Below are 56387 nucleotides of genomic sequence, written 5' to 3' on the forward strand. Positions count from 1 at the left end.
GAAGTGAAACGCGGTAGCGCCGATGGTAGTGTGGCATTCGCCATGCGAGAGTAGGACACTGCCAGGCACCCAACACGAAAACCCCGCTCACTGAGCGGGGTTTTTTATTGCCTGAAATTCTGCTTCTTGCTCAATATTTGTCCTTTTTGGTTTTCTGTGAGTCCTTATTCCGCTGTATTCGTTTGTGTATTTCGCTCATTTCAAACGGTTAGTGTGGGATGGGGTTACACATGGGATGCCGCTTAATGGCCATGGCTGCAAGCAAGCACCATATTGACCACCCCCTCTTCCATGTGCAGTTCGACCTTGAATCCCAGGCGCTTGGCTAGATTGATCATGCCGCGATTGCTGGGCATGGTCATGCCTGATAGCTGTTCAATCCCCTGCTCTCTGGCGTAGCGAACAATCTTCTCCATCATCAGTTTACCGAGGCCAAGCCCTTTCAAATCGGAGCGTACCAGGATGGCAAATTCTGCATCACTGTGGTCCGGGGTGCTGATGGCGCGAACTACACCCAGGATCTGATCCTGAAAATCACCATCCTGGCCAACGGCCACAAAAGCCATCTCCCGGTCGTAATCTATCTGGGTCATCCGTGCCAGCTCTTCATGCCCCAGCTCTCCCACATCCGCGAAGAAGCGTTTGTACCTGTCTTCATCGGACACTTGCAGTACGAACTGCTTGTGGGCCGGTTCATCCTCCGGGCGGATCGGCCGCAGCAGTATATGGCTCTGATCCTTGAGCCAGGCCCCCTCCTCAAGCTCGGTAGGGTAGGGGCGGATGGCCAGTCGATTGGGTGGTGATGCGCTGGGATCGGCCAGGGTGATGCTGGCATCCAGCACGACCATTTCGCTGTCGCATGCCTGCAGTGGGTGGAGATCCAGCTCATGGATGTCGGGAAAAGCCAGTATCAGCTCGGAAAGCTGACAGAGCACCTGGCTGAGCGCATCGATATTCAGCCGCACTGGCGTCGCCTGTTCACGGATCTTGCGGCTCTTCATGGCACCGATGATTTGGTAACGAGCCAACGCCTGATTCAGTGGCGGCAGGGCCGCAACCATCTCTTGGGGCTCGGCTCCTGATTCTCCAAGCAGGATGACGGGGCCAAACACTGCATCCTGCTGGATCCGCACCCGCAGCTCCAGGCCGCCGCTGCGGCGTGCCATCCGCTGCACCAGCAGACCTTCGATGCGGGCGCCCGGGTCGTGCTGCCGAACCCTGTCCAGAATGGCGTCGGCGGCTTGTGCCACCTCGGTCGAGGTGCGCAGGTTGAGCATCACGCCATGCACGGCAGATTTGTGGAAGATGTCGGGTGAACGCAGCTTGACCGCGACCGGGTAGCCAATCTGCTCCGCCGTCAAGGTGGCTTCGATGGCATCAGTGACGATCCAGGTCGGCAGAGTCGAGAGGCCGGCCGCTTGCAATATGGGGTGGGCGAGATGGGTATCCAGCCTCGACTGGTTGCGCTCTCTGGCTTGGCGAAGCAGCTGTTGGCACAACTCGATATTGAGCTGGTTGCCTTGCAGGGAGGCGGGAGTTTCCATCAACTGCTTCTGGTTGCGACGATATTCCACCATATGCATGAAGGCGGCCATGGCGCTTTCGGGTGTGCGGTAGGTAGGAATGCCCGCCTCGGTGAACAGCTTGCGCCCCTCCTGCGCCGAATATTCCCCGGCCCAGTTGGTCAGGATATTGAGCCGACGCGCTCTGGGATGCTGCTTGAGATGGGTGATGAGATGGCTTGCCAGTGGCGCGCTGGGGGCGGTCAGCGAAGGCGCATGGATGATCAGGATGGCGTCTATGCCCTCCTCTTGCAGCAAGTGGTCCAGCGCCTCCTGATAGGTGGTGATGGTCGCATCACTACCTATGTCCAGCGGAGGGAGGGCAAGTTTGCCTCCACGCTCCAGCAGCACATCCACCGCCATGTTGGCCAAGCCCCGGCCATTGGAGATGATGGCCAGTCGCTCCCCCTTGAGGGTCATCGAATGGCTCAGGGTCTCTACCGCCGCAAACAGCTCGTGGGTATCTCTAACTCGCAGCATGCCGGCGCGGCGAATGGCGGCATCATAGACGTTGTCGAGGCCATGGCTTGGGTTGTGGCGACCGCTTTTGAGTATCAGGATGGGCTTGTTGCGCGACGCGGCCCGGGCGGCGGAGAGAAAGTGGCGGGCATCGTGCAGCTTGTCCATATAGAGCAGGATGGCGCGGGTTGTGCTGTCGCGGGAGAGTTGATCCAGCAGCTGGCCGAAGTCTATGTCACAGTGATCGCCGAGGGAGATGAAGGCAGAGAAGCCCAGCTCATGTTGCTTGGCCCAGTCCAGTATGGTGGCGCTGACGGCGGCCGACTGGGAGAGAAAGGCGACCTGGCCCGGCTTGGCCGTGATGGGAGAGAAGCTGGCGTTGATCCCTTGCCCGGGCAGCAGCATGCCCATGCTGTTCGGTCCCAGCAGGCGGATGCCGTATTGTTGGCAGACCCGCTTCAGCTCCCGCCGTTCCTCATCGGAAAAGTCCCCTGCCAGTATGATGGCAGCCCCCGTGCCTTTCTGGCCGAGCGCTTCCAGCAGTGGCAGGACTCGTTCCCGCTTGGTGCAGATGATGGCGAGATCCGGCACCAGCGGCAGGCTGGCAACATCGGGATAGGCCAGCACGCCGGCGATGGCCTTGTCCTTGGGGGTGACGGGAAGGATGGGTCCCTTGAACTGCCCTGCCAGCAGGTGGCGGACGATCACATGACCTGCCTTGAGCGGGTCGGTAGAAGCGCCGATCACGGCAATTGAGTGAGGCTTGAACAGACGATCCAGACCGCTTGCTTTCATGGGCACTCCCGGCGAAAGGGGGAAGATACCAGTCTAATACCTCTTTGCAGCGGGTTCTGTGACCGGTTCCTGATCACTGTTTGTTCAGGGCATTGGCGCGCAGATAAAATCTCAGCTCGCCCTGCACCTGGCGGATTGCGCCCAGATGGCGATCCTGCAGATAGATATCCCGTTCCCTGTCCAGCAATGTGTTCGGGACCCCCATGCTTTGCAGGTACTCCTCGAACAGGGTTGCCCCCTTTATCTCGACCAAATGCTGTTTCATGGCTCTTCTCCCTGAATAGTCGGTCCCTTGTCAGCAGCCCGAGTCTGCGATTATCTGCCGGCTTTTCCTATTGTCATATTTGACACGGGACGGTTCACACATCTGTCACGCCGTACTCCCCTCGAAACCGTGGGGCGTTATAGTAATGGGAGGCGTATGACATCCGGGTGTTAGAGCATGGTCAGGGCATGGCTACTGTGTATCACATTGATGGCGACCAGCCTTTCGGCAGCTGAACAGCCGATCCGTGTCTGGAATCAGTTGCTGCAGCACCCCAATCCCGCCGTTCCCGAGTTGCTGCGTCTCTCCCTCGAACTCACCATCCCCGAATATGGCCCCTATCGACTGATTGCCAGCGCACCCATGGAGCAGGGGCGTGTGGTCAAGGAGATGAGCGGTGACGGTTCGGTGCAAGTGGCCGTGTTTGCACCGGACAGCGAGCGGGAGCAGGATCTGCTGGCTGTGCATATCCCGCTGGCCAAGGGGCTGTTGGGGTGGCGGGTCTGCCTGATCCGGCAGGGAGATGAGGGGCGCTTTGCCCATATCCAGTCCCTGGCCCAATGGCAGCAATCCGGGTTGACCATTGGCCAGCACAGATTCTGGCCGGATACCGAACTGCTCAAGGCAAATGGTTTGAAAGTGGTGGTGGGGAGCCTGTACGACGTATTGTTCAACATGTTGCGCAAGAGGCGCTTCGACTGCTTCCTGCGCTCCGTCATCGAAGTCGAGGACGAGCTCAAGGCGCACCCCTATCTGGCCATCGAGCCGCACCTGGTTTTTCGTTACCCGCTGGCCTTGTTGTTCTTCGTCTCGCCCAAATACCCAGAGCTCGCGCAGCGCATTGAGCTTGGGTTGCAGCGGGCGCGGCAGTCAGGTGCCTTTGAACAGGTATTCGAAGAGTCGTTTGGCAAGACGGTGCGTAATCTGAAGCTGGAGCAACGGACGCGCTTTGAACTGCATAACCCCGGATTGCCGCTGAGCAGCCGGCCCATGATGGCCGACCCAACCCTCATCTACAATCCGGATCAACGCAGCGCCCCCTGATTCTGTGCCGTGTCCCAGAAGGCGCGGATGAGGGGCTCCTCAAGCCGTTTGCGTGAAACCACTATGCCGACGTCGAATGGCTTGAGCGCCGGTTTGGGTTCGACGATGCGCACCTTCTCGCCCATTGGGCTGTGATCGATGACGGCGGCGGGTACCAACCCCACACCGCAGCCAAGCGCCACCATGGCGACGATCCCCTCGTTGCCCACCACTTCGGCATAGATGTTGGGAGCTATCCCCTTGTTGCGAAACCACTGGTCACTGCGTTTACGGGCCAGCCCCTGTTCCGAGAGGATAAGCGGCAGTCGCTCCCAGTCCGGTTCTCCCTGATGAAACCACTGGTTGAGTTGGGGGGCGTTGCGCGGGGCGATAAAGACCAGCGGGACCCGCTGCAGGCTGGCAAATTCCAGTTTGGCGGGCAGGGCATCCGGGCGGGCTGCGATGGCCAGATCGACCTCATCGGCCAGGATCTTGTCCACCGCCAGCGCCGGGTCGCCGGTTTCCAGCTTGATCTCCAGCTGGGGGTAGCGACGGCGAAAGCGCTCCAGCACCTCGGGCAGCAGAAAATAGCTGGCGGTGACCGAGCAGAAGACTCGCAGCCGTCCTTGCAGCGGTTCGTCGTTGCGTTTGAGCTCCTGCTTGAGCTGGCGCCACTCCTGCAGCAATCCACCACCAAACTCGCGCAGCTTCTCGCCGGCCGGGGTAAGGCGCACCGAGCGGTTATCCCGTTCGAACAAGACGCAGCCGGTCTCCTGCTCGAGGCGCTGGATGGCGCGGCTCAGAGTGGAGGGGCTGACCGCCATGGCATCGGCGCTCTTGCCGAAGTGGAGGGAGTCGGCGAGGTGGAGAAACAGCTCGAGGTTGCGAAGGTCCATCTTTTTTATTCCTGCTGCGGCCTGGTGTGCCGAGTCAATCTGCCCGGGTCATCGCTTCCACCCATTCAGAAAAGAGGGGGAAACAGCCCGACATTGCTCAGACTCACATTTCAATTCCTGCAACGCACTGTTTCGAATATATCAGTTCAGGCAATATGTGTCCCGCGCTATAGTGGTTCAGACAACGCCGTCACCGGCATGGAATCAATCGAACGGAGCAATCACCATGGCTAACTATTTCAACACCTTGAACCTGCGTCAGCAGTTGGCCCAGCTGGGCAAGTGTCGTTTCATGCAGCGCGCAGAATTCGCCGACGGCTGCGACGTGCTGAAAGGCAAGAAGGTGGTGATTGTGGGCTGTGGTGCCCAGGGTCTGAACCAGGGCCTGAACATGCGCGATTCCGGACTGGATATCGCCTATGCCCTGCGCAAGGCCGCCATCACCGAGAAGCGCGCCTCCTGGCAGAAGGCCACCGACAACGGCTTTGCGGTCGGTACCTATGAAGAGCTGATCCCGACCGCCGATCTGGTGCTGAACCTGACGCCGGACAAGCAGCACTCCGACGTGGTCAAGACCGTGATGCCGCTGATGAAGCAGGGCGCTGCGCTGGGCTACTCCCACGGCTTCAACGTGGTGGAAGAGGGTCAGCAGATCCGCGCCGACATCACAGTCGTGATGGTAGCGCCGAAGTGCCCGGGTACTGAAGTGCGTGAAGAGTACAAGCGCGGCTTCGGCGTGCCGACCCTGATCGCCGTTCACCCGGAGAACGATCCCAAGGGTGAAGGCATGGCCATCGCCAAGGCGTGGGCCTCCGCCACCGGCGGCGACCGTGCCGGGGTGCTGGAGTCCTCCTTCGTGGCGGAAGTGAAATCCGACCTGATGGGCGAGCAGACCATCCTCTGTGGCATGCTGCAGGCCGGTTCCCTGCTCTGTTACGACAAGCTGGTTGCCGAGGGCACAGACCCGGCCTATGCCGGCAAGCTGATCCAGTTCGGCTGGGAGACCATCACCGAAGCCCTGAAGCAGGGTGGCATCAGCCTGATGATGGACAGACTCGCCAACCCGGCCAAGCTGCGCGCCTTCGAGCTCTCCGAGCAGCTCAAGACCCTGATGCGCCCGCTGTTCGAGAAGCACATGGATGACATCATCGCCGGCGAGTTCTCCCGCGGCATGATGGCCGACTGGGCCGAGGATGACGTCAAGCTGCTGACCTGGCGCGAAGAGACCGGCAAGTCCGCCTTCGAGAACGCCCCTGCCTATGCCGGCAAGATCGCCGAGCAGGAGTACTTCGACAATGGCGTGGTGATGGTGGCCATGGTCAAGGCGGGTGTCGAGCTGGCGTTCGAAACCATGGTGGCCTCCGGTATCTACGAGGAGTCTGCCTACTACGAATCCCTGCACGAGTTGCCGCTGATCGCCAACACAGTTGCTCGCAAGCGTCTGTACGAGATGAACGTGGTCATCTCCGACACCGCCGAATATGGCAACTACCTGTTTGCCAACGCCGCCGTGCCCCTGTTGCGTGAGCACTTTATGCCGACTCTGAAAGCCGGTGACCTGGGGGCCAGCCAGGCCGAGAGCCAGAGCGTGGACAACCAGGCGCTGCTGGCAGCCAACGAGGCGACCCGCAACCACCCGATCGAGAAGATCGGTCAGGTACTGCGTGGCTACATGAAGGACATGAAGCGTATCGCCGTCGGCGGTTAAGCCTGCATCGGGCTGGATGATGAAGGGGCGGGGATGACGATCCCCGTTACTGCCCGGCTTGGACACCTGGCCAGTCCTCCGGATCATGCAAGCAGACCGATTGATAGCTATAAAAAAGCCCCGCTCATCGAGCGGGGCTTTTGCATTCAGGTCAGCCGGGAAAATCAGGCCTTCCAGGCTTTCCAGGTGTTGATCAGGCCGTTGGTGGAGCAGTCGTGGCTGGTGACAGCCTCGTCGGTGCCCAGCTCCGGCAGGATCTTGTTGGCCAGCTGTTTGCCCAGCTCCACGCCCCACTGGTCGAAGCTGAAGATGTTCCAGATTGCGCCCTGCACGAAGATCTTGTGCTCGTACATGGCGATCAGGGCACCCAGGGTTTTCGGGGTCAGGCTCTTGAACAGGATGCTGTTGGTCGGGCGGTTGCCTTCGAACACCTTGAACGGCACCAGATCCTTGACCTGCTCCAGGGTCTTGCCGGCGGCCAGGAATTCGGCCTCCACGGCTTCCTTGCTCTTGCCGAAGGCCAGGGCCTCGGTCTGGGCGAAGAAGTTGGCCAGCAGTTTCGGATGGTGATCACCGATGGGGTTGTGGCTGATGGCTGGCGCCAGGAAGTCACAGGGGATCAGCTTGGTGCCCTGATGGATCAGCTGGTAGAAGGCGTGCTGGCCGTTGGTACCCGGCTCACCCCAGATGATGGGACCGGTCTGGTAGTCGACCTTGTTGCCGTTGCGGTCCACGTACTTGCCGTTGGACTCCATGTTGCCCTGCTGGAAGTAGGCAGGGAAGCGGTGCATGTACTGGTCGTAGGGCAGGATGGCTTCGGACTCTGCGCCGTAGAAGTTGTTGTACCACAGGCCGATCAGAGCCAGCAGCACCGGCACGTTCTGCTCATAGGAGGCGGTGGCGAAGTGCATATCCATCTCGAAGGCGCCTTGCAGCAGGGCCTCGAAGTTGTCGAAACCGACCGACAGGGCGATGGGCATGCCGATGGCGGACCAAGAGGAGTAACGGCCGCCAACCCAGTCCCAGAACTCGAACATGTTGTTGGTGTCGATACCGAACTCGGCCACGGCCTTACCGTTGGTGGAGAGGGCTGCGAAGTGCTTGGCAACGTGGGCCTTGTCACCGGCATGCCCCAGGAACCAGTCGCGTGCGCTCAGGGCGTTGGTCATGGTCTCCTGAGTGGTGAAGGTCTTGGAGGCCACCAGGAACAGGGTGGTTTCCGGATCGATCTTCTTGAGGGTCTCGGCGATGTGGGTGCCGTCGACGTTGGAGACGAAGTGCATCTCCAGGTGATTCTTGTAGGAGCGCAGGGCTTCGGTGATCATGACGGGACCGAGATCGGAACCGCCGATGCCGATGTTGACCACATGCTGGATCGGCTTGCCGGTGTAACCTTTCCACTCGCCGGAGATGACCTTCTCGCAGAAGCCCTTCATCTTGGCCAGTACGGCGTTCACTTCCGGCATCACGTCCTTGCCGTCCACCTCGACCGGGCGGTCGGAGCGGTTGCGCAGGGCCACGTGCAGCACGGCGCGCCCTTCGGTCATGTTGATCTTCTCGCCGTTGAACATGGCGTCGATGGCGCTGCGCAGATCGGTCTCTTTGGCCAAATCAATCAGTAACTTGAGGGTTTCTTCGGTGATCAGGTTCTTGGAGTAATCCACCAGGATGTCGCCGCCGAAGGTGAGGGAGAACTTGTCAAAGCGCTTCGGGTCCTGCGCGAACAGATCCTTGAGACGAGTCTCTTTGTTAGCTGCAAAATGGGCTTCCAGTGCCTGCCAGGCCTGGGTTTGGGTTGGATTGATGTTTTTCATAGGATTCCTGAAATGCCAAGTTGTGTTTGAACCTTGCAGGCAAGGCCCCGCCAAACCTTATTATCCGAGCATTATAGCGAGCCGGCTGGCCGGCTCATGTAACAGAGTTTTACCGATTGTCTTTTACAACCTTGGGTCACTGGGGGAGTGTACACCCTGAAAGTCGGGATTATGAGTCACGAAAGCAAGCAGGATCTTGCGCTTGCTCATGAATGGGACCAACCCGGGAATGTGAAATGGTTTTCATATCGCCGTGCGGGTTGTGTGTGGTCGGGGCCCCCAAAAAAAGACAATGCCAGCCCGAAGGCTGGCATTGTGAGCAAGGGGATGGATTCATCACTCCCCGGCTTTGGCGGTGTGCATGACCATCTGCGGGAAGGGGATCTCGATACCCTCGGCATCGAAGGTCAGCTTCACCTTCTCGTGGAAGTCGAACCAGACACCCCAGTAATCACCGGTTTTCACCCAGGGGCGCACCACGATATTGACCGAGGAGTCGGCCAGCGCGGCGACGGCGATGGTAGCGGCCGGATCTTTCAGGATGCGTGGCTCTTCGTTCACCAGACGCTCAAGGATCTGCTTGGCCTTGCGCAGGTCGGAGCCGTAGCCGATGCCGAAGGTCATGTCGACGCGACGGGTATCCATGCGCGAGTAGTTGACTATGGTGCCGTTAAGAATGGCGGAGTTCGGTACCACGACCATCTTGTTGTCACCGGAGGTGAGGGTGGTGGTGAACAGTTGCACGGACTGCACGATGCCCGCAGTGCCAGCCACCTCGATGAACTCGCCCGCCTTGATAGGGCGGAAGATGATGAGCAGGAAGCCGGCGGCGAAGTTGGACAGCGAGCCCTGCAGCGCCAGACCGATGGCCAGACCGGCGGCACCAATGATGGCCACGAAGGAGGCGGTCTGTACCCCGACCCGACCCAGTGCCGCAATTACCACGAACACTAGAATGGCGTATTTAAGGATGCTGCCGACGAACTCGGTGATGGTGGCATCGAGCTTACGGCTCTTCATCACCTTGACCACGCCACCACTGATCAGGTTGGCGGCGATATAGCCCACCAGCAGGGTCAGCAGGGCGGCGGCGATGTTGACGGCATACTCGATCAGCAGCCCTTGGTTGTTGACCAGCCAGGTCTGTGCTTCGGTGATGATTTCGGGTTCCATAGGAGATCCTGTCAGATGCTAAAGATTGATAACGGATGAATCTAACATTGCAGTGCGACAGACTGGGTCGCATCTGGTGCTTATTTTCTACCGTAAAAAGTTGCCACAAAAAGGAAGGGAGGCCAAGGCCTCCCTTCTCATATGGGTTCGTGCGGGCTCAGCTTTGCAGCAGCTGGTTGCGGATAAATTGCCACTGATCTTCAAACCAGACGGTCGGTTTGATCTTGAACTCGGAACGGACGTACATGGTTGATCCGTCCCTCCGGCTCAGCTTTGCAGCAGCTGGCTGCGGATAAATTGTCACTGATCTTCGAACCCGGCAGTGGGTTTGATCTTGAACTCGGAACGGACGTATATGGTTGATCCGTCCCTCCTGCTCAGCTCTGCAGCAGCTGGCTGCGGATGAATTGCCACTGATCTTCGAACCCGGCGGTGGGTTTGATCTTGAACTCGGAACGAACAAACTGGCTGATCCGTCCCTCGGTGTAGGCCAGCAACAGATTGGCCAGCATGGTCTCGTCGAGCTGGAAGCCCTGGCCTTCCCGCAGCCGTTTTTCCCGCAGTACCTGCTTGATCTGGGTCTCCAGCTTGTCGAACAGGATGCTGATGCGATCCCGCAGCCGGTCGTGTTCACCCAGCAGGGCATCGCCATTGAGGATGCGGGTGATGCCCGGGTTGCGCTCGGCGAAGACCAGCAGCAGCTGCAGGATGTGGTGGCAGCGGGCCATGGTGTCTTTCTCTTCCGTCATGATGAGATTGACCCGTGACAGCAGGGAATCCTCGATAAAGTCGATCAGCCCCTCGAACATCCTCGCCTTGCTGGGAAAATGTCGATAGAGAGCGGCCTCAGAGACACCGACCTCGGCTGCCAGGCGAGCCGTGGTGATACGCTGACCCGGACTGGTTTCCAGCATGTGGGCGAGCGCTTGCAGGATCTGGTCGCGCCGACTCTGTTTCTGATTACTGCTTGCCATGGATTCCCCTAAAAAAACAATGGCTTGATTCTGTTATTAGGCACCGCCCCAAGGGGCTGTGTGGTCTTGTTATTGGCGACCAGAGGAACCAAAACCGCCTTCACCCCGTTCGCTCTGGTTAAACTCATTGACCAGTTGGAAGCTGGCCTGAACTACCGGCATGATCACCAGCTGGGCGATGCGTTCGCCGGGTTGCATGGTGAAGCTCTCCTTGCCACGGTTCCAGACCGAGACCATCAACTGGCCCTGATAGTCGGAATCGATGAGACCCACCAGGTTGCCCAGCACGATGCCGTGTTTGTGGCCGAGGCCGGAGCGGGGCAGGATGGTGGCACACAGACCGGGATCCTGGATGTGAATGGCCAGACCGGTCGGCACTAGGATGGTATCACCGGGGGCCAAGGTCAGCGGCGCATCCAGCAGGGCACGCAGATCCATGCCGGCAGAGCCCGGAGTGGCGTAGGCAGGCAGCGGGTACTCGGTGCCGATACGGGCATCCAGGATTTTCAGTTCAATTTGTGTAGTCATGAATCGTTTTTTCAATTGGATCTTGTGTGGGCACCCCGTCTCTGCACTGCAAGGCGGGGTGTCATGAGTCTTGTGTTATCGGGAGCCCATGGCGACCCGGCGCTCAGCGCCGGTAGTGGCGCGCAATCAGGGCGACGAGATGACGGGCCAGCGCCAGCTTGTCGGCCAGTGGCAGCGGAGCATGACCCCCTTGCCAGAATACGGTCAGGGCGTTGTCATCGGCATTGAAGCCTTGCCCTTCGCGAGACACGTCGTTGGCGGCGATCATGTCCAGCCGTTTGCGTCGCAATTTGTCGAGGGCGTATTGTTCCACATCCACGGTTTCGGCGGCAAATCCCACCGTGAACGGCTTGTTTGGTAGTGCCCCTACGGCGGCGATGATGTCGGGATTCTTGACCAGGGTCAGCGCCATCTGGTCGTTGTCGCCACTCTTCTTGATCTTCTGGCTGGCCACCTGCTCGGGGCGATAGTCGGCCACGGCGGCGCATCCGATGAAGAGATCGCACTCGCCAACCCGGCTCATCACCGCCTCATGCATCTGCAGGGCGCTCTCCACCTCGATGCGCTCCACCCCGCTCGGAGTCGCCAGCGCCACCGGACCGCTCACCAGGGTCACCTCGGCCCCCGCCTCGCGGGCGGCGCGGGCGATGGCGTAACCCATCTTGCCGGAGCTGTGGTTGCTGATGTAGCGCACCGGATCGAGCGCCTCGCGGGTCGGTCCCGCCGTCAGCAGCAGCTTGACACCTGCCAGCAGCGGCTCGCCGGCCAGTTGCTGGCAGCAACGTTCCACCAGTTCGAGAGGATCCAGCATCCGGCCCGGACCCACGTCACCGCAGGCCTGACTGCCGGAGTCCGGCCCCCACAGCAGGATGCCACGGCTGGCCAGGGTCTTGAGGTTGGCCTGGGTGGCGGCATTGAGATACATCTGCTGGTTCATGGCCGGGGCCAGCGCCACGGGAGCCGGAGTCGCCAGGCAGAGGGTGGTGAGCAGCTCGTCGGCCATACCGGCCGCCATGCGGGCCATCAGGTTGGCGCTGGCGGGAGCGATCAGCACCAGATCGGCCCACTTGGCCAGCTCGATGTGGCCCATGCCGGCCTCGGCGGCCGGATCCAGCAGGCTGTCGGCCACCGGATGGCCGGAGACGGCCTGCAGGGTCAGCGGGGTGATGAACTCCTTGGCGGAGCGGGTCATCACCACCCGAACCTCGGCGCCCTGATCTTTCAGGCGGCGCACCAGCTCGGCACTCTTGTAGGCGGCGATGCCGCCGCTGACACCCAACAGGATGCGTTTATCGGCCAATCTCATCTGCTGTATCTCTATCCGGCTCATTCTGACTGGTCGGCTAAGATACCACAGGCTGGGAGTGACGACAGAGATTGACTTGGGGGAGTTGTGGCCGAGCTCCCGCGATTTTTTGCTATGTTTTTTCTCAACAGGGACGGGGGAGAGACAAATGAGCATCAAAGAGTGGCCGGAGGATGAGCGCCCGAGGGAAAAGCTGTTGCGTCAGGGGCCCGCGGCGCTCTCCGATGCCGAATTGCTGGCCATCTTCCTGCGCACCGGCGTCAACGGCCTGAGCGCGGTGGATCTCTCCCGCCAGCTGCTCAGCCAGTTCGGTTCGTTGCGTACCCTGTTGGGGGCCGACCAGCGTGCTTTCTGTGATGCCCATGGCCTGGGGCCGGCCAAATACGCCCAACTACAGGCGGTATTGGAGATGGCCCGGCGCCATCTGGCGGAGCGGTTGCAACGGGGCGAGGCGCTGACTTCTCCCCAGCTGACCCGGGACTATCTACAGGCCCAGTTGCGGGATCGGCCGCGAGAGGTGTTTGCGCTGTTATTGCTCGATAATCAGCACAGGGTCATCCAATTTGTCGAACTTTTCTACGGCACCATCGATGCGGCGAGCGTCTGGCCCAGAGAAATCGTGCAGATCGCGCTCAAACATAATGCAGCCGCTGTGATTCTGGCGCATAATCACCCGTCCGGCGTCGCCGAGCCCAGTAGGGCCGACCGCCAGATCACGGATCGGATCACGGCCGCCTTGGCCCTGATCGATATCAGAGTGCTGGATCACTTGGTGATCGGTGATGGCATCACGGTTTCTTTTGCCGAGCGCGGTTGGTTATAACTGTGCTCTGGCGCCGTATTAGTTGATCTTTGATCACGGATGCTGTATAAAATGCCGCCTTCTGTTTGCCCCGCAATCGAAGGCCAGCGGGGCAGATATTTGCTCGAGCAATGAAGTAAGATTTGGAGAGACTGACATGTCTAGAGTATGCCAAGTAACCGGCAAGCGCCCGGCAGTTGGTAACAACCGTTCGCACGCTAACAACGCTACCAAGCGTCGTTTCCTGCCGAACCTGCACACTCACCGTTTCTGGGTTGAGAGTGAAAAACGCTTCGTAAGCCTGCGCGTATCCGCAAAAGGCATGCGTATCATCGACAAGCGTGGCGTTGAAGTGGTTCTGGCTGAACTGCGCGCCAGCGGTGTTAAGGTATAAGGAATTAGATCATGGCTAAAGGTATTCGCGAGAAAATTCGCCTGAACTCCAGCGCCGGTACTGGTCACTTCTATACCACTACCAAAAACAAGCGCACCATGCCCGAAAAAATGGAGATCAAAAAGTTTGATCCCGTTGTTCGTCAGCATGTGATCTACAAAGAAGGCAAAATCAAGTAATTACTTGAATTTGTCTCAAAAACCCGGCTTCGTGCCGGGTTTTTTTATGGGCCGAATTCAGTACACTGCCGGTTCGAAGGGAGGCTTGCCATGTTCAAACTGAGCCGTAAAGGCTGGAATAACGTGATCATAGTGGCGGTGTTGATTGTGATCACCCTGCTGCACCGGTTGGAGATTGCCCAACAGGAAAACAGCGCCAAGCGGGCGCGTCCCCTGTTGTCGGCGGATGCCGTGGTACTCACCTGGCAGGGACCTAGCTGGCAGATTGAGCGGGTCGGTCAGGGCTGGCGCAGCGTGCCGGACCTGGGGCTGGACAGCGCCCGGCTGGCAGCCCGCATCGACAGTTGGCAGAGCTGGTCGCTGCCCCCCGGCGAGGCGGTGCGCGGTGCCCCTGTCACCCTCAAGGTATGGATTGCCGGCCAGAGCGATCCGCTGGTATTGGGCCTCTACCAGAACAATGGCCAGTACGCGGCCCAACTGCCATCAGGCAGCTGGCTCACGCTGAGTGCCGAGCAGTATCGCGGCCTGCTGCGTCCCGCCCCCTGATTCCTGTTGCTTGCGAGGTTGTCATGCCTGAATTGCCAGAAGTCGAAGTCAGCCGTCAGGGGATCTCCCCCTGGCTCACCGGCATCAAGGTCACCCGGGTGGTGGTGCGGGACGGTCGTCTGCGCTGGCCGGTGCCCGGCGAAATCCAGGAGCTGGTGGATCTTACCATCCATCGGGTGCGGCGCCGTGCCAAGTATCTGCTGCTGGAGACCGATTTTGGTACCGCCATCCTCCATCTGGGGATGTCCGGCAGCCTGCGGGTACTGGATATCGGCACGCCGGCCGAGAAACATGACCACGTGGATATCGAGCTCGAAAATGGCAAGTTGCTGCGGCTCAACGACCCACGCCGTTTCGGGGCTTTGCTGTGGACTCGCGAACCGGCCGAGGCGCACGCCCTGCTGGCCAAGCTGGGGCCGGAGCCGCTCACCGACGCCTTCAGCGCCGATTACCTGCGGGAGCGGGCCAAGGGGCGCAGCACCGCCATCAAACAGTTCCTGATGGACAATCAGGTGGTGGTCGGGGTCGGCAATATCTACGCTAACGAGGCGCTGTTTGCCGCCGGCATCCACCCCAAGCGGGCGGCCGGCAACATCAGCGCCGAGCGGCTGGCAACCCTGGTGGCCGAGATAAAGCGGGTGCTGGCCGAAGCCATTCGCCAGGGGGGCACCACGCTCAAGGATTTCACCAGTGCCGACGGCAAGCCGGGCTATTTCGTGCAGAAGCTGCAGGTCTATGGCCGGGGTGGCCAGCCCTGTTACCACTGTCAGACCCTGTTGAGCGAAGTAAAAATGGGCCAGCGAACCACGGTTTTCTGCTCCCATTGCCAGCGTTGAGGCCGTTTTTTCGGCGGATCCCGTTGAAGTTGTAAGAGAGTATTTCCCGTCTGTTGAAGCTGTGTGCAGCTGTCACTAGTATTCCGGCCGTTCAGGCGGTTAGAGATATAAAAATGACAGTAAAATCAATAGACTGGGAATATTTATCCCGGCAGGAGCGCTATTGCGCAAAAAAGATGGCCCGTTACCTCTATCCGGAGGGATGTGCCCGCAAAACCTTCAACCGCGGCAAGTTCGTACTGCGCAGCCTGCTTTATCGCAAGTCGTTGCACCGGGTCTTCAGTCTGTTTCGGGCCGCCCCTCTCAAGGCGCTGCCCACCCGCTATCCCGAGTTGCTCGACAAGCCGATGCGACCCTATCGCTTCGCCTGTGCCCGCGCTCGTGAGCGGGCCGAGATGCTGGAGGATCACTATCGCCTGCTGCTGGCACGCTATCCAACTCTCATTGAGCCGCTCTATCTGGGGCAAGGGGTCGAGCTGGGGCGTTATCCCCGGAGCGATTGCCGCATCCTGCTGCGCCATGATGGTACCTTTCGCCGCGAGGCCGAGCTGGCACTCTCCATCGTCGATCCACAGGGGTTGCGTCTCTACAGCTGCGCCTTCTCGCTGGCGGGATCGGCTGCCCATCCCGAGCTGATGATAGGCTCCATGCAGGGGCCCGAGCCTGCAGTCGAGCAGGCTCAGGCGCGGGTGCGCGAGCTGACCAGGGAAGGACACGGCCTGCGACCCAAGTCACTGCTGGTCATGCTGGTGCTGCAACTGGCCTGGGCCATGGGGGGCGAGCGGGTGCTGGCGGTGCGCAAGCGGGCCCACGTCTTTCAGGCCAGACGCTACAGCCGCAAACAGAAGGGTAACTTGCTGGCCGATTATGATGAGCTGTGGCAGGAGTTCGGCGCCGAGGATGTGGATGCCAACTTCGTGGCCCTGCAGCCGGCGCTGCGCAAACCGCTGGAGGAGGTGGCGTCCAGGAAGCGCGCCATGTACCGGCGTCGTTACGAGTGGCTCGATCAGCTGCAGGATGCGATCGATCGGCAGTTTGCCGATATACCCCAAGGCCAGGCGAGCAAACAACTGGCGCCCTGATGAAACAGGCTACCCTCGGGTAGCCTGTTTGTTGCGAAGAGCTCCTGCTCAGCGGCCCAGTTTGGTGGCGATGGCCTGGGCTACTACGGGGTTGACAAACTGGGCGATGTCGCCGCCGTGCAGCGCCACCTCCTTTACCAGGGTGGAGGAGATGAAGGAGTTCTCTTCCGCTGGCGTGAGGAAGACGCTTTCGAGCTCCGGCATCAGGCGGCGGTTCATGTTGGCCAGCTGGAATTCGTACTCGAAGTCTGAGACGGCGCGCAGGCCGCGGATCAGCACATTGGCCTGATGCTCTCTGGCGAAATCCACCAGCAGGCCGGAAAAGCCCACCACCTTGACGTTGGGCAGGTGACTGGTCACTTGCTGAACCAGTTGGACCCGTTCTGCCAGATCGAACAGCGGACGTTTGCTCGGGCTGTTGGCGACGCCGACCACGACTTCGTCAAACAGCTTGGCGGCGCGACCGATCAGGTCGGCGTGGCCATTGGTCACGGGGTCGAAGGTCCCCGGATAAATTACCCTGGTAGTCATGTTTGCAGTCCTGCAACCTGGAAATTTGGTCGCATTATAGGGTCTGTTGAGGGCTTGCCGCGAGAGCGGTAGCGTCAGTTTGCCGCAGGAAGCGGTGCAAGATGCACAATTTGGTCGCTTAAATCGGGGCACTCTGGCGTCTTCACTTGAGAATAGCCCTGCATCAGGCAAGAATACCCGCATCGCGCATCAAGCCTCCTTGCATTGGTGACAGGGAGCAAAGGGATTTTTTATGAAACGTATTCTGGTCGTTCGCAATGACAAGATTGGTGACTTCATGCTGGCCTGGCCGAGTTTCGCCATGCTCAAGGAGTCCATGGAATGTCATGTGACTGCCCTGGTTCCCGCCTATACGGCGCCGCTGGCCCGGCTCTGTCCCTGGATTGACGAGGTGCTCATCGATCCGGGTGTCCGTGCCGACAAGGAGCAACAGCGCGCGCTGCTGGCGCGCATCAAGGCGGCCGCGTTCGATGCGTCCATCTGCCTCTTCTCCAACTCCCGCAACGCCATGCTGGTGTGGAAGGCGCACATCCCTTATCGCCTGGCGCCAGCCACCAAGCTGGCCCAGGTGCTCTACAACCAGCGCCTGATCCAGCGCCGCTCCCGCTCTCTCAAGCCCGAGTCTGAGTACAACCTGGAGCTGATCCGCCGCTTCCTGGCCGATCATCAGGTGGCGGTGGTAGAGCCCCATACCCCCTTCCTGCAGTTTGATGCACCGGCGCTGCGACAGGTGCGCGAACAGCTGGCCACCAGGCTGAAGCTGGATGCCAGCCGCCCCTGGCTGATGGTGCATGCCGGTAGCGGCGGCTCGGCCAACAACCTCTCCATCGAGCAGTATGCCCGCATCATCATCAAGCTGAACCAGGCCTGCCCCGAGCTGCAGTGCGTGCTGACCGCAGGCCCCGGTGAGGAGAAGATGGCCGAGCAACTGGCGGCCGAGCTGCTGGCCCACGGCGGCAACGGCTGGATCTACCGCTCCAGCGACGGGCTGCCGATGTTCTGTCAGGTGCTCGCCAACGCCGCCCTGTTCATCGCCGGCAGCACGGGCCCACTGCACATCGCCGGGGCGCTGGACGTGCCGACCATCGGCTTCTTCCCGATGCGCCGCTCCGCCACACCGCTGCGCTGGAAGCCGCTCAACAGTGAAGGGCGTCATCTCGCCTTCAGCCCGCCGGAGGACAGCGATCATCCGGAGGACATGAGCCAGCTCGATCCCAAGGCCATGGTGCCCGAGATGGCCCGCTGGGCCGCCCCCTTCTGGCGCGGCAACGACCCGCAGTAATGCAAACAGGGCCCCGAGGGGCCCTGTTTCGTATCCGGTGGCGAGTGCCGGAATGCCGTTACTCCGGCTGCCCGGGTTGCTGGCGCACCCAGAGGTCGGCGTATTTGACGAAGGTGGAGTGGGCGGAGAGGATAGCCAGCAGCAACCCCTGCTTGCCATCGAGGAAGCCCGCCTTGAGCAGGTACATCTTGATGAAGCAGCCCAGCGCATGCACCAGCCCCTGGCTGAGAGAACCCTTCTTGCCGCGGGCGGTGCGCTGATCGGCCCAGGCCCGGGCGTAACCGGCGGATTTGACCAGATAGTGCTCCAGATCCCGATAGGTGAAGTGGAGCAGGTCGCCATGGAGGTTGACGATCTTCATGTTGGCGCGTACCTCCACCTTCTCGTGCACCAGTGCCTCGTTGTAGCCGGTGAGGGCCTTGGGATAGAGGCGCAGCACCCGATCCGGATACCAGCCGCTGTGGCGGATGAAGCGGCCAAACACCCAGGAGAGGCGCGGGATCGAGTAGATGGTGTCGCTGGCCGGGTTGGCCATGACGGTGGCGATGGCCTCTTTCAGCTCGGGGGTGAGTCGCTCGTCCGCATCCAGCCAGAGCACCCATTCGGATTGCACGTGCGACTGGGCCAACCGGCGCTGCTTGCCAAATCCCGGCCACACCTTGTTGACGAAGAAGCGGGCGCCGAATTCGGCGGCGATGGCCGGAGTGTCGTCTTGGCTGCCGGAATCCATGATGACGATCTCGTCCACCAGCCCGTCGAGGGAGGCGAGACACTTGCGCAGGTTGTCGGCTTCATTCTTGACGATCAGAACGGCGGCCAGAGTCGGTTTTTTCACTGATGAGGGCTCACGGTTGCTGCCCGGCTGGCGGGCCATGCTCAAATTGGCGCCCATTCTAGCCTAAAACGACGGGCGGGGCATGGTCGGGCATCCGGCCCGAGGTGGTGCTGAGTGGCGCTCGTTTTGAGCCGTTCAGCGGGGCCACCGGGATCTTCTGTTATTTCTCCGACCATTCTTGGGGCATAATCTCGGCCAGTGATGATCAACAGCCGGGCCAGCCCCGAGAGAAGACGCGTGATGAAAATATTGGTGATCGGCCCCTCATGGGTCGGCGACATGGTGATGTCCCAGAGCCTCTACAAGGCGATCAAGGCCAACCACCCGGAGTGCGAGCTCCACGTGATGGCGCCCGCCTGGTGCTGCGCCCTGCTGGAGCGGATGCCCGAGGTGGACAAGGCGATCACCATGCCGCTCGGTCACGGCGACTTCAAGTTGCTGGCCCGCCGCCGCCTCGGCAAACAGCTGGCGGCCGAAAAGTACGATCAGGCCATCGTCCAACCCAACTCCATGAAGTCTGCTCTCATCCCCTGGTTCGCCGGCATTCCGGTGCGAACTGGCTGGAAGGGGGAGCAGCGTTTCGGCCTGCTCAATGATCTGCGCAGCAACAAGTCCGCCTTCCCGCTGATGGTGGAGGGCTATCTGGCGCTGGCTTATCCCAAGGCGCAGATGAAGAGCCGGGCCGATATTCCGGCCATTCCCCATCCCGCGCTTCACGTCGACTTGGTCAATCAGGACAAGGCGCTGGCGCGGCTCGGGCTGGATCGGCGTCGCCCCGTGCTGGTGCTCTGCCCCGGCGCCGAGTTCGGCCCGGCCAAGCGCTGGCCGGAAGGGCACTACGCCGTGGTGGCCCAGCAGCATCTGGACGAGGGCTGGCAGGTGTGGATCTTCGGCTCGAACAAGGACGTGGCGGTGGCCAACACCATCCGGGATCGGGTCAACATGCTGACTCGCCCCAACTGCCACGTGCTGGCGGGCAAGACCAGCCTGCACGAGGCGATCGACCTGATGGCGCTGGCCGGTCGGGTTATCTCCAACGACTCCGGCCTGATGCACATCGCCGCCGCCCTCAACCGGCCGCTGGTGGGAGTCTATGGCTCCACTTCGCCGCTCTATACCCCGCCGCTGGCGGATCGGGTCGAGATCGTTCACACCGACATCGAATGCCGCCCCTGCTTCAAGCGCACCTGCAAGTTCGGCCATCTCAAATGCCTGATCGATTTGCCGCCGGAGCAGGTGATCGAGGCGTGCAACAAATTGGAGCAGAGCGAGTAAGATGCCCTATCGCCTGCTCTACAACCTGCTGATCCATCTGGGATTGCCCCTGGCGCTGCTGGCGCTCTACAAGCCGAAGAAGGGCAAGCCCGGCTTTGGCAAGCGCTGGGCCGAGCATCTGGGTCGGCTGCCCGCCACCGGCCAGGAGGCGCCGTTCTGGATCCATGCGGTGAGCGTGGGGGAGACGTTGGCCATCACGCCGCTCATTCGCGCCCTGAAAGCGGAGCGGCCCGATCTGCCGATCCTGCTCACCACCACCACCCGTACTGGCGCCGAACAGGCAGCCAAGCTCGGCGACCTGGTGGTACACCGCTATGCGCCCCTCGATTACCCCTGGGCGGTGGCGGCCTTTCTCGACACCTTCAAGCCGCGCGCGCTCTGGGTGATGGAGACCGAGCTGTGGCCAAACTGGCTGGCAGCCTGCGAGAAACGCCATCTGCCGGTGACCATCATCAACGCCCGCCTCTCGGAGCGTTCCTGCCAGCGCTATGCCCGCTTTCAGGGGGCCTTTGATGCCCTCAGCCGGCCGTTGACCCGCTTGCTCTGCCAGCATCAGGACGACGCCGATCGCTTCGCCCGGCTCGGCATCGAACGCGATCGACTGGCGGTGACCGGCTCCATCAAGTTTGATATCCAGTTTGGTGACGAGGTGCAGGCCAGAGGCCGCGCCCTGCGCCAGCAGCTGGGCGCGGAGCGGCCAGTCTGGATCGCCGCCAGCACCCATCAGGGAGAGGACGAGCAGGTGCTGGCCGCCTTCGACCAGGTGCTGACCAGTCACCCCGATGCCTTGCTTATCCTGGTGCCGCGCCATCCTGAGCGCTTCGATCGGGTGGCCGAGTTGTGCGCATCTTATGGTTGTGTGCGCCGCACCAGCGCCGCCCCGGTCACCGCAACCGACAAGATTTATCTGGGCGATACCATGGGCGAGTTGCCGCTGATGCTGGCGGCGGCCGATCTGGCTTTCGTCGGCGGCAGTCTGGTGAAGGTGGGGGGCCACAACCTGCTGGAGCCGGCGGCGCTCGGCAAACCCTGCCTGACCGGTCCCGTCTACTTCAACTTCAGCGACATCACCCGCCAGCTGGTGGCACAGGGTGGTGCCGCCGTGGTGGCCGATGCTGCCGAGTTGGGGGAGAGGGTGAGTGCGCTGCTGGCCGACGAGAGCCGGCGTCGCGAGATGGGAGAGCAGGCCCGCGCCGTGGTGCTGCGCAATCAGGGGGCCCTGGCCCGCACCCTTTCCCGCTGTCTGGCTGATCTCGAAAGCCAGTAGGACGATTTACGGAGCGCCGTGGCAGATATGCGCTGCTGTGCTGATTTGATGCTTCATCTCGAGGAGAGACTCATGTTCAAGGCCCTGTTACTGGAAAACCAAGACGGCAAGACGGTTCCGACCCTCACCCGGCTGGCCGAGAGCCAGTTGCCGGAAGGCGAAGTACGGGTAGCGGTGAGCTACAGCTCCATCAACTACAAGGACGGGTTGGCCATCACTGGCAGGGGCAAGATTGTCCGTCAGTGGCCGCTGGTGCCGGGCATCGACTTCGCCGGTACCGTGCTCGAATCGGCCGACAGCCGCTATCAGCCCGGTGATCATGTAGTGCTGACCGGCTGGGGCGTGGGTGAAGGACACTGGGGCGGCATGGCCGAGCAGGCGCGAGTCAAGGCGGACTGGCTGGTGTCGCTGCCGGCCGGACTGGATGCCCGTCAGGCCATGTGCATCGGTACTGCCGGCCTCACCGCCATGCTCTGCGTGCTGGCGCTGGAGGAGGCGGGGCTCACCCCACAGAGCGGCGAGGTCCTGGTGACCGGCGCCGCCGGCGGGGTGGGGTCCACTGCGGTCGCGCTGCTGGCAGCAAAAGGCTACAAGGTTGCGGCCCTGACCGGTCGGCCCGAGGAGCAGGGTGAGATGCTGACTGCCCTGGGGGCCAGCCGCATCGTGCCGCGCAGCGAACTGCTGGAGCCTGCCAAGCCGCTGGAGAAGCAGCTGTGGGCCGGGGCAGTCGATACCGTCGGCAGTCAGGTGCTGGCCAAGCTGCTGGCCCAGATGAACTATGGCGGCGCCGTGGCGGCCTGCGGTCTGGCGGGGGGCTTCGATCTGCCTACCACCGTCATGCCCTTCATCCTGCGCAACGTGCGTCTGCAGGGAGTAGACTCCGTGATGTGCCCACTGGCGCGCCGTCAACAGGCGTGGCAGCGCCTGGCTCGGGATCTGCCCGCCAGCTTCTTCGAGCAGGCGGTGACCGAGATAGGACTGGAGCAGGTGGTCGAGGCCGCCGAGGCCATCACGCAAGGCCAGGTCGCGGGTCGCACCCTGGTCAAGCTTTGATCTTTCCCTGACTGGCGAGCCCCATTTTTCTGGATAGACTTTGAGTGCGGGTGCACTATCCAAGGAGAATGAGCATGGGTGGACACAAGCCGGATTACGATCTCGATGATGAATGGGAGCCGGAATCCTGGGAAGACGAGCTGGAGCAATGGGAAGACGAAAGCTGGCAGGATGACGACGCTTTCGATGACCAGTGAACCACGATATGAAATGAACAGGCGGGCATTGAGCCCGCCTGATTTTTTTGTGCGGCTCACAGGAATGGGGGCGAAGGCTTGGTGAGGGGCAAGGCTCTGGCTAGAATGAACTGCTCAAACGACACTCAAGGATGATTATGCGACTCACCGTCATACTGATTGCCGCCCTGCTGGGGGGCTGTGTCTCCAACGATGATCCCTGCGAGAAGGTGTGGAGCGAGGTGGGGGAGGCTGACGGCAAGCTGGGCTTCACCACCGAGCGGATCGAGTTCCATCGTGCCCAGTGTGGCGACAAGGTGGATGGCGAGCTGTGGCAGCAGGGGCATCAGAAAGGACTGGCCTGGTATTGCCGCCCGGAGCATCTCTATCTGGCCGGGCGCTCCGGGGAGGAGTACCGTGGTGTCTGCCCCAACGACATGCAGGCGCGCAGGCTGTTCGAGCAGGGGCGCCAGGGCTGGACCGATCAATAGGGCCTCGTCGGGTTTGGCTCTACTCCTCTTTTTTCAACCGCAGCGGCTGGCACAGATAACTCTTGTCGTTAGCGCTGCGGGCACATTTGCCGCAGACGAATTTGGGTTTGCGCACGATTTTGCGCAGCGCCTTGAGATCCGCGGGGATTTCGTGGCGACGCCACTCACACAGGGTCTTGCTGCCCATAACGACTACCTCTACGACTCGACGAGCGTATTGTAATCAATTTTCATTTCGAATAAACAGGCGCCGAGCGCTTATTGGCCTGAATGCCAATAAGCGTCTGATCCGTGGGAGATTACTGATAGAGGAACTTGGTGAAGATCAGCTCGCGGACGGCTTTCTTGCCGGTCTCCTTGAGCAACAACTCGTTGACCTTGGTCTCGCACTCTTTGCGCAGTTCCTCGCGGCTGACCAGAGACTTGATCTGATCGGCGCTCTTGCTGCCCATCAGGCGAATGATGGCGTCGCGGATCAGGGGGTCATGCTGCTCCAGCAGCTTGAGGTCGGCATCGTTTTCGGCCATCAACTCCACCGTGACCCTGACGTAGCCGAGGGTTTTGCCGTTGCTCAGGTAGTTGGTGATGATATCCGGATCGAGCGCATGGTAGGCAAATCCGGGTTTGACGGCTCCCTCGGCCCCTTCGGCAGCGGGTTCCTCATCGGCAGCCCGTACCTGCAGGGCGCCCACGCTCAGCAACAACACCAGCAAAATTTTGAAGATCTTCATATAGATGGCTCATCGGCGGAAGATACACCATTTTTGATGCTGCCAAAGGGGGCGTCAAGCACGGATGTTCTTACATTTCGCTATTGATTTACGGATAATAAACCGGATTTTAACCTGAACACGGAAATCTCTGGATGGTGAAGCTGTGAAGTCCGAGTTGACTGTTCCCCTCACGCTGTTAACCGGGTGGTTGGCCCCCGACAGTTGCGAATTGCCGGCCAGCCTGCGTCCCTGGCTGCTGGAGCCCGGCTCCATGACCCGGCGTCTGCGCCAACACAATCGGCACTTCTCGGTCGAATGGCTGGGCAATCGCCCCGTCTCGCTGACCACCGATGAGCAGTGGCTGGTGGATGCTGCATCCCCTGCCGGGATCTGCCGGGAGGTGATCCTCCACGGCGATCTGGGTCCGGCCGTGCTGGGCTGGACCCTGCTGGCCGACGCGGCGCTGCAGGGCAGTGGTCTGGCCGAACTGGGGGAGCAACCCCTGGGGGAGCGGGTGTTTGGCAATGAGCCGGTGCGACGTGATCATCTGCAGCTGGCTCGTTTTGCCATTGCCGACAATCCCCGTTGCCCTGCCGCCATCGTCTGGGGACGTCGTTCCCGTCTGTTTCTGGGGCAGTGGCCATTGCTGGTTCACGAGCTGTTTCTGCCCTCTCTCGTCTGTGACAAGGAGCTGGAGTGAATCTGTTAACCAAGGAGCGGGGTCTGGCATATCTGCAGTTGGCCCGCATCGACAAGCCCATCGGCACCCTGTTGCTGCTGTGGCCGACCCTGTGGGCACTCTGGCTGGCGGCCGGCGGACTGCCAAACCTCTGGGTGCTGACTGTGTTTGTGGTCGGCGTGTTTCTGATGCGCTCGGCCGGCTGCGTCATCAACGACTATGCGGATCGCAACTTCGACGGTCACGTCAAACGCACCTCGGGGCGTCCCCTGCCGACCGGCAAGGTGGATCCCCGCGAGGCACTGGCGCTCTTCTTCGTGCTTGCCCTGATCTCGTTTGGCCTGGTACTGACCCTCAACTCCCTCACCATCGCCATGTCGTTCGTCGGCCTGCTGCTGGCGGTAAGCTATCCCTTCATGAAGCGGTTCATTCCGATCCCCCAGCTGGTGCTCGGCATGGCCTTCTCCTGGTCGATCCCCATGGCCTATGCGGCGCAGGCCAACGCACTGCCGGCCGTGGCCTGGCTGGTGTTTATCGCCAACCTGCTGTGGACCGTGGCCTACGATACCCAGTACGCCATGGTGGACAGGGACGATGACCTCAAGCTGGGGCTCAAGTCGAGCGCCATCCTGTTTGGCCGTCACGACAAGCGGATTATCGGCGTGCTGCAGCTGGCCACCCTGTTGATCCTGCTGCTGGTCGGCCAGCTGATGGCGCTGGGCAGCAGTTACTACTGGGGATTGCTGGGGGCCGCCGTGCTGTTCGTCTATCAGCAGCGGCTCATTCGCGAACGGCAGCGGGAGGCCTGCTTCCAGGCGTTCCTCAACAACAACTATGTGGGGGCTCTGGTGTTCGCCGGGCTGGTGCTCGACTACCTGCTGGGGTGACTACTCCCCGAGCAAAAAGAAGGCCGCATCATGCGGCCTTCTTCATTTGTAGTGAGGATCAGCGCTGGTTGCCGGCCCGGATGGTGCGGCGGATCTTGGTGCTCAGGAGCGGCACTATGTTGTCCGCCAGCGCCTGGAAGCGGCCCAGATCCGGTTTGCTCTCGGCGGAGAGGTAACCCTCCTTGCGCAGGGTGTGGATCAGGGTGCTGAACAGCTTCTGGTCGAAGAACTCGGGGGCGTTGATGCCGTGCAGGGTGCCGAGGCGCTCCGCCATCATCAGGCCGTCTGCCTCCAGCTGCTCTGCCTCTATGTAGGGTTGGGCCAGCACCCGGGTCAGCACGATGGCGTAGCGCTGCAGGGTCTCCTGGATGCTCTCGGCCAGCAGCAGCAGGCGCATCTGGTTGCCCGGGTTGACCCAGAAGCCGCCGTCGCGCGCCTCGATCAGCTGCTGACGCTGCAGCTCGGCCAGCAGGGCATCAATAAGCTCCGGCAGCTCCTCCTCTTCGTAACGCAGGAACAGCTCGGTCTTGAGCAGCGGGTAGATGTCGACGCAGCGGGCGATGATCTCGCCGCGGCTGATCCCCTCGCAGCGATCGATCAGTGCCGCCACCAGGGAGGGCATGGCAAACAGGTGGAGGATATTGTTGCGGTAGTAGGTCAGCAGGATCGCCTGGTAGCGATCCAGGCTGATGATCTGGCCCAGCTTGTCCTCGCTCACCTCGAACTTGTTGAGTTCCAGTGCCTGATCCAGCAGGGTGCCGGCATCCTCGTCCGGGATGGTGCTCTGGGCACTGTAGGGCACCGCCTTGAGCAGGTCCAGATAGGTGTTGAGCTGGGCCTGCAACTCGTCACGGGTCAGGGCGTGGCGCTCGGCGGCCAGCAGCGCCAGGGCGCTCAGGGTCAGGCCGTTGACGGCGGCGGCGCCGTTGATGCGGGTCATCAGCAGATCGGCCAGGGTATTGACCGTGCCGGCCATCCACTCCGGGCGTTCCTCTTCCCCGATATGATCCTTCCAGCCCGGAATATGCTCGCTCAGGTAGCTGTTGAGGGTCAGCGGCTCGCCGAAGTTGACGAAGCCGCGGCCGTAGTTGCGCAGCTTGCGCAGGATGCCGAGTACCTGCAGGAAGCTCTCCTTCTCCTTGCGGCTGCCCTTGAGCTCGTTGTGGTAGGTGTTCACCTCCATCACGTGCTCGTAGCCGAGGTAGACGGGTACCAGGGTGACCGGGCGGTCAAGCCCGCGCATCATGGCCTGCAGGGTCATCGCCAGCATGCCGGTCTTGGGCGGCAGCAGGCGACCGGTGCGCGAACGGCCACCCTCGGTGAAGAACTCCACCGAGTAGCCCTTGGCGAACAGCAGGTTCAGGTACTCGCGAAACACCGTGCTGTAGAGCGGGTTGCCCTTGAAGGTGCGGCGGATGAAGAAGGCACCGCCGTGGCGGAAGATGGGGCCCGCCGGCCAGAAGTTGAGGTTGATGCCCGCCGCGATATGGGGCGGCACCATCCCCTGGTGATAGATGACATAGGAGAGCAGCAGGTAGTCCATGTGGCTGCGATGGCAGGGCACATAGACGATCTCGTGCCCTTCCTGAGCCAGCTGGCGCACCTTTTCGGCGCCGTTGACCGACAGGCCACGATAGAGCTTGTTCCACAGCCAGCCGAGGAAGCTCTCGCCGAGGCGGATCAGCCGGTAGGAGAAGTCGGAGGCGATCTCGTCCATGTAGCCGTGGGCGCGTTTCTGCGCCTTCTCCAGGCTGATGTTCTCCCGCTCTGCCTCTTCGGCGATGGCCTGCTGGATCACGCTCGAATCCAGCAGTTGTTTGAACAGCAGGTTGCGGTTGGGCAGTTTCGGTCCGGTGGCCGCCAGCTGCTGGCGGCTGAAGTGGGTACGGGCGACCCGCGCCAGCTTGTGGGCGATGGCCTCGTCGGTACCGTGTTTGTCCGCCATATAGCGCAGGGAGAGGGGCGGGGAGAAGCGCACCAGGTTTTCGCGACCCTTGAGGATCACGATGAGCGCCTTCTTCAGCCGGTTCGGCGCCAGACTGCTGATGATGTTGAGGCCGGAGGCCTCTTCTCCCTCCCGGCCCGGGGCACGGCCCCAGAACAGGGTGACGGGCACTACCTGGATATCCAGCGCCGGATCCTGTTTGTGCAGATCCAGCAGCTGGTGGAACTCCTGCAGGAAGGGGAGCGGCTTGCTGCGCTTGCCGAAGAGGGGAGGCGGACGATCCAGGCAGACATAGCGCGGCAGCAGCTGGCCGTTCAGTTCCAGCGGCGTGAAAGGGCCGGGCAGACCGAGATCCTCGCAGCACTGCTGCAGGGTCATCAGGTCGGTGATCGAGCTGGTTTTCAGGGCGTAGACGATGGGTCTGGCCGGATCCAGCTTGAGTTCTGTGATGGGATTTTCCGGCAGGCTTTTGTGATTGACCAAGCCGCTGACCGGCCATTGCAAGATGGCTCTGGAAATCTTCTGTCCTGGGGACATGTGCGTCTGCTCTCCAAAAAAATGCGGCGTGAGCATAGCAAATCACCGGCCCCTTGTCGCCGAGAGGTACGATGAGTTCAGTCGTGCGGGATCAAAACAGGGTGAAATTGCCGGTTGGTCGCGACAAATGTCAGCTGCGCCTTGCCTTGGCCACTGCACTGTATATACTGCCAGTGTGCTGTATAAAAAGACAGGTGCCAATTCTATGAAACCCCTTACCCCCCGCCAGGCCGAAGTGCTGGAGCTGATCAAGGTGAACATGAACGAGACCGGTATGCCGCCGACTCGCGCCGAGATTGCCCAGAAGCTTGGTTTCAAGTCGGCCAATGCGGCCGAGGAACATCTGAAGGCCCTGGCCAAAAAAGGGGTCATCGAGATCATGCCGGGCACGTCCCGCGGCATCCGTCTGCTGCTCGAAGAGGAAGAGGCGCTGGAAGAGAGCGGCCTGCCGCTGATCGGCAAGGTGGCTGCCGGTGAACCCATCCTGGCCCAGGAGCATATCGAGAGCCACTATCAGGTGGATCCCGCCCTGTTCCACCCGCGCGCCGACTTCCTGCTGCGGGTGCAAGGGATGAGCATGAAGAATATCGGCATTCTGGATGGCGACCTGCTGGCGGTGCATAAGACCCAGGAGGTGCGCAACGGCCAGGTGGTGGTGGCGCGGCTTGACGAGGATGTCACCGTCAAACGCTTCCAGCGCAAGGGCAGTCAGGTGTGGCTGCTGCCGGAGAACGAAGAGCTCTCCCCCATCGAAGTGGATCTCGCCAGCCAGCATCTTACCATCGAGGGGCTGGCGGTCGGGGTTATCCGCAATGCCGACTGGATGTAATCTCTTCTCTCGCCACACGGCCTCCTTCGGGAGGCCGTGTCGTTTCTGCGCCTCTTTCCTGCCAATTCAAGCAGATCCTGAACCTCACCCTTTTTGTCTCCCGCGCCAGCCCGCAAACCGCCCGTTTCGGATATATGCTCAGATCAGGGCCAGACCGCCAGGGTCTGGCTGCTCCGCCCCACGGGGCGAGCGCCGCACAATGACAACCGCAAACAGACCTTCACGGGATAGAAGGGGAGTGTCGCAGGGCCGGCCGGCAATAGGCCAGGGTCATCCTGATCTCACTCGAAGCAAGGCAGGACGTTGCCAGGGGATGAGTCGACGTACCTGAATGACCTGTCAGTCAAGGAGGAGTGGCATATGGCATCGAACACGCCATGGGATTCGAAGCGCTGCGTACCGGCACCTGAATCCTCCATCACCCGTTTTATCAAGGGAAACCGGATGACCTGGTTTTACGGACTCTGGCTTCATCACAAGGGGCCGCACTGGGCGCTCTGGCTCGGCTGCCCGAAGGATAAAGTGGTGCGCCTGGTGCTGTTGTTCAAGCGGGGTCATGGTGCCCAGGCTGTCGACAGCGTCCGGCTGGCCCCGGTGGTGCCCATCGGTCGTGCCCTCGGCAAGGGGTGGCAGCAGGGGCGCAACGCCAGACCCTGAGCAGAGCTTGTCGTAGCAGATCGAGTATTCAGGATGAGCATGACGAAGAAGGGAGCCAGCGGCTCCCTTCTTGTTTACAGCAGGAACAGGGTGGCCAGCCCCAGAAAGATGAAGAAGCCACCGGTGTCGGTGATGGCGGTGATCATCACGCTGGCCCCCACCGCCGGATCGCGACCCAGCCGGCTCATGGTCATGGGGATGATGACCCCCATCAGCGCCGCCACTAGCAGGTTCAGCACCATGGCGAGGGTCATCACGGCGCCCAGCGCCGCATCCTGATAGAGCAGGAAGGTGACGACCCCCATGATGCCGCCCCATACCAGACCGTTGATAAAGGCTACCCCCAGCTCTCGCAGCAGCAGGAAGGAGAGGTTGCCCGCTTGAATGTGCTGCAGCGCCAGCGCCCGCACTATCATGGTGATGGTCTGGTTGCCTGTGTTGCCGCCGATCCCGGCGACGATGGGCATCAGGGCCGCCAGCGCCACCAGTTGCGAGATGGTGTGCTCGAACAGGCCGATGACCCGCGACGCCACGAAAGCCGTGCAGAGGTTGAGTGCGAGCCAGGCCCAGCGGGTCTTCACCGCCTTGGCGACCGGTGCGAACACATCCTCCTCCTCGCTGATCCCCCCCATGCGGCGCAGATCGGTGTCGCTCTCCTCATAGACCACATCCACGATCTCCTCGACGGTGAGGCGGCCCATCAGCTTGCCCTTGGCATCCACCACGGCGGCAGAAAGCAGGTCATCCCGTTCGAAGGTACGGGCCGCCGCCTCGTCGTTGTCTTCGGGATCGAAGGTGATGGGATCCTGCTCCATCACCTCGCTTACTAAGGTGGCGGGTTTGTGCAGCAGTACAGTGGTGAGGGCCAGTTCGCCGAGCAGGTGGTTTCGCCTGTCGATGACAAACAGCTTGTCGGTGTTGGCGGGGATCTTGCCCCGCAGCCGCAAGAAGCGCTGCACCGTTGCGAGGCTCACGTCGGGGCGCACCGTGATGAGCTCGAAGTCCATCATGGCGCCGACCGTGTGCTTGCCGTAGCGGATCACTTCGCGCACCCGATCCCGATCGGCGGGGGCCATGGAGGTGAGCAGCCGCCCCATCAGGTTGCGCGGCAGGTACTGGCCCAGATAGATCTGATCGTCGATGTCGAGGGAGCGCAGGGCATGCAGCAGCTCGCGGTCGCTCATGCCGCTGATGAGGCTCTCCCACACCGTCTCCGATGCCTCGACCAGCACCTGGCCGCGTTTGTCTTCGCTCACCAGATGCCAGAGGGCGTGGCGTTCATCGGGAGGCAGGGATTCCAGCGCATCGGCGATGTCGGCGGCGGGCAGGCCGTTGACCAGCCCGCTCAGCTGGCTGGTCTGGTCGCGCTGACCCGCATCCTGTTCAAGCTGGGGGTCGATCAGGCTGTCGGTGAGGGCATCGTCGCCCAGCAGCAGGGTGAGAATGCGGGATCTGTCTTCCGCGCGCTGCTTGGCGCTGTTTTTGAGGGGCAGAGACATGAAAAAATTCCTGAGCTGGTGGCCGATAGGCCGAATGCCCATAGGATACCAGACTTAAAACAACAGGTTATGACCGGGATTCGGTGATGGCTGGATAAAAATGAGGCCACCTTGCGGTGGCCTCATGACTCACATGCCAAAACCGCTCAGGCGAGGGCCTGGCGGGAGAGGGCTTGTTGGTCTTGTCCAAACCAGGCGAGCTGATCGGCCAGGGTTACCACCGAGCCCACCATGATAAGGGCCGGGCTCTCCACTCCGATCGCCAGCTCGTGCAGCTGATCCAGGGTGCCGCGAATGACCCGCTGGCTCGGCTGGGTGCCGCGCTCGATCAGCGCCACCGGGGTGTCGCCCCCCTTGCCGTGGGCCAGCAGCTGCTCGCGGATGGTGGCGCAGGATGAAAGCCCCATGTAGAACACCAGGGTCTGCCTGTCTTTTGCCAGCAATGGCCAGTCGAGATCCTGTGCCCCCCCCTTGCCGTGGGCGGTGACGAAGCGCACGCTCTGGGCGTGATCCCGGTGGGTCAGCGGAATGCCGGCGTAGGCGGCGCAGCCGCTGGCCGCCGTGATCCCCGGCACCACCTGAAAACCGATACCGCTGCCGACCAGCGTCTCCAGCTCCTCGCCGCCACGGCCGAAGATAAAGGGGTCACCCCCCTTCAGCCGTACTACCCGCTGCCCCTTCTTCGCCTCCTCCAGCAGGAGCTGGTTGATCCCCTCCTGCGGCACGCAGTGGTTGCCCGCCTGCTTGCCGACGAAGATGCGCTTGGCATCCCGGCGCACCAGCGCCATCACCTCGTCGGAGACCAGCCGGTCATAGACCACCACGTCGGCCTGCTGCATCTGACGCAGGGCGTGCAGGGTGAGAAGACCCGGATCGCCGGGGCCTGCCCCCACCAGCACCACCTCGCCACCGGTCTGGCTTTCATCGGCAAACAGGTTGTCGGCCAGCTGGTGGGCAGAGGCTCTATCCCCCCGAGCCAGCGCCTGCCCGAGCCGATCCGCCCCGAGCAGCCGTTCCCAGAAGCGGCGCCGCTCCCCCATGCTGGCGAAGCGCGTCTTGACCCGATCCCGCAGGCTGCCGGCAAAGGCCGCCACGGCGCCCAGGTGCTGGGGCAGCATGGCTTCGAGCTTCTCCCGCAGCAGCCGGGCCAGTACCGGCGCTTTGCCGCCGGAGGAGATGGCCACCATCAGCGGTGAGCGGTCGATGATGGACGGCATGATGAAGCTGGAGCGCTTGGGGTCGTCCACCACGTTGGCAAAGATCCGCGCCTGATTCGCGCTCTGGTAGACCAGGGCGTTCACCTCGCGTCGATCGGTGGCGGCCACCACCAGCCACTTGCCCGCCAGTTGCTGCGGCGCGAATTCACCGGCCAGCCACTCGATGCTGCCGTTGGCAGCCAGTTCCGCCAGCTCGGGGTCTAGCTCGGGAGCCACGACTGTGAGCTGGGCACCGGCATCCAGCAGCAGGCGCGCCTTGCGCTCCGCTACCTCGCCGCCGCCGACCAGCAGCACGGGTTTGTTGTCGAGTCGGCAAAAGATGGGCAAGTAGTCCATGGGGCCTCCTGATCAGGCGGTTTGGGTCTGGCTGGCAGTGTTGGTGGTCTCGCTCACCGCGACCGGGCGCTCAGCCTTGGGGGTGGCATACCAGTAGCCGAGGCCCATAAAGAGGGCGCCGGAGACGGTGTTGCCCAGGGTCACCCACAGCAGGTTGTGGCCGATGCCGCCCAGGGTGTAGGCGTCGGAATGGGCACCGAACCAGGAGAGGGCGAACAGGGTCATGTTGGCGATGGAGTGCTCGTAGCCGGAGGCGATAAAGGCCAGCAGGCACCACCAGATGGCGATGAAGCGGGCGGCCCCTTCGGTGCGCAGCGCCATCCAGATGGCGAGGCAGACCAGCCAGTTGCAGAGGATCCCCTTCATTAACAGGGTCAGCGCCGGTGCCTGGGTCTTGGCCAGCGCCACCTTGTGGGCCAGGCTGCCCGCGTCCGGCAGCAGGCTGCCGCCGTAGGAGTAGATCAGCGCCACGATGATGGAGCCAATCAGGTTGCCCGCCCAGGTCTGGGGCAGGATGCGCAGCAGGTCAGACATGGCGATCTTGCCGGTCTTCACCCCGAAGGTGAGGAACATGGTGTGGCCGGTGTAGAGCTCGGAGCCGGCGATGATGACCAGGGTCAGGGCGATGCCGAAGGTGGCCCCCATCACCAGCGGACGGATGGTGGGATCCACCAGGTTGCCCAGGGTGAAGATGAGGATGATGCCCAGGCCCACATAGGCCCCCGCCATGGCGGAGCTGAGCCAGAAGCCAAGCTTGTCGCTGCGCTCGAAGCGGTTGATGCGGGCCGCGTTGGCGGCGCACTTGTTGATCGTTTCCGTGTACATCTTTTGAGTCCTTGAAAGGGCTGCCCTCAGGCAGCCCGAAAGAGAGTGAAATCGGCTTTAGACGGCGACCCAGACCTGCTGGTCGCGCACTTCAACGGGGTAGCCCTGCACCGACATAGATCTGGGGGTTGTCGACATCAGACAGCGACCCAGATTTGCTGATCGCGCACTTCGACGGGATAGCTCTGTACCGACATCGCCGGGTTATCGAAACAATGGCCATCGCTCAGGCGAAAGCGCTGCTTCTTGAGGGGGCTGGCCACCCAGAGCTCGCCGTCGTGTTCGCAGATAAGGCCCCGTGACAGCACGTTGGCGGCGAAGAAGGGATCCCGGTTGTCGATGGCGAACACCTCGGCCGCAGCACTTGGGCGGAACAGGGCGATCTGGCGACCTTCAATAAGTGCGCAGACGCCGGTGCCCGGCAGGATGTCGTTGAGTTGGCAGGCTAATTTCATCATTTTGTCTCCACCTCGATCTGGTAGACGGGGATGCGCTCGGCCGGGGTCGCCGGTCGGTGCTGGTCACGCTCGGCAACGAACTGAACGTCCGGGTCGCGCTTGTCGCTGTTGATGAAGTGGCTGAAGCGTTTGAGAGCCTCCTCTTCATTGAGGGTGCGCGACCATTCGCACTCGTAGCTGTCGATAAGGCGTTGGATATCGCGCTCCAGCGTCTCGGCCAGCCCCAGCTTGTCGTCGACGATCACTTCGCGCAGGTAGTCGACGCCCCCTTCCAGATTGCCGAGCCAGACCGAGGTGCGCTGCAGTTTGTCGGCGCTCATAACGTAGAACATCATAAAACGGTCTATCAACCGGACTAACGTCTCGCGGTCAAGGTCAGACGCCAGCAGATCGGCGTGGCGCGGCTTCATGCCGCCGTTGCCGCCCACATAAAGGTTCCAGCCCGCGTCGGTGGCGATGATGCCGACGTCCTTGCCCTGCGCTTCCGCACATTCGCGGGTGCAGCCGGAGACGCCGAACTTCATCTTGTGGGGGGTGCGAATGCCCTTGTAGCGGTTCTCGAGGAAGACCCCGAGGCCGACGCTGTCCTGCACGCCGAAGCGGCACCAGGTGCTGCCGACACAGGTCTTGGCCATGCGCAGCGCCTTGGCGTAGGCCTGACCGGTCTCGAAGCCGGCAGCCAGCAGCTTGCGCCAGATGGCGGGCAGATCATCCTTCTGGGCCCCGAACAGACCGATGCGCTGGGCGCCGGTGATCTTGGTGTAGAGCTTGTAGTCGCGGGCCACTTCGGCCACTGCCAGCAGCCCTTCCGGGGTCACTTCGCCGCCGGCCATGCGCGGGATGACGGAGTAGCTGCCGTCCTTCTGCATGTTGCCGAGGAAGATGTCGTTGGTGTCTTGCAGAGGTGTGTTGAGCGGGCTCAGCACGTACTCGTTCCAGCAGGAGGCGAGGATGGAGCCGACGGTCGGTTTGCACACCTCGCAGCCATGACCCTGGCCGTGCCTGGCCAGCAGCTCGTCGAAGCTCTTGATCCCCTCCACCTTGACCAGATGGAACAGCTCCTGGCGGGAGTGGGGGAAGTGGGCGCAGAGGTGGTTGTTGACCTCGATGCCCTGCTTCACCAGCTCGGCGTTGAGCACCTGGCTGATGAGCGGCACGCAGCCGCCGCAGCCGGTGCCGGCCTTGGTGTGCTGCTTGATGGCGGCCAGGGTGGTGTGACCCTCGGCAACGGCCTGGGCGATGTCGCCCTTGGAGACGTCGAAGCAGGAGCAGATCTGGGCGCTCTCTGGCAGGGCATCCACCCCCAGGGTCGGCTTGGCACCGGCGTAAGCGGGCAGGATCAGGGTGTCCGGGTGGCTCGGCAGCGGCAGGGCGTTGAGCATCATCTGCAGCAGGTTGCCGTAATCCTCCACGTCACCCACCAGCACGGCGCCGAGCAATCGGCTGTTGTCCTCGCTCACCACTATCTTCTTGTAGACGCCGGCCTGGTCGTCCTGGAACACATAGCTGTGGCTGCCCGGGGTGCGGCCGTGGGCATCGCCGATGGAGCCGACGGAGACGCCGAGCAGCTTGAGCTTGGCGCTCATGTCCGCCCCTTCGAAGCGGCTGTCGCCGCCAAGCAGATGGTCGACGGTGATCTGGGCCATCTTGTAGCCCGGGGCCACCAGCCCGAAGAAGCGCCCCTGCCAGGCGGCACACTCGCCGATGGCATAGATGTCAGGGTCGGAGGTGAGGCAGTGATCGTCGATGACGATACCGCCGCGCTCGGCGATGGCCAGATCGCCGTAGCGACCGAGGGTGTCTTGTGGGCGGATGCCGGTAGAGAAGACCACCACGTCCACTTCCAGCTGGCTGCCGTCGGCAAAGGCGAGGCGGTGTTTCGCCTGTTCACCGCCATGCATCAGGATCTCGCTGGTGCTCTTGCTGGTGTGTACCTGCACGCCCATGGATTCGATCTTGCGGCGCAGCAGCTGGCCGCCCTGGCCGTCGAGCTGCTCGGCCATCAGCACAGGAGCGAACTCCACCACATGGGTCTCGAGACCCAGCGCCTTGAGGGCGCCGGCCGCTTCGAGGCCAAGCAGGCCGCCCCCGATCACCACCCCGCTCTTGCCGCTCTTGGCGGCGTTGCGGATGGCTTTGAGATCCTCGATGGTGCGGTAGACGAAGCACTCGTGGTGCTGGCTGCCCTGAATGGGCGGCACCCAGGGATAGGAGCCGGTGGCCAGTACCAGTTTGTCGTAACCGACCACAGTGCCCTTGTTGGAGTGCACCTCACGGGCCGTTTTGTCGATTTTTTTCACCGCTTCGCCGAGCAGCAGGCGGATGCCGTGCTTGTCGTAGAAACCGGGTTTGACGAGGGAGAGATCTTCGCTGGTGTGGTGGGAAAAGTAGGAGGAGAGATGGACGCGATCGTAGGCGGGACGGGGTTCTGCACCGAAGACGGTGATCTCGTACCGGCCCGGGTCGGCCCGTTCGATCAGCTCTTCGATGAAGCGGTGCCCCACCATGCCGTTGCCGACAACGACCAGTCTGACTTTGCTCATAATTGCCTCTAGTTTGGAGTAATAAAACGACATTCTGAGGCTAGGCTACCCAGTCGGAGGGAGCGGACAATTGATGCAAATCAAGTGTCCATTTATATATCTCGTCAGGGGTAATTGGAGGAAATTCAATCATATACATAAATAGGTATATGGATGGAGCATTCAGAACATGGTTCGGCACGGCCTGGAAGGGGTGTGTTGGGGATATCTATCTGACGAAAAAGATAAAAAATTTTGTGTTCGACGGGCAGGGGCGGCGCTTTGCGTCAAGCCCCTGAATGCGGGATTGTGGGACCTGCTCACGCGATATGGCGGCGAAACAGGGCGAGTGCCAAGGAGAGGCTGACGCCGCCGATGGCGATGAGCGGCCACAAGAGCGGCCAGGCCGCCGACCAGCCGAGCCCCTTCAGAAAGACCCCCTTGAGCAGCACGATGAAGTGGGTCAGGGGATCGATGGCGGCGAGCCACTGGAACACTTGCGGCATGTTCTCCACCGGCGAGACATACCCCGAGAGGATCACCGCCGGCACCATGAAGCAGAAGACCCCGAGAAACGCCTGCTGCTGGGTCGAACAGAGCGACGAGATGAAGAGCCCGATGCCGGCCAGCGCCAGGCCGTAGCAGATCATGCCGGCCAGCAGCAGGGTCAGGCTGCCGGAAAAGGGCACCGCGTAGACGAAGCGGGCCGCCAGCGCGACGATTGTGCCCTGCCCCACCGCCACCAGGATGCCGGGCACCGCCTTGCCCGCCATGATCCAGCCCGGGGTGAGGGGGGAGACCAGCAGCTGGTCGAAGGTGCCCTCTTCCCGTTCGCGCGCCACCGACAGGGCGGTGACGATGAGGCAGCCGATGGTGGTGATGATGGCCACCAGGGAGGGGAGCACGTGCCAGCGAAACTCGATATTGGGGTTGTAGAGGTGGCGCACCAGCAGCTCGGGGGCGCCGCGCCCCTCGCTCTGCCAGCGGGCGATCACCTGGCTGATGTAGCCCGCAGCGACCTGGCCGCCGTTAGAGCGGCGTCCGTCGACGATGAGCTGCAGTGGCGCGCTCTCTCCCCGGGCCAGCCGGCGCGAGAAATCGGCGGGAATGACCAGCGCCAGCAGGGCCTGCTGCTCTGTGATGGCCGCCGTCACCCCGGCCTCGCCTGCCACCGGCAGCACTGTGGTGAAGGCCGGCATATGGGTGAGGCGCTCCAGCAGCTCGCGGCTCTCGGCACCGCCGTCCTGGTTGTAGATGGCCAGCGTGTTGCCGGTCACCTCCAGGGTGGCGGCGAACGGGAACAGGGCGGTCTGCAGCAGCACCGGCATGATCAGCAGGAAGCGCCCCTGGGTGTTGCCCAGCAGGATGGAGAGCTCTTTTCGCACCAGCCACCAGAGTCGAGTCAGCATGGTTACTCCAGGGTTCGCCGCGTCTTGCGGGCGGTGAGGGCCAGCCAGAACCCGGCCAGCAGCAACAGGCAGAGGGCGTTGACCAGCAGGATCGAGAGCACGTTGCCCGCCTGATAGAGGGTCTGCAGCGAACTCGCAAAGTAGCGGGCCGGAATGAGGTGGGTGATGGCCCGCAGCAGAGGCGGCATGCTGGCAATCTCGAACACGAAGCCCGAGAGCATCATGGCCGGCAGGAAAGCCGCCGTCAGGGCCGCCTGGGCGGCGTTGAACTGGCTGCGCATCACGGTGGAGAGAAACAGCCCGAGCCCCAGGGCGCTGCCGAGAAACAGGCTGGTGACCAGGAACAGGACGGCCAGGGAGCCGCGCCAGGGCACCCCCATCACCGCCACCGAGAAGAGCAGGCAGATGAACATGGCGACGATGCCGAGCCCGTAGTAGGGGATGAGCTTGGAGAGCAGCAGCTCGGCCTTGGTCACCGGGGTGGCGAGCAGGGCCTCCATGGTGCCGCGTTCCCACTCCCTGGCCACCACCAGGGAGGTGAGCAGGGCGCCGATGATGGTCATCACGACGGCAATGGAGCCTGGCACCAGGAAGTTGCGGCTCACCAGCGCCGGGTTGAACCAGGCACGGGTGCGCAGCTCCACCGGCTGGCTCTGGGGCTTGCCCTCAGTGAGAAGCCAGCCCTGCCAGATCCCCTGCACATAGTTGGTGACGAAGTTCGCCGTGTTGGGCTCGGAGCCGTCGGTGAGCAGGGCGATGCGCGGCGCGCTGCCCCCCTGTCCGGCCAGGGAGCGGGAGAGGCCCTCGTCGATCACCAGCAGCCCCCGGATCTCGCCGCGCTCCAGGCTCCCGAGCAGCGCCTCCTTGCTCGTGCCCCCGTGCACCTCCAGCGCGGTCGAGCCGCGCAGGGCCTGCTCGAAGCGGATCGCCGGCGCCCCGCCGTCGGCGCGCCACACCCCGAGGCGCAGGTGGTCCACGTCCAGGTTGATGGCGTACCCCATCACCACCAGCAGCACCACCGGCATGATGAAGGCGACCAGTATGCTGCTCGGGTCGCGCACGATCTGCAGCGACTCCTTGCGGCACAGGGCCAGCAGACGGCGGCGGCTGATGCTCATGCGTCCTCCTCGCTGGCCCGCTCGACCAGGGTGATAAAGGCCTCTTCCATGGTGGGTAAAGAAGTGGCGGGCATTGCCTGCGCCGCCTGCCCCTTGAGCTCGTCCGGGGTGCCGAGCGCCAGCAGCTTGCCGCGGTAGATGAGGGCGATGCGGTCGCAATACTCCGCCTCGTCCATGAAGTGGGTGGTGACCAGCACGGTCACCCCGTGATCGGCCAGGGCGTTGATGTGGGACCAGAACTCGCGCCGGGTGACCGGGTCGACCCCCGACGTGGGCTCGTCGAGAAACAGCAGTGGCGGCGCGTGCAGCAGGGCGCAGGCGAGCGAGAGGCGCTGGCGCAGCCCGAGGGGCAGGGCTTCGGCCTGCTGACCGAGCCAGGGCCCGAGGGCGAAGGCCTCCACCATGGCGTCGATGCGCGCCTGCTGGGCGCGGCCGAACAGGCCGTAGATGCCGGCGAAGAACGACAGGTTCTGGGCCACGGTGAGCTGCTTGTAGAGGGAGAACTTCTGGGCCATGTAGCCGAGGCGCTGGCGCGCCGCCGACGGGCTGTGGGCGAGATCGATGCCGGTCACCAGGGCCTGGCCGCCGCTTGGGCGCAGCAGGCCGCACTCCATCTTGAAGGTGGTGGACTTGCCCGCCCCGTTGGGGCCGAGCAGGCCGAAGATCTCGCCCCGGCGCACCGCAAAGCTGACGTCGTCGGTGGCGGCAAAGTCCCCGAAGCGTTTGGTGAGGTGGCGCGCCTCGATCACCGCCTCGGGGGAGACTCCCGGCGGCAGCTCGGCCTCGGCCATGGTGGCGGCCAGGCTCGACTCCCCGCCCGGCCCGCCGCCGAGCAGATCGATGAAAGCATCCTCCAGCCGGGCCGGGGTCGGCACGAAGGCCCCCTCGGAGAGCCCCAGCTCAGTCAGCGGAGGCGGCGCTGCATCGGGGCGCAGCAAGAGGCGCACCCGCTCCCCGGCCACGGCGCCGTCCATCACCGCCGGGTGGGCCAGGGCCCGGCGCAGCAGGGCGCGCCGCGCCCGCCCGTCCAGGTTGCCCGCCTCCAGCAGCCAGCAGCGGCTCGCCATGGCCCCCATCAGATCCGCCGGGGGGCCGCTGGTGCGTACCGCGCCCTCCGCCATCAGCAGCACGTGATCGCACAGCTCAGCTTCATCGAGATAGGCGGTGCTCCAGAGCACCGTCATGCCCCCCTGGGCGAGCTCGCGCACCATCTTCCACAGGGCGCGGCGGCTGATGGGGTCGACCCCGACACTGGGTTCGTCCAGCAGCAGCACCTCGGGCTGGCCGAGCAGGGCGCAGGCTAGCCCGAGTTTCTGCTTCATCCCCCCCGACAGCTTGCCCGCCGGGCGGGCGGTGAAGCGGGCGAGATCGGTGAAGGCGAGCAGCCGGGCAAACGTCGGGCTGCGCTCGGGCTCCACCACGCCGCGCAAGTCGGCGTAGAGGGTGAGGTTCTCCAGCACGCTGAGATCTTCATACAGGCCGAACTGCTGGGGCATGTAGCCGAGGCGTTGGCGCAAGGCATCGCCTTCCTGCACCGGATCGAGCCCGAGCACTCGGCTCTGCCCGGCCTCCGGCTCCAGCAGGCCGGCGAGCAGGCGCAGCAGGGTGCTTTTGCCCGCCCCGTCCGGCCCCACCAGGCCCGTGATGCCGCCGCCCGGTATAGTGGCCGAGATGGCATCCAGCGCCACGCGCTCGCCAAAGCGCTTGGTCAGCCCGTCGAGCCGGATGGCGGCGCTCATGGGGCCAGCCTGACGGTGACCGGCATCCCCTGGCGCAGGGCCGGGTCCGGATCCTGCACCACGATGCGCAGCCGGTAGACCAGGTGGGTACGCAGGTCCGGCGTCTCCACCGATTTGGGCGTGAACTCGGCGCTGGGCGACACAAAGCCCACCACCCCCTGGTAGGGCTGATCCGGTCGAGAGTCGGTGGTGAGCTGCACTCTGGCGCCGCTCGGGAAGTGACCGAGCCAGGGCTCCTCGACGTAGGCGCGCACCCAGACCGGCGCAGTCAGGGAGAGGTTGAAGGCGGTGGCGCCGGCCTGCACCATGCTGCCCGTCTCCACCGCGCGGGTGAGGAGGATGCCGTCGCTCGGGGCGGTCAGGGCCGCGTCCGCAAGGGCCAGCTCGGCGCTGGCAAGCGCCGCCTTGGCCCCCTCCAGCTGGGCATCGGACTGGGCGATCTCCTCGGGGCGGTAGCCGGTCTCGAGCTGGGCCAGCTGCTCGCGGGCGGCGCGTACCTGGGCCCGGGTTTGATCCCGCTGGGAGCGGGCGGTATCGAGCTGGCCGCGGGAGATGGCGCCGGTGGCGGCCAGGGCGCTCTGGCGGCGCCACTGCTTGTCGGCCTCCAGGGCCGCGGCCTCGGCGGCGCTGAGGGACGCCCGGGCGCGGTCCGTCTCCTCGCTGCGATACCCCTTGTGCATCAAGGCGTTGGCGGCGGTGAGCGCGGCCAGATTGGCCCGTGCGCTGTCGCGGTTATGGATGAGCGGCGCCGGGTCGAGGCGAGCCAGCAACTGGCCCGCCTGCACCGCGTCCCCCTCGTCCACCAGCACCTCGCTGACCCGGCCGCCGACCCGAAATGCCAGGTTCACGTCGCGGATGTCGACGTTGCCGTAGAGGACGGAGCCGTCGGCGGGGCGTCCCTGCCACCAGAGATAGCCACCGATCAGGGCCAGTACGAGGGCCACAAGCGCGATACGTTGCTTCATAGGGGTTCTCCTTGGGGATGGCGCAGGCCGCGCAGGGCCCAGACCAGCCGCTGCTGGGCGGCCTCGGGGTTGTCGATGTGGGCGAGGAAGGGGGCAGCCTGCTCGGGCAGCCAGCCGAGCTGGCGTCCGCCGCCGGCGATCACCAGGGGCAGGCCAACCGCCCCCATGATGAAGATCATCAGTTGCACCGGGTCGCCCGCCACCAGCGTTCCTTCGGCCTGGGCCCGCTGCACTTGCTCGAGCAGCAGCAGGGGGTGGCGGCGCGGCAGGCTGAGCAGGAAGCGCTGGGCGGCCCCTTCCCCTGCCAGGGCATCGCCGAACAGGTGGTTGATGAAGCCGCGCTGGCGCCCCACCAGGGCGATCAGCGCCTGCATGGTGGCCTCGAACCGGGTGAGGGCATCGGGGTAGGCGCCGCGGGCGGCCACCGCCTTGAGCTCATCAAAGAGGGGGGCGTACCAGAGCTCCACCAGCTCGTCGATGAAGGCGTCGCGGTTGCCGAAGTGGTAGACGAAGGAGCCGAGGTTTACCCCGGCGGCGGCCGCCAGCTCGCGCACCGTGAGACCGCGCAGCCCCTTGTCGGTGGCAATCTCAAGGCCGGTGTCGAGCAGTTTCTGGCGGGTCGGGTGCATGGTGCCCTCTCCATGGTATACAGATTTTGCATGATTCTTATACGTATGTATAAATCAAGGTGGTAAAAGAGGAAAGCGCTTTTTTTGAGCAGGGATGGGGAGGGCAAGAAAATAAAAACGCCTCCACAAAGGGAGGCGTTTGGAAAACGTGAGGCGCGGGCCTTACAGGATAAAGCGGCTCAGATCCTCGTCTTCAATCAGCTTGCCGAGGTGGGCATTGACGTAGTCGGTGTCGATGACGAAGGTCTGGCCGGACTTCTCGGAGGCGTCGTAGGAGATGTCTTCCATCAGCCGTTCCATCACTGTGTGCAGACGACGGGCGCCGATGTTCTCGGTGCGCTCGTTGACCTGCCAGGCCGCTTCGGCCAGACGGCGGATACCATCTTTGGTGAACTCGATCTTGACCCCTTCGGTGGCCATCAGCGCCTGGTACTGATCGGTCAGGGAGGCGTTCGGCTCGGTCAGGATCCGCTCGAAATCTTCGGTAGTCAGCGCGGTCAGCTCGACCCGGATCGGCAGGCGACCCTGCAGCTCGGGGATCAGGTCGGACGGCTTGGCGATCTGGAAGGCGCCGGAGGCGACAAACAGGATGTGATCGGTCTTGACCATGCCGTGCTTGGTGTTGACGGTGCAACCCTCGACCAGCGGCAGCAGGTCGCGCTGGACCCCTTCACGGGAGACATCCGGGCCCGAGCTCTCGCCGCGCTTGCAGATCTTGTCGATCTCGTCGAGGAAGACGATGCCGTTGTTCTCGACTGCGGCGATGGCCTTTTGCTTCAACTCTTCCGGGTTGACCAGCTTGGCCGCCTCCTCTTCGATCAGCACCTTCATGGCCTCTTTGACCTTGATCTTGCGCTTCTTCTTCTGGTTCTGGCCCAGGTTCTGGAACAGCCCCTGCAGCTGGTTGGCCATCTCTTCCATGCCCGGCGGGGTCATGATCTCGACGCCCATCGGGGAGGCGGCCAGATCCAGCTCGATCTCCTTGTCATCCAGCTGACCTTCCCGCAGCTTCTTGCGGAAGATCTGGCGGGTGTTGGAGTTGTCGGCCTTCTCTTCCTCGCCCCAGGTGTTGCGCGGGTTGGGCAGCAGGGCGTCGAGGATGCGCTCTTCGGCGGCCTCTTCGGCGCGGTATTTCATCTTCTCCATCTCGGTCTCGCGCACCAGCTTGATGGCGACATCGGTCAGATCGCGGATGATGCTGTCCACTTCCTTGCCCACATAGCCCACTTCGGTGAACTTGGTCGCTTCGACCTTGATGAAGGGGGCGTTGGCCAGCTTGGCCAGGCGACGGGCGATCTCGGTCTTGCCGACGCCGGTCGGGCCAATCATCAGGATGTTCTTCGGGGTTACCTCGTGGCGCATCTCTTCATTGAGCTGCATGCGGCGCCAGCGGTTGCGCAGGGCCACGGCCACCGCGCGCTTGGCGTCGGCCTGACCAATGATGTGTCGGTCCAGTTCGTGGACGATTTCTCTCGGGGTCATCTCGGACATGATGGCGTTCCTGTATCCGGGGCGGGCAGGGCCCGCCCCTTGGAAAATGGGGTGGCTGACTTACTTGTCGCTATAGTCCAGCACTTCGATGGTGTGGTTGCCGTTGGTGAAGACGCAGATGTCGCCCGCAATCTTGAGGGACTTCTCGACAATGGTCTTGGCATCCAGCTCGGTGTTTTCCAGCAGGGCGATGGCAGCAGACTGGGCGAAGTTGCCGCCCGAGCCGATGGCGATGAGATCGTGCTCCGGCTGTACCACGTCACCGTTGCCGGTGATGATGAAGGATTTGTGCTCGTCGGCGACGGCCAGCAGGGCCTCGAGGCGGCGCAGGGCGCGATCGGTGCGCCAGTCTTTTGCCAGCGCCACGGCGGCGCGTTCCAGGTTGCCCTGGTGGGCCTGCAGCTTGGCTTCGAAACGCTCGAGCAGGGTGAAGGCATCGGCAGTACCGCCGGCGAAACCTGCCAGCACCTTGCCGTTATAGAGACGGTGAACCTTGCGGGCATTGCCCTTCATGACGGTGTTGCCAAGAGAAACCTGGCCATCGCCACCGATGACGACCTGACCGTTGCGGCGAACTGAAACTATGGTAGTCACTTTACTTACCTCGCTTGAGCCGAATAACGGCCTGAGTGTGCATGAGAGCAGAGATGGGGACGGCATCCGGGCTTTTCAACCCCGCCCGTCGCAGGGCGCCAGTTGGCTGGGGGCAAGGCAGGCATGAAAAAAAGGGGCCGGGTTTTGCAACCCGGCCCCTCGCTGTCAGGAGACACTTACCCTTTCTTGGGAATACAGCCGCTGATGCCCGAGCTTTGCAGCTTGCGGTTGGCCGCATCGGCGGCCGCCTTGCCGTTGAAGGGGCCCACCATCACCTTGTAGACGGTGCCGTTGGCACCGTTGATCACCTGCAGGCTGGAGGAGAGGCCGGCGGTGAAGGCGATGCGCGCCTTGAGGGACTCGGCGGAATCCTGCGAACGCAGGGCGGCGCACTGCATCATGTAGCGACCGCTGTCGGCGGCGGCAGTCTGGGCCGCCTTGGCCTTGGCAGCCTCGGCACGTTCCCGCTCCAGCTCGGCACGGATCTCGCGTTCCATCCGTTCCCGCTCGGCCTTGCGGTCGATCACCTGCTCCTGGGCGCTGGCGACCGGCGCCCCCGTGGCCGGGTTGGACGGATAGGGTTGCTGGCCGAGCGGTGTGCCCGGCTGGGGAATATTGGTCGGTACCGGTTGTGGCAATTTATCCGGCTGCAGGGTGACGGTCGGTGCCGGAGGTGGCGGCACACCCGGTTGGGGCGGCGGTTCGATCACATCGACCTGCTTGTTCTCCAGCCGTTCGATGTAGCTCCACTTCTCCTGGGGAAGACCATTGTTCTGGGCCTTGGGCTTGTTGGCCTTCACCTGCTCTTCGATGGTGGGGGCATCGTTGCCCTTGCCATTGATCATGTAGAGGAAGGCGCCAAAACCTACCAGCAGTGCACCGGCCAGCAGGGCCGGGATAACAGGAAAGCGGCGAGGCGCCGCTTTCCTGGTGTTGCGACCACCCGCCCGACGTCGCGGGCGGTTGCCGACATAATCCCGGGTTGCCATCTATTACATGCGCTCCAGGGTGTGGATGCCCAGTACGCCAAGGCCCAGTTTCAGCACCTTGGCGGTGGCGGCGCACAGCAGCAGACGGCTCTGGCGAGTGGCCTCGTCGACGCCATCCTTGTTGATCGGGCAGGCTTCGTAGAAGGTCATAAAGTTGCCGGACAGCTCGTACAGATAGGTACAGAGCAGGTGCGGCATGCCCTTGTCCGCCACGCCGTTGACCGCGTCTGAGAACTGGATCAGCTTCTGGGCCAGCACCTCTTCCGCCTCTTCGCTCAGGATCACCTTGCCGGTCAGGGTCTCGGCATTGATGCCGGCCTTGCGGAAGATGGACTGGATCCGGGTGTAGGCGTACTGCAGGTAAGGGGCAGTGTTGCCTTCAAACGACAGCATCAGATCCCAGTCGAAGATGTAGTCGGTGGTGCGGTTTTTGGAGAGATCCGCATACTTGACCGCACCCATGGCGATGGCGTGCACCACCTCGGCCTTCTCCTCGGCGGAGAGATCGCTGTTGCGGCTCTCCAGCAGGGCGGCGGCGCGCTCCTCGGCTTCGTTCAGCAGGTCGACCAGCTTGACGGTGCCACCGGAACGGGTCTTGTAGGGACGGCCATCCTTGCCCAGCATCATGCCGAAGGCGTGGTGCTCGAGGGGCACGGAGTCCGGCACATAGCCCGCCTTGCGGGTGATAGTCCAGGCCTGCATCAGGTGCTGGTGCTGACGGGAGTCGATGAAGTACATGACACGGTCGGCGCCCAGGGTTTCATAACGGTACTTGGCACAGGCGATGTCGGTGGTGGTGTAGAGGAAGCCGCCATCGCTCTTCTGGATGATGACGCCCATGGGCTCGCCATCCTTGTTCTTGAACTCGTCCAGGAAGACGACGGTGGCCCCTTCGCTTTCGACCGCCAGCCCGCGGGCTTTCAGGTCGGCCACGATTTCCGGCAGCATGTCGTTGTACATGGACTCGCCCATGATGTCTTTGTCGGTCAGGGAGACATTCAGGCGGTCATAGTTGCGCTGGTTCTGCTCCATGGTCATGTCGACCAGCTTCTTCCACATGGAGCGGCAGTACTCGTCACCGCCTTGCAGCTTGACCACGTAGTTACGGGCACGCTCGGCGAAGGCTTCGTCTTCGTCATACAGACGCTTGGCCTGGGTGTAGAAGGCTTCCAGATCCTTGAGCTGCATGTCGCTGGCGTGCTCGTTCTCCATCTTTTCCAGATAGGCGATCAGCATGCCGAACTGGGTACCCCAGTCACCGATGTGGTTGGCACGAACCACTTTATGGCCGAGGAACTCCAGGGCGCGAGCGGCCACGTCACCGAGGACGGTGGAGCGGATGTGGTGCACCGCCATCTCTTTCGCCACGTTCGGGGCTGAGTAGTCCACCACCACGGTCTGCGGCGCAGGCAGCTTCACGTTGGCATTGGCACTGGCCACCACGGCTTCCACCTGACCGGCCAGCCAGCTGGGGTCGAAGAAGAAGTTGATGAAGCCGGGGCCGGCGATCTCGACCTTGGCGATCAGATCGGAGGCGGGCAGGTGCTCGATGATGGCGGCAGCCAGCTCACGGGGATTCTTGCGGGCCGGTTTGGCCAGCAGCATGGCCAGGTTGGTGGCCAGGTCGCCGTGAGCTTTTTCCTTGCATCGGTCTACTTGCACGCGGGCTTCCAGGTCCGCCGGCAGGATGCCCGCTGACTTGAGATTGGCTACCGTTTGTTCAAGTAGATGATGAATATGCTCTTTCATAACTGACCACCAAGGTTGCGCGTCGAAAAATGACTGATATATAAGGGCGTGAATTTTACCCGCATCGGCCGGAGAAAACTATAGGGATGACCCGCCGCTCACAGTCGGGCGGATAATTCACTGTTTTTGGCGCCAATATCCGGAAAATTAACCGCAATATGGTGCTTATCCATTTCTACTGCATATCGAAGCGGCTTGTCCAGGCTATTTTCCCCTGATTGTTAAGGGTTTTTTCCTTGCCATGACGGAGCAACCCTGCTCCGACGACAGGATCAGCGCAGCCTGCTCTTCTGCCCGGTCGTGACGGAGATGAAGGATTTGTTCGAGGCTTTTTGGTTGGAACTGTCAGATTAGGGGTAGTAGAGATCAAAAAAAGGGACCGATATGGTCCCTTTTTACTTGGCTGGCGCAGGTTGTCAGGCCACGAACACCAGATAGACGGCGAAGGCCACCACGAAGCGGTAGATGGCGAACGGGATGAAGTCGAGGCGACGGATCAGCGCCAGGAAGGTCTTGATGGCAAACATGGCCACCACGAAAGCAGTGATGAAGCCAACCGCGAACATGGGGAAATCCGCCATGGAGAGGAAGTCGCGGCTCTTGTAGAGATCCAGCGTGCTGGCCGCCATCATCATGGGCACTGCCATGATGAAGGAGAACTCGGCCGCCGCGTGGCGGCTGATCCCCATCAGCATGCCGCCGCTGATGGTGGCGCCGGAGCGGGAGAAGCCTGGCCAGAGGGCCAGACACTGGAACAGGCCAATGCCGAACGCCTGCTTGTAGCTGATGTCGTCCAGGGTGTCGGCGGTGACGGCGGGACGGAACTTCTCGGCGATGATCAGCAGGATGCCGCCTGCCACCAGGGCATACATGACGGTGACCGGGCCAAACAGGTTGGCCTTGATCCAGCTGTGGATAGCCAGACCGATGACGATGGCGGGCAACATGCCGAGGATGACGTGGATCAGCGACAGAGTGGCGTGACCAGGATCGGGCTTCTGGCCGAAGTGGATGCCGATGAGGCCAAACAGACGGCGCCAGAAGACGGCGACTACCGCCAGGATGGAACCCAGCTGGATCACCACTTCGAAGGTGGCAGCCTTGGGTCCTTCAAAGCCCAGCAGATGGCCGACGATGATCATGTGGCCGGTAGAGGAGACGGGGAGGAACTCGGTCAGCCCCTCAACGACGCCCAGAATAAAGGCGACCAGCAGGCTATAGGTGTCAGTCATCGAACAAAAAGTCCTTACTTCGTTGATGTAAAAGCCGGGTTGATGCAAAAAATCCCCGAGAGTGCTCCCGGGGCGGCTTATCTTGCTCGATTGTCAGTAAGGTGGCTATGTAAAAATGATGAAACCTTTAAGTCAGTCGCGGATGAATCGGTAGCGGGTCTGATGGCGGTATTGCTGGCCTGGCAGCAGCCAGACATCCCCCAGTTCGGGACGATTCGGGCTGTCCGGAAACTGCTGTGCCTCCAGACAGAAGCCGTCGTGGTCCCGCAAAATCTGGCCATCGCGACCCGCTGTGCCGGCCAGCCAGTTGCCGGTGTAGAACTGCAGCGAAGGCTGGTTGGTGTAGACCTCCATCGCCAGTTGCCGATCTGCGGAAACCACCCGGGCCGCCCACTCCTGCTCGGGGCCATTTAGCACAAAGGCGTGATCGTAGCCTTTGGCCTGGCGCTGCTGGGGATGGCTCAGCCAATCCTGGCCGATGGGGCGCTCATGGCGCAGGTCGAAGGGGCCTGCCACCGGCGTGACCGTGAGCGGCAGGCCGCTCGGGTCGGTGGGCAGGAAATGATCGGCATTGAGGCTGATGGTGTGACCGAGTACGTCGCCGCCGTCCGGACGGTTGCCATCCAGATTGAAGTAGGCGTGGCTGGTGAGGCTGACCGGGGTCGGCGCATCTGTGCTGGCACGAAACTCCACCACCAGATCGCTTTGCTCCAGCCGGTACTCCAGGGTCACCCTCAGGTTGCCGGGAAAGCCTTGATCCCCCGCCTTTGATAGCAAAGCCAGCCTGACCCGATCCGCCTCAAGCTCCCTGATCTGCCAGGTACGGCGATGAAAGCCCTCCCTGCCGCCGTGCAGGCAGTGGGGCGGCTGGTTGGTATCGAGGGGCCAGCGCTCGCCCCCTCGTACCAGCTCGGCTCCGCCGATGCGGTTGGCAAAGCGCCCAGCCACGGCCCCCAGCCACACCTGTTGGTCGGGGTAAGCCTGATCGGCGCAGCCCAGCAACACCTCGCGTCGCTCCCCCGCGACCGGCAGGGTGAGGGAGGTGAGGGTGGCTCCGAAGTCGAGGCCGCGCAGGCGCAGCCCCTCCTCGTTTTCCAGTTCGAAGGCCGTCATAGCCTGCCTGCTCCGGCACTGGCCCGGCAGACATAGCAATCGGCCTTGAGGCCAAAGCGGGCCGGGTACTCGGCATCGACCGCCGCGATCACGCTGGCCACCTTGTCCGGGCGCAGCAGGGCGACCACGCAGCCGCCAAAGCCGCCTCCGGTCATCCGCACGCCACCTTCGTCGCCGATCCTGGCCTTGATGAGTTCCACCAGGCCGTCGATGGGAGGAACCGTGATCTCGAAATCATCGCGCATGGCTGCATGAGACTGGGCCATCAGCTCGCCGAGACGTACCAGCTCGCCGCGCTCCAGCGCATCGGCGGCGGCCAGCGTGCGCGCATTTTCGCCCACCACATGGCGGGCGCGGCGATAACAGGCCTCATCCAGCCCGGCCTTGCCCGCCTCCAGGGCGGCCAGATCCAGATCGCGCAGCGCCCTGACCCCGTAGTGACGGGCGGCGGTTTCACACTGCTGGCGGCGAGTGTTGTATTCGCTGTCCACCAGGCCGCGGCGTACGTTGGAGTTGACGATCAGCACCGTCAGATCGGCCGGCATGGTGATGAGGCGGGTTTCCAGCGAGCGGCAGTCGAGCAGCAGGGCGTGATCCTGCTTGCCACTGGCAGAGATCATCTGATCCATGATGCCGCAGTTGCAGCCGACGAACTGGTTCTCTGCCTGCTGGCCGTTGAGGGCGATCTCGGCCTGGCTGATGGCGAGACTCTGGGCCTCCTTGAAGGCCTGGCCGATGGCCACTTCCAATGAGGCGGAAGAGGAGAGCCCGGCCCCCTGGGGTACGTTGCCGGAGACCACCAGATCGAGGCCGCGCAGGGCATGACCACGCTCTTGCAGGTATTTCACCACGCCGCGGATGTAGTCGCTCCAGCGTTGGCCGGGGTGGCGCTCGATGGGTTGGTTCAGGTCGAACTGATCGCGCTGGTTGTCGTAGTCGGCGGCGATCACCTGCACCAGGTTGTCATCCCGCAGGCCGATGGCGACACAGGTTTCATAGTCGATGGCGCAGGGCAGCACGAAGCCGTCGTTGTAGTCGGTGTGTTCGCCGATGAGGTTGACGCGGCCGGGGGCGCGTACCAGCAAGGAGGGCGCTTTGGCAAACTGTTCGGCAAAGACGGCGCTGACGCGTTGGCTCGGGGTCATGGGGTTTCCTCATTGGCTGGGGTGATCTGGTTGTAATGAACGGGAGAGAGGGCGCGCAGTCGCTCGGCCGCCTGCTCCGGAGTCAGGTCGCGCTGGGTCTCGGCCAGCATCTCGAAGCCCACCATAAATTTGCGCACGCTGGCTGAACGTAAAAGCGGCGGATAGAAGTGGGCGTGCAACTGCCAGGCCTCGGGGCAATCCGAGCGGGGCGGCGCGAAGTGCCAACCCATGGAGTAGGGGAAGCTGCATTCGAACAGGTTGTCGTAGCGGCTGGTGAGTTCCTTGAGCGCTACCGCCAGATCCTGCTGCTGGGCCGGGGTCATATCCAGCATGGAAGGAATATGAACCTTGGGCAGCAGCAGGGTCTCGAACGGCCAGGCCGCCCAGAAGGGCACCACCGCCAGCCAGTGCTCGGTCTCCACCACGATGCGGGATCGGTCGGCCAGCTCCCGCTCCACATACTCCAGCAGCATGGGGCGACCGTGCTCGGCCAGCCAGTCGCGTTGATGTTGATCCTCGCGGGCGATCTCGTTGGGCAGGAAGTCACTGCCCCACAGCTGGCCATGGGGGTGAGGGTTGGAGCAGCCCATGACGGCCCCTTTGTTTTCAAACACCTGCACCCATTCCCACTGCTCTGACAGCTCGGCGACCTGCGCCATCCAGGTGGTGATCACCCCCTCGATGGCAGGCAGGGGCAGCTCGGGCAGCGTCTTGCCATGATCCGGCGAGAAACAGATGACCCGGCTGGTACCACGGGCGGCCTCCAGTTTCAGCAAGGGGTCGCCGGCGGTGTCGGCGGCCGGGGTGTCCTGCATCAGGGCGGCGAAGTCGTTGGTAAAGACGAAGGTGCCCTGATAGTCGGGGTTGATGTCACCAGTGACCCGCTTGTTGCCTGCACAGAGGAAACAGTCGGGATCGTGGGCCTGTTGGGGGGCCTGGCTCACCTTCTCCACCTGCCCCTGCCAGGGGCGCTTGGCCCTGTGGGGAGAGACCAGCACATACTGGCCGGTCAGCGGATTGAAGCGGCGATGGGGATGATCGACGGGGTTGAACATCATCTCTCCTGATAAGGTATTGAAAATAAGGTCATTGTTTCGCGGGAGTCGGCATGCCTACTCCCCGTAGCCATTGGGGTTGTTGGCTTGCCAGCGCCAGCTGTCGGCACACATGGCGGCGACATCCCGGGTGGCCTTCCAGCCCAACTCGCACATCGCCTTGGACGGGTCGGCCCAGCAGGCGGCGATGTCGCCCGGGCGTCTTGGCTCGATGCGGTAGGGGAGCGGCTTGCCGCAGGCAGCAGAAAAAGCAGTGACCAGTTGCAGCACGCTCTGGCCCTGGCCCGTGCCCAGGTTGTAGGCATGTACGCCGCCATGACCGGCGCAGCGCTGCAGCGCTTTGACGTGTCCCTCGGCGAGATCCATCACGTGGATATAGTCGCGTACTCCTGTGCCATCCGGGGTAGGGTAATCGTTACCAAAGACCGAGAGGCAGTCACGACGGCCGATGGCTACCTGGGTGATGTAGGGCATCAGGTTGTTGGGGATCCCCTGGGGATCTTCTCCCATGGTGCCCGACTCGTGGGCGCCGACCGGATTGAAGTAGCGCAGCTGCGTCATGCTCCAGTGGGGCTCGGCGGCCTGCAGATCCTCCAGGATCTCCTCGATGATCAGCTTGGATCGCCCGTAGGGATTGGTGGCGCTGCGGGGGAAATCCTCCCGGATGGGCAGGCTGGCGGGATCGCCATAGACGGTGGCCGAGGAGCTGAACACCAGGTTGTGGACGTCGGCCCGCTTCATCGCCTGCAGCAGGGCGAGGGTGCCGCTCAGGTTGTTCTCGTAGTAGTCGAGGGGGATGCGGGTCGATTCGCCCACGGCCTTCAGCGCGGCGAAGTGGATCACCGCATCGATACTGTGTTCGGCAAAGATGCGATCAAGCAGGGCCTGGTCGCGAATATCCCCTTGATAAAAAACGGGTAATTGACCGCTGATCGCTGCTACCCGAGTCAATACGCCGGGCTTGCTGTTGCAGAGGTTGTCGACAACCACGGGGATCATGCCTGCTGCCTGCAAGGCCAGACAGGTATGGCTGCCGATATATCCACAGCCGCCGGTGACCAGAACCTTCATCTTGCTCTCCACTGAAAACGTGTCTGGAAGGAGTCTAGCCGAGGGGACGGCGAGCAAACTGTGAGCTTGCTTGCAAAACAGTGTAAACGATTACACTGTTTTTATGATCCCAATGATGACAGATATTCCTTTCGTCACTATTTTCAATGAGTTTGCTGGGTATAATGGCGCCATTGTGGACTGTGAAATAAGTGAAAACAGCATGAGTACTATCAAGGATGTCGCCCGTTTGGCGAATGTGTCGGTGGCAACGGTTTCACGGGTGATGAACAACTCGCCCAAGGCCAGTGCGGCATCCCGTGCTGCGGTACAACAGGCCATGGCGGAGCTGGGTTATACCCCCAATGCCAACGCACGGGCACTGGTGAACCAGACCTGCGACACCATGGGAGTGGTGGTGGGCGACGTGGCCGATCCCTTCTTCGGCGCCCTGGTAAAGGGGGTCTCTGCCGTGGCTGTCGAGCAGAATCTGCATCTGCTGATGGGCAACGGTTTTCACAAGGCACGTCAGGAGCGCGAGGCGATCGAGCTGCTGATCGGCAAGCGCTGCGAGGCGCTGGTGGTGCACAGCAAGGCACTCAGCGATGAGGAACTCTGCGATTACGCCATGCGGGTGCCAGGCATGGTGCTGATCAACCGAGATATCCCGGCTCTTCGCGGGCGCTGCATCGCCCTCAACAACCGGCTGGGAGCGGCCACGGCCACCCGTCACCTGATCGAGCTGGGGCACCGTCATATCGCCTTCATCAGTTCCGATCATGCCATCGAGGATGCCACCTTGCGGCAACAGGGGTATCAGGACGGCTTGCGGGAAGCGGGTCTGGTCGCCGATCCGGAGCTTGTCGAGAGCGGGCCTCCCAACGAGGAAGGGGGCGAGCAGGCCATGCTCAATCTGCTGGCAAAAGGGGTTCGGGTGACAGCCGTGGTGGCTTACAACGACGCCATGGCAGCGGGGGCCATCTCGGTGCTGGCTGACAATGGCCTGCGGGTGCCGGAGGAGGTCTCGGTAGTGGGTTTCGATGACATCATCTATGCCAGATACCTCAGACCCAAGCTCTCGACCATGCGCTATCCCATTGAACTGATGGCATCCCAGGCAGCCAAGCTGGCGTTGCAGCTGGCCGCGGGGGAGGGTGAAGCGCAGCAGAACCGCATCTATACCCCGACCCTAATCAACCGCCATTCGGTCGCGCCGGTGCGGGCCGGATAGGGGGAATGGGTGAGCCATGGTTAACCATCCCGGCTGATGGCGCTGTAGTTTTACCGGTTTTAATTGTTTTTACTCCGTTTTACTTAACAAAATCAGTGTAATCGTTTACATTGCTGTGAGCGAGATCGCCGTTCCCTGCGTCGGACTTCTCTAAACTGAATACGTTTTCGTATCGGTGGAGAGTATCTGAATGCTCAGGGAGATAGTAGCGCGTCAGGATTGGCAGAGCCAGGCGATTACCTCGGTGAATCGCTTGCCTGCCCACACCCCCTTGTTCAGCTGGCGCAACGAGGAGGATGCCCGGCTCGACAGGGCCTCGCTCTCCAGATTGTCACTGGATGGTGAGTGGCGTTTCTCCTTCTTTGCGGCCCCCGAACTGGTGCCGGAGGGTTGGCTAAAGGGCGATCTGGCGAATGCCTGCCCCATCCTGGTGCCCGGCAACTGGCAGCTGGATGCAGCCTACCCTGGGAATCGCCCGCTGACCGACGGTCCCATCTACACCAACATCAAGTATCCGTTTCCCTGCGATCCCCCCAGAGTACCGACCGACAATCCGACCGGCTGTTACTCCCGTGAGTTCGAGTTGCCCGCCGACTGGTTGGCCAGCGGTCAGAGCCGTATCATTTTCGACGGGGTGAGCAGCGCTTTTCATCTCTTCTGCAATGGCCACTGGGTCGGTTACTCCCAGGACAGCCGACTGCCCGCCGAATTCGATCTGACCCCCTGTCTGCGAGCGGGCAAGAACCGGCTGGCGGTGCTGGTGCTGCGCTGGTCGGACGGTGCCTATCTGGAAGATCAGGACATGTGGTGGCTGTCGGGGATCTTCCGCTCCGTCAGCCTGCTTCATAAGCCGGTCCGCCATCTGGTGGACATGCGGGTCACACCCGTGCTCGATGCCTGCTATCGGGATGGTCGCCTCAAGATTGAACTGCAGGCGGCCAATGCCGCCGGGCTGTCGGTGGTGGCCAATCTCTATGACGGCAGCGAGCGGGTTGCAACTCTGCGCCAGCCGATCGGCACTCAAGCCATTGACGAGAAAGGGGCTTATGACGATCGCGTCGAATTGTGGTTGGCTCTGGCGGCGCCGCGCAAGTGGAGCGCCGAGACCCCCAACCTTTATCGCCTGACCCTGACTCTGCTGGATGAGCAGGGTGAGGCCATTGAGAGCGAGGCCTGCGACGTGGGCTTTCGGGTGGTGGAGATCCGTGACGGCTTGCTGCGGGTCAACGGTCAGCCGCTGCTCATTCGTGGCGCCAACCGTCACGAGCACCATCCCGCCAGGGGCTATGCCATCGATCTTGCCACCATGGAGCAGGATCTTCGGCTGATGAAGCAGCACAACTTCAATGCCCTGCGTTGCTCCCACTACCCCAATCATCCGGCACTCTACCGGTTGTGCGACAGGCTGGGGCTCTATGTGGTGGACGAGGCGAATCTGGAGACCCACGGCATGACCCCCATGGGGCGGCTGGCGCGAGATCCCGCCTGGAGCAGCGCCTTCCTGGAGCGTGCCACCCGCATGGTGGCCCGTGATTTCAATCACCCCTGCATCATCATCTGGTCCCTCGGCAACGAGTCCGGCTATGGCCCGGCCCACGATGCCATGTATGGCTGGATCAAGCGCAGCGACCCGAGCCGTCCGGTGCAGTATGAGGGGGGCGGAGCCGATACCCCGGCCACCGACATCATCTGCCCCATGTATGCCCGCACTCATCAGGATCAACCCTTCCCGGCGGTGCCCAAGTGGGCACTGGCCAAGTGGATTGGTCTGCCCGGCGAGACCCGGCCGCTGATCATGTGCGAATACGCCCACGCCATGGGCAACAGCCTGGGGGGCTTTGCCCACTACTGGCAGGCGTTTCGTGATCATCCGAGACTGCAGGGCGGCTTTGTCTGGGACTGGGTCGATCAGGGACTCGACAAATACACGACCGACGGTCGCCACTACTGGGGCTACGGTGGTGACTTTGGCGATCGGCAAAACGATCGCCAGTTCTGCTGCAACGGCCTGCTGTTTCCCGATCGCACGCCTCATCCTGGTCTGTTCGAGGCAAAACGGGCCCAGCAGCCATTCCGGTTTACGCTGGTGGGTCATGCGCCGCTGCGGGTGCAGATCGAGAGTGAATATCTGTTCCGTGCAACCGACAACGAGTGGCTGCGCTGGCGGCTGTGCGAAAACGGGCGCTTGCTGCATGAGGGAGAGATTTCCCTCGCGTTGGCGCCCCTGGGCCGGTGCGAGCTGACGCTGGTCGATACCTTGCCGGAATTCGCGCCTGGCGCTCTGGTCTGGCTCGATCTGGCCATCGTTCAGCCTGCCGCCACCCCCTGGTCCGGGGCGGGCCATGAGGTGGCCCGTCAGCAATTTATGTTGCCTGCCCCCTTGGCGCTACCGGCTCCAGTCACTCCGGCAACCCTGACTGAATCCCCCGAGGGATGGCTTGCCTGTGGTGGTGACAACCAGTGGCGGCTGGACAGAGCGAGCGGCCGCATCATTAGCTGGCTGAAGGGGGGGCAGGAGCAGT

General features: G+C 62.6%; 52 protein-coding genes (1 of these 52 running past the window's edge). 20 read left to right on the plus strand and 32 right to left on the minus strand.

Features of this window, described 5'->3' with window-relative positions; genetic code table 11:
* Window positions 1–242: 242 nt before the first annotated feature.
* Both ACB034_RS16570 and ACB034_RS16575 read right to left on the minus strand, forming a co-directional pair.
* Window positions 243–2816: a GNAT family N-acetyltransferase gene (locus ACB034_RS16570; RefSeq protein ID WP_371173281.1), complete on the minus strand. Its 2574-nt coding sequence runs from the start codon at window positions 2814–2816 to the stop codon at window positions 243–245.
* Window positions 2817–2889: 73 nt separating this feature from the next.
* Window positions 2890–3081: a hypothetical protein gene (locus ACB034_RS16575; RefSeq protein ID WP_042027209.1), complete on the minus strand. Its 192-nt coding sequence runs from the start codon at window positions 3079–3081 to the stop codon at window positions 2890–2892.
* Between the two features lie 177 nt (window positions 3082–3258).
* On the opposite strand from ACB034_RS16575, the gene ACB034_RS16580 reads away from it, so the two are divergent.
* Entirely contained in the window at window positions 3259–4125 is an 867-nt protein-coding gene (locus ACB034_RS16580) for a hypothetical protein (RefSeq protein ID WP_026457434.1), read from the plus strand.
* Here ACB034_RS16580 and ilvY read toward each other — a convergent pair.
* On the minus strand, window positions 4107–5000 hold the full coding sequence (gene ilvY / locus ACB034_RS16585; protein WP_042027211.1) for an HTH-type transcriptional activator IlvY: 894 nt from the start codon (window positions 4998–5000) through the stop codon (window positions 4107–4109). The two genes, ACB034_RS16580 and ilvY, sit on opposite strands and share 19 nt — an antisense overlap.
* Window positions 5001–5226: 226 nt before the next feature.
* On the opposite strand from ilvY, the gene ilvC reads away from it, so the two are divergent.
* A complete protein-coding gene (ilvC, locus tag ACB034_RS16590; protein WP_268856148.1) occupies window positions 5227–6708 on the plus strand; it encodes a ketol-acid reductoisomerase in 1482 nt (493 codons plus the stop codon).
* Window positions 6709–6872: 164 nt separating this feature from the next.
* Here the strand turns inward: ilvC and pgi are convergent, their stop codons facing one another.
* The 5 genes from pgi to coaBC all read right to left on the minus strand — a co-directional run bounded on the left by pgi (window position 6873) and on the right by coaBC (window position 12503).
* Window positions 6873–8522 (minus strand): glucose-6-phosphate isomerase, encoded by a 1650-nt coding sequence (gene pgi, locus ACB034_RS16595; RefSeq protein ID WP_371173282.1) that lies wholly within the window; start codon window positions 8520–8522, stop codon window positions 6873–6875.
* 336 nt (window positions 8523–8858) lie between these two features.
* Window positions 8859–9695, minus strand: a complete 837-nt coding sequence (locus ACB034_RS16600) for a mechanosensitive ion channel domain-containing protein (RefSeq protein WP_371173283.1) — start codon at window positions 9693–9695, stop codon at window positions 8859–8861.
* Window positions 9696–10072: 377 nt separating this feature from the next.
* The gene (slmA, locus tag ACB034_RS16605; RefSeq protein WP_042027216.1) at window positions 10073–10669 is read right to left on the minus strand and encodes a nucleoid occlusion factor SlmA; all 597 of its coding nucleotides are present in this window, start codon (window positions 10667–10669) and stop codon (window positions 10073–10075) included.
* A gap of 69 nt (window positions 10670–10738) precedes the next feature.
* A complete protein-coding gene (gene dut, locus ACB034_RS16610; RefSeq protein WP_371173284.1) occupies window positions 10739–11197 on the minus strand; it encodes a dUTP diphosphatase in 459 nt (152 codons plus the stop codon).
* Between the two features lie 103 nt (window positions 11198–11300).
* Window positions 11301–12503, minus strand: coding sequence for a bifunctional phosphopantothenoylcysteine decarboxylase/phosphopantothenate--cysteine ligase CoaBC (gene coaBC / locus ACB034_RS16615; protein ID WP_371173285.1), 1203 nt, complete (start codon window positions 12501–12503; stop codon window positions 11301–11303).
* 148 nt (window positions 12504–12651) lie between these two features.
* On the opposite strand from coaBC, the gene radC reads away from it, so the two are divergent.
* The 6 genes from radC to ACB034_RS16645 all read left to right on the plus strand — a co-directional run bounded on the left by radC (window position 12652) and on the right by ACB034_RS16645 (window position 16342).
* A complete protein-coding gene (gene radC / locus ACB034_RS16620) occupies window positions 12652–13326 on the plus strand; it encodes a DNA repair protein RadC (protein ID WP_042070659.1) in 675 nt (224 codons plus the stop codon).
* 136 nt (window positions 13327–13462) lie between these two features.
* Window positions 13463–13699, plus strand: a complete 237-nt coding sequence (gene rpmB, locus ACB034_RS16625; RefSeq protein ID WP_005307492.1) for a 50S ribosomal protein L28 — start codon at window positions 13463–13465, stop codon at window positions 13697–13699.
* A gap of 11 nt (window positions 13700–13710) precedes the next feature.
* Window positions 13711–13878 (plus strand): 50S ribosomal protein L33, encoded by a 168-nt coding sequence (rpmG, locus tag ACB034_RS16630; protein ID WP_005307500.1) that lies wholly within the window; start codon window positions 13711–13713, stop codon window positions 13876–13878.
* 90 nt (window positions 13879–13968) lie between these two features.
* Window positions 13969–14424, plus strand: a complete 456-nt coding sequence (locus ACB034_RS16635; protein ID WP_371173286.1) for a hypothetical protein — start codon at window positions 13969–13971, stop codon at window positions 14422–14424.
* Between the two features lie 23 nt (window positions 14425–14447).
* Window positions 14448–15260, plus strand: coding sequence for a bifunctional DNA-formamidopyrimidine glycosylase/DNA-(apurinic or apyrimidinic site) lyase (gene mutM, locus ACB034_RS16640; protein ID WP_042070656.1), 813 nt, complete (start codon window positions 14448–14450; stop codon window positions 15258–15260).
* Window positions 15261–15436: 176 nt separating this feature from the next.
* A complete protein-coding gene (locus ACB034_RS16645) occupies window positions 15437–16342 on the plus strand; it encodes a VirK/YbjX family protein (protein WP_371173287.1) in 906 nt (301 codons plus the stop codon).
* 48 nt (window positions 16343–16390) lie between these two features.
* Here the strand turns inward: ACB034_RS16645 and coaD are convergent, their stop codons facing one another.
* Window positions 16391–16873: a pantetheine-phosphate adenylyltransferase gene (gene coaD / locus ACB034_RS16650; RefSeq protein ID WP_371173288.1), complete on the minus strand. Its 483-nt coding sequence runs from the start codon at window positions 16871–16873 to the stop codon at window positions 16391–16393.
* 232 nt (window positions 16874–17105) lie between these two features.
* On the opposite strand from coaD, the gene ACB034_RS16655 reads away from it, so the two are divergent.
* Entirely contained in the window at window positions 17106–18155 is a 1050-nt protein-coding gene (locus ACB034_RS16655) for a glycosyltransferase family 9 protein (RefSeq protein ID WP_042070654.1), read from the plus strand.
* A 58-nt stretch (window positions 18156–18213) separates the two neighbouring features.
* On the opposite strand, the gene ACB034_RS16660 is transcribed toward ACB034_RS16655, so the two are convergent.
* Entirely contained in the window at window positions 18214–18990 is a 777-nt protein-coding gene (locus ACB034_RS16660; protein ID WP_371173289.1) for a glycosyltransferase family 2 protein, read from the minus strand.
* 240 nt (window positions 18991–19230) lie between these two features.
* Here ACB034_RS16660 and waaF point away from each other — a divergent pair, with 240 nt between their 5' ends.
* The 5 genes from waaF to ACB034_RS16685 all read left to right on the plus strand — a co-directional run bounded on the left by waaF (window position 19231) and on the right by ACB034_RS16685 (window position 23252).
* Complete coding sequence (gene waaF, locus ACB034_RS16665) at window positions 19231–20265, plus strand: lipopolysaccharide heptosyltransferase II (RefSeq protein WP_042070653.1); 1035 nt, start codon at window positions 19231–19233, stop codon at window positions 20263–20265.
* 1 nt (window position 20266) lies between these two features.
* Complete coding sequence (gene waaA / locus ACB034_RS16670) at window positions 20267–21532, plus strand: lipid IV(A) 3-deoxy-D-manno-octulosonic acid transferase (RefSeq protein ID WP_371173290.1); 1266 nt, start codon at window positions 20267–20269, stop codon at window positions 21530–21532.
* 72 nt (window positions 21533–21604) lie between these two features.
* Window positions 21605–22585 (plus strand): MDR family oxidoreductase, encoded by a 981-nt coding sequence (locus ACB034_RS16675; RefSeq protein WP_371173291.1) that lies wholly within the window; start codon window positions 21605–21607, stop codon window positions 22583–22585.
* Window positions 22586–22659: 74 nt separating this feature from the next.
* Complete coding sequence (locus ACB034_RS16680) at window positions 22660–22782, plus strand: hypothetical protein (RefSeq protein WP_260391510.1); 123 nt, start codon at window positions 22660–22662, stop codon at window positions 22780–22782.
* Window positions 22783–22919: 137 nt separating this feature from the next.
* Entirely contained in the window at window positions 22920–23252 is a 333-nt protein-coding gene (locus ACB034_RS16685; protein ID WP_268856159.1) for a DUF2799 domain-containing protein, read from the plus strand.
* Window positions 23253–23271: 19 nt separating this feature from the next.
* Here ACB034_RS16685 and ACB034_RS16690 read toward each other — a convergent pair whose 3' ends face one another.
* Window positions 23272–23439: a hypothetical protein gene (locus tag ACB034_RS16690; RefSeq protein WP_124238653.1), complete on the minus strand. Its 168-nt coding sequence runs from the start codon at window positions 23437–23439 to the stop codon at window positions 23272–23274.
* Window positions 23440–23551: 112 nt separating this feature from the next.
* The gene (locus tag ACB034_RS16695) at window positions 23552–23983 is read right to left on the minus strand and encodes a flagellar basal body-associated protein FliL (RefSeq protein ID WP_371173292.1); all 432 of its coding nucleotides are present in this window, start codon (window positions 23981–23983) and stop codon (window positions 23552–23554) included.
* A 145-nt stretch (window positions 23984–24128) separates the two neighbouring features.
* On the opposite strand from ACB034_RS16695, the gene ACB034_RS16700 reads away from it, so the two are divergent.
* Both ACB034_RS16700 and ubiA read left to right on the plus strand, forming a co-directional pair.
* On the plus strand, window positions 24129–24665 hold the full coding sequence (locus tag ACB034_RS16700; protein WP_371173293.1) for a chorismate lyase: 537 nt from the start codon (window positions 24129–24131) through the stop codon (window positions 24663–24665).
* Entirely contained in the window at window positions 24662–25531 is an 870-nt protein-coding gene (gene ubiA / locus ACB034_RS16705) for a 4-hydroxybenzoate octaprenyltransferase (RefSeq protein WP_201982746.1), read from the plus strand. The genes ACB034_RS16700 and ubiA overlap by 4 nt, the downstream gene beginning before the upstream one ends.
* 58 nt (window positions 25532–25589) lie before the next feature.
* On the opposite strand, the gene plsB is transcribed toward ubiA, so the two are convergent.
* On the minus strand, window positions 25590–28013 hold the full coding sequence (gene plsB / locus ACB034_RS16710; RefSeq protein WP_371173294.1) for a glycerol-3-phosphate 1-O-acyltransferase PlsB: 2424 nt from the start codon (window positions 28011–28013) through the stop codon (window positions 25590–25592).
* Window positions 28014–28218: 205 nt separating this feature from the next.
* Here plsB and lexA point away from each other — a divergent pair, with 205 nt between their 5' ends.
* Together lexA and ACB034_RS16720 are read left to right on the plus strand one after the other, a co-directional pair.
* A complete protein-coding gene (gene lexA, locus ACB034_RS16715) occupies window positions 28219–28842 on the plus strand; it encodes a transcriptional repressor LexA (RefSeq protein WP_042027239.1) in 624 nt (207 codons plus the stop codon).
* Window positions 28843–29202: 360 nt separating this feature from the next.
* Window positions 29203–29499: a hypothetical protein gene (locus ACB034_RS16720; RefSeq protein WP_371173295.1), complete on the plus strand. Its 297-nt coding sequence runs from the start codon at window positions 29203–29205 to the stop codon at window positions 29497–29499.
* Between the two features lie 74 nt (window positions 29500–29573).
* On the opposite strand, the gene mgtE is transcribed toward ACB034_RS16720, so the two are convergent.
* The 19 genes from mgtE to galE all read right to left on the minus strand — a co-directional run bounded on the left by mgtE (window position 29574) and on the right by galE (window position 52655).
* Window positions 29574–30998: a magnesium transporter gene (gene mgtE, locus ACB034_RS16725; RefSeq protein ID WP_201942400.1), complete on the minus strand. Its 1425-nt coding sequence runs from the start codon at window positions 30996–30998 to the stop codon at window positions 29574–29576.
* Window positions 30999–31144: 146 nt separating this feature from the next.
* Entirely contained in the window at window positions 31145–32551 is a 1407-nt protein-coding gene (cysG, locus tag ACB034_RS16730; protein WP_371173296.1) for a siroheme synthase CysG, read from the minus strand.
* A gap of 12 nt (window positions 32552–32563) precedes the next feature.
* Window positions 32564–33376 carry a nitrite transporter NirC gene (gene nirC / locus ACB034_RS16735; RefSeq protein WP_371173297.1) on the minus strand — a complete coding sequence of 271 codons (813 nt, stop codon included), beginning with the start codon at window positions 33374–33376 and terminating at the stop codon, window positions 32564–32566.
* 137 nt (window positions 33377–33513) lie between these two features.
* Window positions 33514–33831, minus strand: a complete 318-nt coding sequence (nirD, locus tag ACB034_RS16740) for a nitrite reductase small subunit NirD (RefSeq protein WP_005342540.1) — start codon at window positions 33829–33831, stop codon at window positions 33514–33516.
* Complete coding sequence (gene nirB, locus ACB034_RS16745) at window positions 33831–36377, minus strand: nitrite reductase large subunit NirB (RefSeq protein WP_371173298.1); 2547 nt, start codon at window positions 36375–36377, stop codon at window positions 33831–33833. The genes nirD and nirB overlap by 1 nt, the downstream gene beginning before the upstream one ends.
* 299 nt (window positions 36378–36676) lie before the next feature.
* Window positions 36677–37765: an ABC transporter permease gene (locus ACB034_RS16750; protein WP_371173299.1), complete on the minus strand. Its 1089-nt coding sequence runs from the start codon at window positions 37763–37765 to the stop codon at window positions 36677–36679.
* A 2-nt stretch (window positions 37766–37767) separates the two neighbouring features.
* Complete coding sequence (locus ACB034_RS16755; RefSeq protein WP_371173300.1) at window positions 37768–38883, minus strand: ABC transporter permease; 1116 nt, start codon at window positions 38881–38883, stop codon at window positions 37768–37770.
* Entirely contained in the window at window positions 38880–40622 is a 1743-nt protein-coding gene (locus ACB034_RS16760) for an ATP-binding cassette domain-containing protein (RefSeq protein ID WP_371173301.1), read from the minus strand. The genes ACB034_RS16755 and ACB034_RS16760 overlap by 4 nt, the downstream gene beginning before the upstream one ends.
* Window positions 40619–41587, minus strand: a complete 969-nt coding sequence (hlyD, locus tag ACB034_RS16765; RefSeq protein WP_371173302.1) for a secretion protein HlyD — start codon at window positions 41585–41587, stop codon at window positions 40619–40621. The genes ACB034_RS16760 and hlyD overlap by 4 nt, the downstream gene beginning before the upstream one ends.
* Window positions 41584–42216, minus strand: a complete 633-nt coding sequence (locus ACB034_RS16770) for a TetR/AcrR family transcriptional regulator (RefSeq protein WP_371173303.1) — start codon at window positions 42214–42216, stop codon at window positions 41584–41586. The genes hlyD and ACB034_RS16770 overlap by 4 nt, the downstream gene beginning before the upstream one ends.
* Before the next feature lie 162 nt (window positions 42217–42378).
* Complete coding sequence (gene hslU / locus ACB034_RS16775; protein WP_042070635.1) at window positions 42379–43707, minus strand: HslU--HslV peptidase ATPase subunit; 1329 nt, start codon at window positions 43705–43707, stop codon at window positions 42379–42381.
* Between the two features lie 60 nt (window positions 43708–43767).
* Window positions 43768–44301 (minus strand): ATP-dependent protease subunit HslV, encoded by a 534-nt coding sequence (gene hslV / locus ACB034_RS16780; protein WP_026458393.1) that lies wholly within the window; start codon window positions 44299–44301, stop codon window positions 43768–43770.
* Between the two features lie 176 nt (window positions 44302–44477).
* A complete protein-coding gene (locus ACB034_RS16785) occupies window positions 44478–45290 on the minus strand; it encodes an SPOR domain-containing protein (RefSeq protein ID WP_124238667.1) in 813 nt (270 codons plus the stop codon).
* A 3-nt stretch (window positions 45291–45293) separates the two neighbouring features.
* Window positions 45294–47039, minus strand: a complete 1746-nt coding sequence (gene argS / locus ACB034_RS16790; protein ID WP_225633785.1) for an arginine--tRNA ligase — start codon at window positions 47037–47039, stop codon at window positions 45294–45296.
* A 416-nt stretch (window positions 47040–47455) separates the two neighbouring features.
* Window positions 47456–48271, minus strand: a complete 816-nt coding sequence (gene bacA / locus ACB034_RS16795; RefSeq protein ID WP_201982713.1) for an undecaprenyl-diphosphate phosphatase — start codon at window positions 48269–48271, stop codon at window positions 47456–47458.
* Between the two features lie 132 nt (window positions 48272–48403).
* Window positions 48404–49384, minus strand: coding sequence for a galactose-1-epimerase (gene galM / locus ACB034_RS16800; RefSeq protein WP_371173304.1), 981 nt, complete (start codon window positions 49382–49384; stop codon window positions 48404–48406).
* Window positions 49381–50529, minus strand: a complete 1149-nt coding sequence (gene galK, locus ACB034_RS16805; protein WP_371173305.1) for a galactokinase — start codon at window positions 50527–50529, stop codon at window positions 49381–49383. The genes galM and galK overlap by 4 nt, the downstream gene beginning before the upstream one ends.
* Complete coding sequence (locus ACB034_RS16810) at window positions 50526–51584, minus strand: UDP-glucose--hexose-1-phosphate uridylyltransferase (RefSeq protein ID WP_042027262.1); 1059 nt, start codon at window positions 51582–51584, stop codon at window positions 50526–50528. Before ACB034_RS16810 ends, galK begins: the two co-directional genes overlap by 4 nt.
* Before the next feature lie 57 nt (window positions 51585–51641).
* Window positions 51642–52655, minus strand: a complete 1014-nt coding sequence (gene galE, locus ACB034_RS16815) for a UDP-glucose 4-epimerase GalE (protein WP_371173306.1) — start codon at window positions 52653–52655, stop codon at window positions 51642–51644.
* A gap of 202 nt (window positions 52656–52857) precedes the next feature.
* Between galE and ACB034_RS16820 the strand changes: the two genes are divergently transcribed.
* Window positions 52858–53865, plus strand: coding sequence for a substrate-binding domain-containing protein (locus ACB034_RS16820; RefSeq protein ID WP_223379526.1), 1008 nt, complete (start codon window positions 52858–52860; stop codon window positions 53863–53865).
* Window positions 53866–54055: 190 nt separating this feature from the next.
* Window positions 54056–56387: the 5' portion of a beta-galactosidase gene (locus tag ACB034_RS16825; RefSeq protein ID WP_371173307.1), read on the plus strand. It continues 728 nt past the right edge of the window; the window shows 2332 of its 3060 coding nt (coding positions 1–2332); the start codon lies at window positions 54056–54058; its stop codon lies off the right edge, out of view.

It is taken from the genome of Aeromonas sp. S18(2024), from assembly GCF_041402525.1.
GTDB classification, from domain to species: domain Bacteria; phylum Pseudomonadota; class Gammaproteobacteria; order Enterobacterales; family Aeromonadaceae; genus Aeromonas; species Aeromonas enteropelogenes.

What these genes read in the sequence shown, in the direction of transcription:
- ACB034_RS16570 (WP_371173281.1), bottom strand. Translation starts at nt 2,816, where the DNA reads ATGAAAGCAAGCGGTCTGGATCGTCTGTTCAAGCCTCACTCAATTGCC.
- ACB034_RS16575 (WP_042027209.1), bottom strand. Translation starts at nt 3,081, where the DNA reads ATGAAACAGCATTTGGTCGAGATAAAGGGGGCAACCCTGTTCGAGGAG.
- ACB034_RS16580 (WP_026457434.1), top strand. Translation starts at nt 3,259, where the DNA reads ATGGTCAGGGCATGGCTACTGTGTATCACATTGATGGCGACCAGCCTT.
- ilvY (WP_042027211.1), bottom strand. Translation starts at nt 5,000, where the DNA reads ATGGACCTTCGCAACCTCGAGCTGTTTCTCCACCTCGCCGACTCCCTC.
- ilvC (WP_268856148.1), top strand. Translation starts at nt 5,227, where the DNA reads ATGGCTAACTATTTCAACACCTTGAACCTGCGTCAGCAGTTGGCCCAG.
- pgi (WP_371173282.1), bottom strand. Translation starts at nt 8,522, where the DNA reads ATGAAAAACATCAATCCAACCCAAACCCAGGCCTGGCAGGCACTGGAA.
- ACB034_RS16600 (WP_371173283.1), bottom strand. Translation starts at nt 9,695, where the DNA reads ATGGAACCCGAAATCATCACCGAAGCACAGACCTGGCTGGTCAACAAC.
- slmA (WP_042027216.1), bottom strand. Translation starts at nt 10,669, where the DNA reads ATGGCAAGCAGTAATCAGAAACAGAGTCGGCGCGACCAGATCCTGCAA.
- dut (WP_371173284.1), bottom strand. Translation starts at nt 11,197, where the DNA reads ATGACTACACAAATTGAACTGAAAATCCTGGATGCCCGTATCGGCACC.
- coaBC (WP_371173285.1), bottom strand. Translation starts at nt 12,503, where the DNA reads ATGAGATTGGCCGATAAACGCATCCTGTTGGGTGTCAGCGGCGGCATC.
- radC (WP_042070659.1), top strand. Translation starts at nt 12,652, where the DNA reads ATGAGCATCAAAGAGTGGCCGGAGGATGAGCGCCCGAGGGAAAAGCTG.
- rpmB (WP_005307492.1), top strand. Translation starts at nt 13,463, where the DNA reads ATGTCTAGAGTATGCCAAGTAACCGGCAAGCGCCCGGCAGTTGGTAAC.
- rpmG (WP_005307500.1), top strand. Translation starts at nt 13,711, where the DNA reads ATGGCTAAAGGTATTCGCGAGAAAATTCGCCTGAACTCCAGCGCCGGT.
- ACB034_RS16635 (WP_371173286.1), top strand. Translation starts at nt 13,969, where the DNA reads ATGTTCAAACTGAGCCGTAAAGGCTGGAATAACGTGATCATAGTGGCG.
- mutM (WP_042070656.1), top strand. Translation starts at nt 14,448, where the DNA reads ATGCCTGAATTGCCAGAAGTCGAAGTCAGCCGTCAGGGGATCTCCCCC.
- ACB034_RS16645 (WP_371173287.1), top strand. Translation starts at nt 15,437, where the DNA reads ATGGCCCGTTACCTCTATCCGGAGGGATGTGCCCGCAAAACCTTCAAC.
- coaD (WP_371173288.1), bottom strand. Translation starts at nt 16,873, where the DNA reads ATGACTACCAGGGTAATTTATCCGGGGACCTTCGACCCCGTGACCAAT.
- ACB034_RS16655 (WP_042070654.1), top strand. Translation starts at nt 17,106, where the DNA reads ATGAAACGTATTCTGGTCGTTCGCAATGACAAGATTGGTGACTTCATG.
- waaF (WP_042070653.1), top strand. Translation starts at nt 19,231, where the DNA reads ATGAAAATATTGGTGATCGGCCCCTCATGGGTCGGCGACATGGTGATG.
- waaA (WP_371173290.1), top strand. Translation starts at nt 20,267, where the DNA reads ATGCCCTATCGCCTGCTCTACAACCTGCTGATCCATCTGGGATTGCCC.
- ACB034_RS16675 (WP_371173291.1), top strand. Translation starts at nt 21,605, where the DNA reads ATGTTCAAGGCCCTGTTACTGGAAAACCAAGACGGCAAGACGGTTCCG.
- ACB034_RS16680 (WP_260391510.1), top strand. Translation starts at nt 22,660, where the DNA reads ATGGGTGGACACAAGCCGGATTACGATCTCGATGATGAATGGGAGCCG.
- ACB034_RS16685 (WP_268856159.1), top strand. Translation starts at nt 22,920, where the DNA reads ATGCGACTCACCGTCATACTGATTGCCGCCCTGCTGGGGGGCTGTGTC.
- ACB034_RS16690 (WP_124238653.1), bottom strand. Translation starts at nt 23,439, where the DNA reads ATGGGCAGCAAGACCCTGTGTGAGTGGCGTCGCCACGAAATCCCCGCG.
- ACB034_RS16695 (WP_371173292.1), bottom strand. Translation starts at nt 23,983, where the DNA reads ATGAAGATCTTCAAAATTTTGCTGGTGTTGTTGCTGAGCGTGGGCGCC.
- plsB (WP_371173294.1), bottom strand. Translation starts at nt 28,013, where the DNA reads ATGTCCCCAGGACAGAAGATTTCCAGAGCCATCTTGCAATGGCCGGTC.
- lexA (WP_042027239.1), top strand. Translation starts at nt 28,219, where the DNA reads ATGAAACCCCTTACCCCCCGCCAGGCCGAAGTGCTGGAGCTGATCAAG.
- ACB034_RS16720 (WP_371173295.1), top strand. Translation starts at nt 29,203, where the DNA reads ATGGCATCGAACACGCCATGGGATTCGAAGCGCTGCGTACCGGCACCT.
- mgtE (WP_201942400.1), bottom strand. Translation starts at nt 30,998, where the DNA reads ATGTCTCTGCCCCTCAAAAACAGCGCCAAGCAGCGCGCGGAAGACAGA.
- cysG (WP_371173296.1), bottom strand. Translation starts at nt 32,551, where the DNA reads ATGGACTACTTGCCCATCTTTTGCCGACTCGACAACAAACCCGTGCTG.
- nirC (WP_371173297.1), bottom strand. Translation starts at nt 33,376, where the DNA reads ATGTACACGGAAACGATCAACAAGTGCGCCGCCAACGCGGCCCGCATC.
- nirD (WP_005342540.1), bottom strand. Translation starts at nt 33,831, where the DNA reads ATGAAATTAGCCTGCCAACTCAACGACATCCTGCCGGGCACCGGCGTC.
- nirB (WP_371173298.1), bottom strand. Translation starts at nt 36,377, where the DNA reads ATGAGCAAAGTCAGACTGGTCGTTGTCGGCAACGGCATGGTGGGGCAC.
- ACB034_RS16750 (WP_371173299.1), bottom strand. Translation starts at nt 37,765, where the DNA reads ATGCTGACTCGACTCTGGTGGCTGGTGCGAAAAGAGCTCTCCATCCTG.
- ACB034_RS16755 (WP_371173300.1), bottom strand. Translation starts at nt 38,883, where the DNA reads ATGAGCATCAGCCGCCGCCGTCTGCTGGCCCTGTGCCGCAAGGAGTCG.
- ACB034_RS16760 (WP_371173301.1), bottom strand. Translation starts at nt 40,622, where the DNA reads ATGAGCGCCGCCATCCGGCTCGACGGGCTGACCAAGCGCTTTGGCGAG.
- hlyD (WP_371173302.1), bottom strand. Translation starts at nt 41,587, where the DNA reads ATGAAGCAACGTATCGCGCTTGTGGCCCTCGTACTGGCCCTGATCGGT.
- ACB034_RS16770 (WP_371173303.1), bottom strand. Translation starts at nt 42,216, where the DNA reads ATGCACCCGACCCGCCAGAAACTGCTCGACACCGGCCTTGAGATTGCC.
- hslU (WP_042070635.1), bottom strand. Translation starts at nt 43,707, where the DNA reads ATGTCCGAGATGACCCCGAGAGAAATCGTCCACGAACTGGACCGACAC.
- ACB034_RS16785 (WP_124238667.1), bottom strand. Translation starts at nt 45,290, where the DNA reads ATGGCAACCCGGGATTATGTCGGCAACCGCCCGCGACGTCGGGCGGGT.
- argS (WP_225633785.1), bottom strand. Translation starts at nt 47,039, where the DNA reads ATGAAAGAGCATATTCATCATCTACTTGAACAAACGGTAGCCAATCTC.
- bacA (WP_201982713.1), bottom strand. Translation starts at nt 48,271, where the DNA reads ATGACTGACACCTATAGCCTGCTGGTCGCCTTTATTCTGGGCGTCGTT.
- galM (WP_371173304.1), bottom strand. Translation starts at nt 49,384, where the DNA reads ATGACGGCCTTCGAACTGGAAAACGAGGAGGGGCTGCGCCTGCGCGGC.
- galK (WP_371173305.1), bottom strand. Translation starts at nt 50,529, where the DNA reads ATGACCCCGAGCCAACGCGTCAGCGCCGTCTTTGCCGAACAGTTTGCC.
- ACB034_RS16810 (WP_042027262.1), bottom strand. Translation starts at nt 51,584, where the DNA reads ATGTTCAACCCCGTCGATCATCCCCATCGCCGCTTCAATCCGCTGACC.
- galE (WP_371173306.1), bottom strand. Translation starts at nt 52,655, where the DNA reads ATGAAGGTTCTGGTCACCGGCGGCTGTGGATATATCGGCAGCCATACC.
- ACB034_RS16820 (WP_223379526.1), top strand. Translation starts at nt 52,858, where the DNA reads ATGAGTACTATCAAGGATGTCGCCCGTTTGGCGAATGTGTCGGTGGCA.